General features: G+C 37.9%; 59 protein-coding genes (2 of these 59 cut by a window edge). All 59 read right to left on the bottom strand.

What is annotated here, in order from left to right:
• Nucleotides 1–93, bottom strand: the 5' end (the start) of a protein-coding gene (gene rbfA / locus A2J09_RS01615; protein WP_012293305.1) for a 30S ribosome-binding factor RbfA. It extends 249 nt beyond the left edge of the window; 93 of the gene's 342 nt are visible here — the first part of the coding sequence; it begins with the start codon at nt 91–93; the stop codon falls past the left edge of the window.
• A 72-nt stretch (nt 94–165) separates the two neighbouring features.
• Nucleotides 166–444 carry a DUF503 domain-containing protein gene (locus tag A2J09_RS01610; RefSeq protein ID WP_008178987.1) on the bottom strand — a complete coding sequence of 93 codons (279 nt, stop codon included), beginning with the start codon at nt 442–444 and terminating at the stop codon, nt 166–168.
• On the bottom strand, nt 444–2,720 hold the full coding sequence (gene infB / locus A2J09_RS01605) for a translation initiation factor IF-2 (RefSeq protein ID WP_012293304.1): 2,277 nt from the start codon (nt 2,718–2,720) through the stop codon (nt 444–446). Before infB ends, A2J09_RS01610 begins: the two co-directional genes overlap by 1 nt.
• A gap of 14 nt (nt 2,721–2,734) precedes the next feature.
• On the bottom strand, nt 2,735–3,043 hold the full coding sequence (locus tag A2J09_RS01600; RefSeq protein WP_008178997.1) for a YlxQ family RNA-binding protein: 309 nt from the start codon (nt 3,041–3,043) through the stop codon (nt 2,735–2,737).
• Nucleotides 3,040–3,318 carry an RNase P modulator RnpM gene (gene rnpM, locus A2J09_RS01595; RefSeq protein ID WP_012293303.1) on the bottom strand — a complete coding sequence of 93 codons (279 nt, stop codon included), beginning with the start codon at nt 3,316–3,318 and terminating at the stop codon, nt 3,040–3,042. The genes A2J09_RS01600 and rnpM overlap by 4 nt, the downstream gene beginning before the upstream one ends.
• A gap of 136 nt (nt 3,319–3,454) precedes the next feature.
• Nucleotides 3,455–4,594: a transcription termination factor NusA gene (gene nusA / locus A2J09_RS01590; protein ID WP_012293302.1), complete on the bottom strand. Its 1,140-nt coding sequence runs from the start codon at nt 4,592–4,594 to the stop codon at nt 3,455–3,457.
• 30 nt (nt 4,595–4,624) lie between these two features.
• The gene (gene rimP, locus A2J09_RS01585; RefSeq protein WP_012293301.1) at nt 4,625–5,095 is read right to left on the bottom strand and encodes a ribosome maturation factor RimP; all 471 of its coding nucleotides are present in this window, start codon (nt 5,093–5,095) and stop codon (nt 4,625–4,627) included.
• A 340-nt stretch (nt 5,096–5,435) separates the two neighbouring features.
• Nucleotides 5,436–9,767, bottom strand: coding sequence for a PolC-type DNA polymerase III (locus A2J09_RS01580; protein WP_036162603.1), 4,332 nt, complete (start codon nt 9,765–9,767; stop codon nt 5,436–5,438).
• Between the two features lie 272 nt (nt 9,768–10,039).
• Entirely contained in the window at nt 10,040–11,746 is a 1,707-nt protein-coding gene (locus tag A2J09_RS01575) for a proline--tRNA ligase (RefSeq protein WP_012293299.1), read from the bottom strand.
• 148 nt (nt 11,747–11,894) lie between these two features.
• Entirely contained in the window at nt 11,895–13,157 is a 1,263-nt protein-coding gene (rseP, locus tag A2J09_RS01570) for an RIP metalloprotease RseP (RefSeq protein ID WP_012293298.1), read from the bottom strand.
• Between the two features lie 46 nt (nt 13,158–13,203).
• Nucleotides 13,204–14,349, bottom strand: coding sequence for a 1-deoxy-D-xylulose-5-phosphate reductoisomerase (dxr, locus tag A2J09_RS01565; protein ID WP_012293297.1), 1,146 nt, complete (start codon nt 14,347–14,349; stop codon nt 13,204–13,206).
• Nucleotides 14,350–14,411: 62 nt separating this feature from the next.
• On the bottom strand, nt 14,412–15,212 hold the full coding sequence (locus tag A2J09_RS01560) for a phosphatidate cytidylyltransferase (protein ID WP_012293296.1): 801 nt from the start codon (nt 15,210–15,212) through the stop codon (nt 14,412–14,414).
• A complete protein-coding gene (locus A2J09_RS01555; protein WP_008181400.1) occupies nt 15,209–16,003 on the bottom strand; it encodes an undecaprenyl pyrophosphate synthase in 795 nt (264 codons plus the stop codon). The genes A2J09_RS01560 and A2J09_RS01555 overlap by 4 nt, the downstream gene beginning before the upstream one ends.
• Nucleotides 16,004–16,318: 315 nt before the next feature.
• Entirely contained in the window at nt 16,319–16,876 is a 558-nt protein-coding gene (gene frr / locus A2J09_RS01550) for a ribosome recycling factor (protein WP_031419001.1), read from the bottom strand.
• The gene (gene pyrH / locus A2J09_RS01545) at nt 16,876–17,601 is read right to left on the bottom strand and encodes a UMP kinase (RefSeq protein ID WP_012293293.1); all 726 of its coding nucleotides are present in this window, start codon (nt 17,599–17,601) and stop codon (nt 16,876–16,878) included. The genes frr and pyrH overlap by 1 nt, the downstream gene beginning before the upstream one ends.
• A 214-nt stretch (nt 17,602–17,815) precedes the next feature.
• Entirely contained in the window at nt 17,816–18,703 is an 888-nt protein-coding gene (gene tsf, locus A2J09_RS01540) for a translation elongation factor Ts (RefSeq protein ID WP_012293292.1), read from the bottom strand.
• A gap of 102 nt (nt 18,704–18,805) precedes the next feature.
• Nucleotides 18,806–19,525, bottom strand: coding sequence for a 30S ribosomal protein S2 (gene rpsB / locus A2J09_RS01535; protein ID WP_004269262.1), 720 nt, complete (start codon nt 19,523–19,525; stop codon nt 18,806–18,808).
• A 156-nt stretch (nt 19,526–19,681) separates the two neighbouring features.
• On the bottom strand, nt 19,682–20,257 hold the full coding sequence (locus tag A2J09_RS01530; RefSeq protein WP_031418999.1) for a hypothetical protein: 576 nt from the start codon (nt 20,255–20,257) through the stop codon (nt 19,682–19,684).
• Between the two features lie 9 nt (nt 20,258–20,266).
• The gene (locus A2J09_RS01525) at nt 20,267–20,575 is read right to left on the bottom strand and encodes a hypothetical protein (protein ID WP_012293288.1); all 309 of its coding nucleotides are present in this window, start codon (nt 20,573–20,575) and stop codon (nt 20,267–20,269) included.
• A 23-nt stretch (nt 20,576–20,598) separates the two neighbouring features.
• A complete protein-coding gene (locus tag A2J09_RS01520) occupies nt 20,599–21,369 on the bottom strand; it encodes a FliA/WhiG family RNA polymerase sigma factor (protein ID WP_008180720.1) in 771 nt (256 codons plus the stop codon).
• 704 nt (nt 21,370–22,073) lie between these two features.
• Nucleotides 22,074–22,445 carry a hypothetical protein gene (locus A2J09_RS01515; RefSeq protein ID WP_036160966.1) on the bottom strand — a complete coding sequence of 124 codons (372 nt, stop codon included), beginning with the start codon at nt 22,443–22,445 and terminating at the stop codon, nt 22,074–22,076.
• Nucleotides 22,445–22,951, bottom strand: coding sequence for a chemotaxis protein CheD (locus A2J09_RS01510; protein ID WP_012293285.1), 507 nt, complete (start codon nt 22,949–22,951; stop codon nt 22,445–22,447). The genes A2J09_RS01515 and A2J09_RS01510 overlap by 1 nt, the downstream gene beginning before the upstream one ends.
• Nucleotides 22,951–23,583 (bottom strand): chemotaxis protein CheC, encoded by a 633-nt coding sequence (locus tag A2J09_RS01505; RefSeq protein ID WP_012293284.1) that lies wholly within the window; start codon nt 23,581–23,583, stop codon nt 22,951–22,953. The genes A2J09_RS01510 and A2J09_RS01505 overlap by 1 nt, the downstream gene beginning before the upstream one ends.
• Before the next feature lie 9 nt (nt 23,584–23,592).
• Nucleotides 23,593–24,039, bottom strand: a complete 447-nt coding sequence (locus A2J09_RS01500) for a chemotaxis protein CheW (protein WP_008180734.1) — start codon at nt 24,037–24,039, stop codon at nt 23,593–23,595.
• 26 nt (nt 24,040–24,065) lie between these two features.
• Entirely contained in the window at nt 24,066–26,138 is a 2,073-nt protein-coding gene (locus A2J09_RS01495; RefSeq protein ID WP_012293283.1) for a chemotaxis protein CheA, read from the bottom strand.
• A gap of 15 nt (nt 26,139–26,153) precedes the next feature.
• Nucleotides 26,154–27,305, bottom strand: a complete 1,152-nt coding sequence (locus A2J09_RS01490; protein ID WP_012293282.1) for a protein-glutamate methylesterase/protein-glutamine glutaminase — start codon at nt 27,303–27,305, stop codon at nt 26,154–26,156.
• Nucleotides 27,306–28,181, bottom strand: coding sequence for a MinD/ParA family protein (locus A2J09_RS01485; protein WP_012293281.1), 876 nt, complete (start codon nt 28,179–28,181; stop codon nt 27,306–27,308). It lies immediately after the preceding gene.
• Complete coding sequence (flhF, locus tag A2J09_RS01480; RefSeq protein ID WP_012293280.1) at nt 28,178–29,374, bottom strand: flagellar biosynthesis GTPase FlhF; 1,197 nt, start codon at nt 29,372–29,374, stop codon at nt 28,178–28,180. The genes A2J09_RS01485 and flhF overlap by 4 nt, the downstream gene beginning before the upstream one ends.
• Entirely contained in the window at nt 29,374–31,404 is a 2,031-nt protein-coding gene (gene flhA, locus A2J09_RS01475; protein ID WP_012293279.1) for a flagellar biosynthesis protein FlhA, read from the bottom strand. The genes flhF and flhA overlap by 1 nt, the downstream gene beginning before the upstream one ends.
• A gap of 24 nt (nt 31,405–31,428) precedes the next feature.
• Nucleotides 31,429–32,517, bottom strand: coding sequence for a flagellar biosynthesis protein FlhB (gene flhB, locus A2J09_RS01470; protein ID WP_012293278.1), 1,089 nt, complete (start codon nt 32,515–32,517; stop codon nt 31,429–31,431).
• A 1-nt stretch (nt 32,518) separates the two neighbouring features.
• On the bottom strand, nt 32,519–33,292 hold the full coding sequence (gene fliR, locus A2J09_RS01465; protein ID WP_012293277.1) for a flagellar biosynthetic protein FliR: 774 nt from the start codon (nt 33,290–33,292) through the stop codon (nt 32,519–32,521).
• A gap of 4 nt (nt 33,293–33,296) precedes the next feature.
• A complete protein-coding gene (fliQ, locus tag A2J09_RS01460) occupies nt 33,297–33,566 on the bottom strand; it encodes a flagellar biosynthesis protein FliQ (RefSeq protein ID WP_012293276.1) in 270 nt (89 codons plus the stop codon).
• Between the two features lie 13 nt (nt 33,567–33,579).
• A complete protein-coding gene (gene fliP, locus A2J09_RS01455; RefSeq protein WP_012293275.1) occupies nt 33,580–34,245 on the bottom strand; it encodes a flagellar type III secretion system pore protein FliP in 666 nt (221 codons plus the stop codon).
• Entirely contained in the window at nt 34,242–34,922 is a 681-nt protein-coding gene (locus tag A2J09_RS01450; RefSeq protein WP_012293274.1) for a flagellar biosynthetic protein FliO, read from the bottom strand. Before A2J09_RS01450 ends, fliP begins: the two co-directional genes overlap by 4 nt.
• Before the next feature lie 4 nt (nt 34,923–34,926).
• Nucleotides 34,927–35,289 (bottom strand): response regulator, encoded by a 363-nt coding sequence (locus A2J09_RS01445; RefSeq protein ID WP_008180756.1) that lies wholly within the window; start codon nt 35,287–35,289, stop codon nt 34,927–34,929.
• A 21-nt stretch (nt 35,290–35,310) separates the two neighbouring features.
• Nucleotides 35,311–36,534, bottom strand: a complete 1,224-nt coding sequence (gene fliY / locus A2J09_RS01440; protein WP_012293272.1) for a flagellar motor switch phosphatase FliY — start codon at nt 36,532–36,534, stop codon at nt 35,311–35,313.
• The gene (fliM, locus tag A2J09_RS01435) at nt 36,527–37,522 is read right to left on the bottom strand and encodes a flagellar motor switch protein FliM (protein WP_012293271.1); all 996 of its coding nucleotides are present in this window, start codon (nt 37,520–37,522) and stop codon (nt 36,527–36,529) included. Before fliM ends, fliY begins: the two co-directional genes overlap by 8 nt.
• A 31-nt stretch (nt 37,523–37,553) precedes the next feature.
• Entirely contained in the window at nt 37,554–37,982 is a 429-nt protein-coding gene (gene fliL, locus A2J09_RS01430) for a flagellar basal body-associated protein FliL (RefSeq protein WP_008180761.1), read from the bottom strand.
• A complete protein-coding gene (locus A2J09_RS01425) occupies nt 37,972–38,193 on the bottom strand; it encodes a flagellar FlbD family protein (protein WP_012293269.1) in 222 nt (73 codons plus the stop codon). The genes fliL and A2J09_RS01425 overlap by 11 nt, the downstream gene beginning before the upstream one ends.
• Before the next feature lie 104 nt (nt 38,194–38,297).
• The gene (gene flgG, locus A2J09_RS01420) at nt 38,298–39,266 is read right to left on the bottom strand and encodes a flagellar basal body rod protein FlgG (RefSeq protein ID WP_012293268.1); all 969 of its coding nucleotides are present in this window, start codon (nt 39,264–39,266) and stop codon (nt 38,298–38,300) included.
• A gap of 86 nt (nt 39,267–39,352) precedes the next feature.
• A complete protein-coding gene (locus A2J09_RS01415) occupies nt 39,353–39,721 on the bottom strand; it encodes a TIGR02530 family flagellar biosynthesis protein (RefSeq protein WP_012293267.1) in 369 nt (122 codons plus the stop codon).
• 15 nt (nt 39,722–39,736) lie between these two features.
• Nucleotides 39,737–40,423, bottom strand: coding sequence for a flagellar hook assembly protein FlgD (flgD, locus tag A2J09_RS01410; RefSeq protein WP_012293266.1), 687 nt, complete (start codon nt 40,421–40,423; stop codon nt 39,737–39,739).
• Nucleotides 40,424–40,426: 3 nt separating this feature from the next.
• Complete coding sequence (locus A2J09_RS01405) at nt 40,427–41,689, bottom strand: flagellar hook-length control protein FliK (RefSeq protein ID WP_012293265.1); 1,263 nt, start codon at nt 41,687–41,689, stop codon at nt 40,427–40,429.
• 24 nt (nt 41,690–41,713) lie between these two features.
• Nucleotides 41,714–42,322 (bottom strand): MotE family protein, encoded by a 609-nt coding sequence (locus A2J09_RS01400; RefSeq protein ID WP_012293264.1) that lies wholly within the window; start codon nt 42,320–42,322, stop codon nt 41,714–41,716.
• A 4-nt stretch (nt 42,323–42,326) separates the two neighbouring features.
• The gene (fliJ, locus tag A2J09_RS01395) at nt 42,327–42,776 is read right to left on the bottom strand and encodes a flagellar export protein FliJ (RefSeq protein WP_012293263.1); all 450 of its coding nucleotides are present in this window, start codon (nt 42,774–42,776) and stop codon (nt 42,327–42,329) included.
• Nucleotides 42,777–44,102 (bottom strand): flagellar protein export ATPase FliI, encoded by a 1,326-nt coding sequence (fliI, locus tag A2J09_RS01390; protein ID WP_012293262.1) that lies wholly within the window; start codon nt 44,100–44,102, stop codon nt 42,777–42,779.
• A gap of 5 nt (nt 44,103–44,107) precedes the next feature.
• Nucleotides 44,108–44,899 (bottom strand): flagellar assembly protein FliH, encoded by a 792-nt coding sequence (gene fliH, locus A2J09_RS01385; RefSeq protein WP_036160963.1) that lies wholly within the window; start codon nt 44,897–44,899, stop codon nt 44,108–44,110.
• On the bottom strand, nt 44,892–45,905 hold the full coding sequence (fliG, locus tag A2J09_RS01380; RefSeq protein WP_008180783.1) for a flagellar motor switch protein FliG: 1,014 nt from the start codon (nt 45,903–45,905) through the stop codon (nt 44,892–44,894). The genes fliH and fliG overlap by 8 nt, the downstream gene beginning before the upstream one ends.
• Before the next feature lie 15 nt (nt 45,906–45,920).
• Nucleotides 45,921–47,516 carry a flagellar basal-body MS-ring/collar protein FliF gene (fliF, locus tag A2J09_RS01375; RefSeq protein WP_012293260.1) on the bottom strand — a complete coding sequence of 532 codons (1,596 nt, stop codon included), beginning with the start codon at nt 47,514–47,516 and terminating at the stop codon, nt 45,921–45,923.
• Nucleotides 47,517–47,633: 117 nt separating this feature from the next.
• On the bottom strand, nt 47,634–47,939 hold the full coding sequence (fliE, locus tag A2J09_RS01370) for a flagellar hook-basal body complex protein FliE (protein WP_025113930.1): 306 nt from the start codon (nt 47,937–47,939) through the stop codon (nt 47,634–47,636).
• A 23-nt stretch (nt 47,940–47,962) separates the two neighbouring features.
• Nucleotides 47,963–48,424, bottom strand: coding sequence for a flagellar basal body rod protein FlgC (flgC, locus tag A2J09_RS01365; RefSeq protein WP_012293259.1), 462 nt, complete (start codon nt 48,422–48,424; stop codon nt 47,963–47,965).
• Between the two features lie 3 nt (nt 48,425–48,427).
• Entirely contained in the window at nt 48,428–48,820 is a 393-nt protein-coding gene (gene flgB, locus A2J09_RS01360; protein ID WP_012293258.1) for a flagellar basal body rod protein FlgB, read from the bottom strand.
• A gap of 581 nt (nt 48,821–49,401) precedes the next feature.
• Nucleotides 49,402–50,181, bottom strand: a complete 780-nt coding sequence (codY, locus tag A2J09_RS01355) for a GTP-sensing pleiotropic transcriptional regulator CodY (RefSeq protein WP_012293257.1) — start codon at nt 50,179–50,181, stop codon at nt 49,402–49,404.
• An 87-nt stretch (nt 50,182–50,268) separates the two neighbouring features.
• Nucleotides 50,269–51,669: an ATP-dependent protease ATPase subunit HslU gene (hslU, locus tag A2J09_RS01350; RefSeq protein WP_012293256.1), complete on the bottom strand. Its 1,401-nt coding sequence runs from the start codon at nt 51,667–51,669 to the stop codon at nt 50,269–50,271.
• Nucleotides 51,669–52,214: an ATP-dependent protease subunit HslV gene (gene hslV, locus A2J09_RS01345; protein ID WP_008181271.1), complete on the bottom strand. Its 546-nt coding sequence runs from the start codon at nt 52,212–52,214 to the stop codon at nt 51,669–51,671. The genes hslU and hslV overlap by 1 nt, the downstream gene beginning before the upstream one ends.
• A 21-nt stretch (nt 52,215–52,235) precedes the next feature.
• Nucleotides 52,236–53,135 carry a tyrosine recombinase XerC gene (gene xerC, locus A2J09_RS01340; RefSeq protein WP_012293255.1) on the bottom strand — a complete coding sequence of 300 codons (900 nt, stop codon included), beginning with the start codon at nt 53,133–53,135 and terminating at the stop codon, nt 52,236–52,238.
• 285 nt (nt 53,136–53,420) lie between these two features.
• The gene (gene trmFO / locus A2J09_RS01335; protein WP_012293254.1) at nt 53,421–54,734 is read right to left on the bottom strand and encodes an FADH(2)-oxidizing methylenetetrahydrofolate--tRNA-(uracil(54)-C(5))-methyltransferase TrmFO; all 1,314 of its coding nucleotides are present in this window, start codon (nt 54,732–54,734) and stop codon (nt 53,421–53,423) included.
• An 18-nt stretch (nt 54,735–54,752) separates the two neighbouring features.
• The gene (topA, locus tag A2J09_RS01330) at nt 54,753–56,831 is read right to left on the bottom strand and encodes a type I DNA topoisomerase (protein WP_031418983.1); all 2,079 of its coding nucleotides are present in this window, start codon (nt 56,829–56,831) and stop codon (nt 54,753–54,755) included.
• 91 nt (nt 56,832–56,922) lie between these two features.
• A protein-coding gene (gene dprA / locus A2J09_RS01325) for a DNA-processing protein DprA (protein ID WP_012293253.1) crosses the window boundary here: on the bottom strand, nt 56,923–57,671 show its 3' portion. 148 nt of this gene lie beyond the right edge of the window; only the last 749 of its 897 coding nucleotides appear in the window; the start codon falls outside the window, past its right edge; it ends in the stop codon at nt 56,923–56,925.

Raw genomic sequence — 57,671 nt, 5'->3', positions numbered from 1 at the left:
AAAACCAACACGCGGATCTTTAATTTTACGGCCAAGAATATCACCAAGCTCTTTTTTCATTTGCTCAGCAACACGGTTTGAACGTAGAGACATAATTTGTCACCTCTATTTCAGTACAGATAGTTGGTCTTTTTATGCTATAGTATCCCAACTACCTACTATTCCTTATAAATAGTCTCGCCACACATTAAGCTGTTCCCATGATGGATTTGACTCTAAATAATGGAGCGCGTGATTAATTTCCCGTTCAGCTGCTTCTTTCGATGATGAAACAGCTACAAGTGCTAATTTTGTGCGCTGCCATACATTTTGATGGTCAATTTCCGCAATAGAAACATTAAATTTCTGCTTTGTGCGGGTAATCATACGCTGTAAGACAGCACGTTTCTCTTTTAACGAATGGGCAGTTTGAATGATAAATTCAACCTCTGCGTATACAATCATTATACTCGTTTAACTTCTTCCATAATGTAGGCTTCAATAATGTCGCCTTCTTTAATATCGTTGAAGTTTGTAATAGTAATACCACATTCGTATCCTCTTGCTACTTCTTTTACTTCGTCTTTGAAGCGCTTAAGCGTATCTAATTCACCTTCAAAAATAACTACGTTATCACGGATTACACGTACGCCTGAATCACGCGTTACTTTTCCTTCAGTTACATACGAACCAGCAATTGTACCAACTTTTGATACTTTAATTGTTTGGCGAACTTCTGCTTGCCCAATAATTTTTTCTTCAAATTCAGGATCAAGCATACCTTTCATCGCTTGCTCAATTTCTTCAATTACTTTGTAAATGATACGGTGTAAACGAATATCTACGCCTTCTTCTTCTGCAGCACGTTTTGCATTGACATCTGGACGTACATTGAAACCAATAACAATAGCATTGGAAGCAGCAGCTAGAGAAATATCAGATTCCGTAATGGCACCTGCACCAGTGTGAATAATTTTCACATTTACGCCTTCTACATCAATTTTCATTAATGAAGCAGCCATTGCTTCTACAGTACCTTGTACGTCTGCCTTAACGATTAAGTTCAGCTCTTTCATTTCGCCTTGGCTCATTTGCTCAAATAAGTTATCAAGCGTTACACGTTGTTTTTCAGAACGTTGTGCTTGGATAGCTGACATCGCACGAGTTTCCCCAACTTGACGAGCTGTTTTTTCGTCTTCAAAGACAACAAAACGGTCTCCTGCTTGAGGTACATCATTTAAACCAGTAATTTCTACTGGTGTTGATGGTCCAGCTTCTTTCACACGACGGCCTTTGTCGTTCACCATTGCACGAACTCGACCAAATGTATGACCAACAACGATTGGGTCACCCACTTTTAATGTACCATCTTGCACTAACAGCGTAGCAACTGAACCGCGTCCTTTGTCTAGCTGAGCTTCAATTACTGTTCCAAGTGCTAAACGGTCAGGGTTTGCTTTCAATTCTCCTACTTCGGCAACAAGTAAAATCATTTCTAGTAATGTGTCAATGCCTTCACCTTTTAATGCAGAAATTGGTACGAAAATTGTTTCTCCGCCCCATGCTTCAGGAACTAAGCCATGTTCAGTTAATTCTTGCATTACACGATCTGGATTGGCTGATGGTTTATCCATTTTATTCACAGCTACAATGATTGGTACTTCCGCTGCTTTTGCGTGATTGATTGCTTCTACTGTTTGTGGCATTACACCATCATCAGCAGCTACTACTAAAATGGTTAAATCTGTTACTTTTGCACCACGTGCACGCATTGTTGTGAAAGCAGCGTGTCCAGGTGTATCAAGGAAGGTAATTTTCTTGTCACCTTCTGTTACTTGGTAGGCACCAATATGCTGCGTAATGCCCCCAGCTTCACCTGCAGTTACTTTAGTATTACGAATTGAATCTAATAATGTTGTTTTACCGTGGTCAACGTGACCCATGATTGTTACAACTGGCGGACGTTCTGATAATTGAGCTTCATTTACTTCTTCTGTTTGCTCGAAGTGTGTTTCTAAGTCCGTGATATCTACACGAATCTCCTCTTCCACTTCTACACCATAGTCTGCGCAAATTAATTCAATTGCATCCTTATCTAATTCTTGGTTAATTGTTGCCATTACCCCAAGCATAAATAATTTTTTAATAATTTCTGATGGCTCACGGTGTAATTTTTTTGCTAATTCTGCCACTGATAATGATTCAACAAAAGTAATTTTTTCTGGAAGTTCCTTTTGTTTAACTGGTATTGATGGTTGATGCGTTTTTGGATGGCGACGTTTGCCTCCATGAATCCCTGGTTTTGGACGTTGGTTGTAACCACCGCCACCTCTACGATTATTATTGTTATTATTATTATTATTATTATTATTTTGTGTCATATTTCTATTTTGATTACCTTTTGTATTCTTAGATTTTTCGTTAGACGAATTTGAGTGTTGCTGATTATTTACTTTAGGCTTAGAAGTAGCAGATTGCTGCCTTTGACCTTCTTGCTTTTTCACCGAATGGTTTTGTTGGCCATTCGATTGAGATTTTTGTGAAATGTTTTGAGTTGCTTGTTTTCCTACATTTTTCTCAGGTGTTGCTTTAAATGTTTGGTTTAACTTTGACACGATGTCTTTCTCTAACATAGACATATGATTAGTTACACTCACATTTAATTTACTAAGTGCTTCAATAACCTCTTTACTCGTTTTATTCACTTGTTTCGCATATTCATGAACTCTGATTTTGGTCATCTGCTCACCCCCGATTATTTTTCGTTGAGTAGACTAGACAATTTACTTGCAAAACCTTTATCGGTAATCGCTAAAGCCACTCGGGCCTCCTTACCTGTAGCATGTCCTAGATCATAACGATCTCCAATTACATGATACTCAACGTTGTAGTACGTGCACTTATCTTGAATTTTCTTACTTGAGTTTTTAGAAGCATCGTTTGCAAGCAGTACTAACTTAGCATTGCCATTGCGGACTTCCTTTACTACTAACTCTTCTCCTGAAATCACTTTACGGGCTCTTGCCGCAATTCCAAGCAAATTAAATATTGCTTGATTGATCATAAAATTGACTCCCTACGAATTAGCAAAATAAGCTCCTCGTAAATTTCTTCAGGTATTTTCACTTCAAGTTGGTGCCCCAATACATTTTTCTTACGAGCGATATCGATTGCCTTCTCTGATTTAGAGACATAGGCACCACGCCCAGGTTTTTTCCCGGAGACATCTACACTTACTTCGCCCTCTTTTGAACGAACAACACGTATCATTTCTTTCTTAGGTAGCATTTCTCCAGTTGCTACACATTTACGAAGAGGTACTTTTTTGTTAACAGCCATAAGAATCACCATTCCTCTCTGAAGCTTGTCGTAAGAGGTGGACAAGTCATGCTCTACTTGACGCTCTGACAGTATTCAGTCGGCGTAGGGGGCCCACTGAATACTGTCAGTTAACTCGTCACACGGGCTTTCTTACTTATTCTTCGTCGTCCTGATATAAGTCTACTGCCACTTCTTCAAAATCACTTTCTTCATCCACAGCAGGTACGAAAGTGCTTGTAGCAGACGGATAGATACCTAATTCACGTGCATCTGTCTCACTCTTAATATCAATTTTCCAGCCAGTAAGCTTTGCAGCTAATCGTGCATTTTGTCCACGTTTACCAATAGCTAGTGATAATTGATAATCTGGTACAACAACCGTTGTAGATTTTTCTTCTTCGTTTACTTGTACATCTAAAACTTTTGATGGACTAAGCGCATTGGCAACGAATACAACAGGATCTTCCGACCATTCTACGATATCGATTTTTTCACCGTTTAGTTCGTTAACAATCGTTTGTACACGAGCACCTTTAGCTCCCACACAAGAGCCTACTGGATCTACTTCTTCATTGTGTGCATAGACAGAAATTTTTGAGCGATCTCCTGCTTCACGAGCAATCGATTTAATCTCTACAATTCCTTCATAAATTTCTGGTACTTCCATCTCAAATAATCGGCGTAATAAGCCAGGATGTGTTCGAGATACAATCACTTGCGGACCGCGTGTTGTACGTTCAACCTTTGTAATATACACTTTAATGCGATCATGTGGATGGTAAGTTTCGCCTTGGATTTGTTCATTGACTGGCAATGCAGCCTCAACTTTTCCTAAACCTACATAAATATTTCGCGCATCTAAACGTTCCACAACACCAGTTACGATATCATCTTCACGATCGACATATTGCTCGTAGATTAAACCACGTTCCGCTTCACGTACACGTTGTGTTACTACCTGTTTGGCTGTTTGTGCAGCAATACGACCGAAGTTACGTGGCGTTACTTCTTGTTCCACGATATCTTCTAATTGATAAGCAGGGTTAATAACCTTTGCGTCTTCTAAAGAAATTTGTAGACGATCGTCCTCTACTTCTTCCACAACATCTTTACGTGAAAACACACGAATAGAGCCCTTATCTAAATTTAAGTCCACACGAACATTTTGTGCTTGGTTAAAGTTGCGTTTGTAAGCTGTAACTAATGCCGCTTCAATTGCTTCAATCAACACATCTCTTGAAATTCCTTTTTGTTCTTCTAGCGCATTCAGCGCATCTAACAAATCACTACTCATTTTGTTTTCACTCCTAAATATGCATTATGCTTAAAAATCGATGGCTAGTCGTGCCAATGCGATTTTTTCTTGTTCTATTGTTACTGTAATTTTACGCGTTTTAATGCGTACTTCCATCACTAATGTATGTTCCTCGTAGGATGTTAAGTAGCCTTGGAATTCCTTCATGTCCTTAATGGGCTTATAGGTTTTTACATAAATAAACTTACCAATTGCTTTTTCAAAATCAGCATCCTTTTTTAATGGACGCTCCGCTCCAGGTGATGAAACTTCTAAATAATAGTTTTGTGTAATTGGGTCTTTTTCATCCAATAACAAACTTAGTCGTTCGCTTACTTGAGCACATTGGTCAATGTCGATGCCACCTTCTGGTGTATCAACATAGACGCGTAAAAACCAGTTACGTCCTTCTTTTACGAACTCAATATCCACTAACTCCAGATTTAACTCATCTACTATTGGTTTAGCGAGCTCTTCAATTAAAGATGGTACTTTGCTCATTATTTCCTCCTGTATCTATTCTAGCGTGTCAATCATTCATTACAGTATTGGTGGTGTAATGAACCATAATAAAACAGAAATTCCACCAGTTGCTTTGGTGAAATTTTACGGTCTTACCTGCTGTTAGTCAAAATTTGTTTTGCTACGGTATAACAACAGAAAAGAGCGGGTAAGCCCCACTCTTTTGCTGGAAAAATATCAACAAATTATTACCATTAGAATAGCATAGTTCTTGGTATAATGCAAATTTCCTTCATGAAAGATAACCATATTGTGACAGGATTTTGAAATGACTAGATTTTACAGATCAAACTTTGAATGATTAGCAGCTCATTGATCCTTAAAAGAGTGATAGCTGATTAGCATCCGGCATTCCTTCCAAACAGCCCAACTGATCCATGTATTCGATTAGTGTTTTCGAAACACGACCGCGTTGCTGTAAATCTTCCTTCGATAAAAACTCTCCATCTTCTCGAGCAGCCACTATCGTTTTGGCTACGTTCGTACCAAGTCCTGGGATTGCATCAAAAGGTGGAATTAATGTATTGCCTTCAATGACAAATTCACTTGCCTGTGAGCGGTACAAGTCAACTTTTTGGAAGCTCATGCCTCGCTCACACATTTCCAGTGCTAGCTCCATCACTGTTAATAAGTTCTTTTCTTTTGTAGAGGCATCTAGACCTTTTAAATTGATTTCGTCAATACGGGCCCGAATCATTTGTGAACCTTGAACCATAGCAATTAAATCAAAGTCATCTGCACGTACCGTGAAATATGCTGCATAGTACAGGATTGGAAAATGGACCTTAAACCAAGCAATACGAACCGCCATTAATACGTATGCGGCAGCATGGGCTTTCGGGAACATATATTTTATCTTTTTACATGACTCGATATACCATCCTGGTACTTTATTGGCGAGCATCTCTGCTTCAAATTCCTCTGATAAGCCTTTCCCTTTACGTACAGACTCCATGATTTTAAATGCTAACGATGGCTCTAGACCTTGGTAAATTAAATACACCATAATATCGTCACGACAACCAATTACTTCTTTCAAGACACATGTCCCGTTATGAATTAATTCTTGTGCGTTACCTAGCCATACGTCTGTTCCATGAGATAATCCGGAAATTTGCACAAGCTCTGAGAATGTAGAAGGCTTTGTATCCTCTAACATTTGCCGTACGAAGCGAGTACCGAATTCAGGAATACCTAATGTTCCCGTCTTACAGCCAATTTGTTTTTCAGTTACACCTAACGATTCAGGTGAACTAAAAATTTGCATAACGACAGGATCATCAGTAGGAATCGTTTTCGGATCTATTCCTGATAAATCCTGTAGCATTCTAATAACTGTCGGATCATCGTGTCCAAGTATATCTAGTTTTAAAATATTATCATGAATCGAGTGGAAGTCGAAATGGGTTGTGCGCCATTCTGCATCCTGAGCATCTGCTGGGAACTGTACTGGAGTGAAATCAAAAATATCCATATAATCAGGTACTACGATAATTCCCCCTGGGTGTTGCCCACTAGTTCGCTTAACCCCTGTACATCCTTGCACTAAACGATCCACCTCAGCTCCGCGGAAATGTAAGTTGTGATCATTCGCATAGCCTTTGACATAACCATATGCTGTTTTCTCCGCCACCGTACCGATTGTTCCTGCACGGTACACATAATCCTCACCAAATAATACCTTGGTATAATTATGGGCCTTCGGCTGGTATTCACCAGAAAAGTTTAAATCGATATCGGGTACCTTATCCCCTTTAAAGCCAAGGAAGGTTTCGAATGGGATATCTTGTCCATCTTTTTTATAAGGTGTTCCGCATTCTGAGCAGTCTTTATTCGGTAAATCAAAGCCTGAGCTAACCGAACCATCATCAAAAAACTCGGAATGCTTACAATTTGGACAAACATAATGCGGAGGCAATGGGTTAACCTCCGTAATTTCCATAAAGGTTGCCACTAATGAAGAGCCTACGGAACCACGAGAACCTACTAAATAACCGTCAGCTAAAGATTTCTTAACCAGCTTCGCAGAAATTAAATAAATTACACCAAAACCATGTCCTAATATAGATTTTAGTTCTTTTTCAATTCGAGCTTTTACAATTTCGGGTAGCTCCTCACCGTAAATATGATGAGCCATTTCATACGTTAAATTGGTTACTTCATCATCAGAGCCTTCAATTTTTGGTGTATATAAATCATCCTTAATCGGCTTAACATCTCCAATGCTATCAGCTACTTTTTGTGCATTCGTCACAACAACTTCTTTAGCTAGATCTGGTCCTAAGAAATCAAATTCTTTTAGCATTTCATCCGTTGTTCTAAAATGCACCTCAGGTAGTTTGGATCGATTTAAGATGTTTGCACCACCTTGAGAGCCAACAAGTATTTGTCTAAACATAGCATCAGTTGGGTCTAAATAATGAACATTTCCCGTTGCGACAACTGGTTTATCGAGCTTCTTCCCTAACTTAACAAGCTTTCGAATGATATCCTCTAATGTCCATTCATCACGGACGACATTCCGTTCAATTAATGGTGCATATACCGCCTTCGGTTGTACCTCAATATAATCATAGAATTTTGCCACCTGTTCGGCTTCTTCCGGTGATTTATTCATCATCGTTTCAAATAATTCACCATTACTACAACCAGAACCGACTAATAAACCTTCTCGATATTGCTCTAGAACAGCTCGTGTCACACGAGGAACTCGATAGAATGTCTTTGTATGGGAGTGTGAAACAATTTTAAATAAATTCTTTAAGCCCGCATTATCAACAGCTAAAATAGTACAATGCATCGGTCGACCTTTTTTATAGGCATCCCCACCACCGATATGTTTATTAAAATCATCATGGTATTTAATGACTAATTCATCGGCATCTTTTAATAATTGTAAAAGTAAATAGCCTGTCGCCTCTGTATCGTATATCGCTCGGTGATGTTGTGTTAATTCAATATTGAATTTTTTACAAAGTGTATTTAAACGGTGATTTTTCATTGTAGGGTAAAGTAATCTAGCTAATTCTAATGTATCAATGACTGGATGTGTTGTTCCTTCAAGACCAAATTTTTTATAGCCTGTATATAAGAAACCAATATCAAATGACGCATTATGAGCAACAACAATCCCATCCCCAATAAATGCATGAAACTCTTTAATGACTTGCTCTACTTCTGGGGCATGACGAACCATATCATCGGTTATACCTGTTAATTCAATGGTCGTTGCTGAAAGCGGATGATGCGGGTTTGCAAAGCTTTCATATTTATCGATGACATGGCCATCTTTAATCTTTACTGCCGCCAGCTCAATGATTGTATCGTAAGCAGTGGATAATCCGGTTGTTTCCACGTCAAAGACAACATAAGTGGCATCTGCTAATAAGCGATGCTCTGGGGCATATGCAATAGGTACACCATCATCGACTAAATTAGCCTCCAAGCCATAAATTACTTTAATGCCATGTTTTTTCCCTGCTGCATAGGCTTCTGGGAAGGATTGTACAACAGCATGATCTGTAATAGCTACTGCTGGATGACCCCATTTTGCTGCCTGTGCAACAAGACGATCAACGGGCGTCACAGCGTCCATTTGACTCATCGGTGTATGCAAATGTAGCTCTACTCGCTTTTCACCCTCTGGTGCCAGATCCTGACGTGTTTCTTTTTTTATTTCATTAATATCATTCGCCATGACAATTAAATCACGAATAAATGTGTCTGTTTGGACGGAGCCTCGAACTTTAACCCACATTCCCTTTTTTAGGTGCTGCATCAATTCGGCATCGTCATTATCACGTGAGAACATTTTGACGATAATAGAGTCCGTATAGTCAGTAATTTTAATTTGTAATAAAGAACGGCCACTTTTCAGTACTTTAATTTCCGTATCAAAGACAAAGCCTTCCACAATAACACGGCGTTCTTCTTCAACAATGCGTTTAATTTCCATAATTTCATCATCTTTAATATGCATACCAAGCTGGAATGGACGATCACCAAGGTTCGCAATAGCTGGATTGTCCTTCTTCTCCTGCTCTCGTTTTTGGAAGTCCTGCATCGCTTGTTGAGATAAAGCCGCTTCTTCCATACGTTTTTGTTCCATAAACGCTTCCTGAGCAGCAATCATTTCTTCAGTTTGTTCTTGAAGTACAAAGTCTATCACCATTTTTGGAAAACCGAATTGACAATAGCTATCTGCTAGCTTGTCGGCATACTTCGTTTTTAACATCATAAATTCCATTTCCTGCATACAGGCCAATGTAATTTTCTGACCATTCCACATCGGCACTTGAGAGATGAGGCAATTTTTCAAAGTTGGTGCCATCTCATCAATTTGCTCGACAACATTTAGCCAATAACCCTGAACAAGTTCCTCCGTTACACTTTTCTCTTGTGTCTCAATGGTTGTATAAACTTGTGCGATTGCTGAAAATTTATCTGTTAAATGGGTACGGAAAAGCTGGTAAAGCGGAAATGGCAGTATATCACGCAATTGAATAGTAAAATGCCATAGTCTATCCTTTTTATGGACTGTTAGCCGTGATAACTCACCTTCCTCGAAAAATGACATGTACACATCATCTGTTAACTCTAGTTGCTGCAAAAGCATTCGAAATCTCGTTCTTGCCTCTTGTTGCTGTTCCAATTTATCGACACCTACTTTCAGGAGGAGGCAGTCCATATAAGCCTCATATTCTAATTTATCTTCAACATAGGACAAGAATGCCAGAAAAAAATTCGCTCCCTCACTGCGGGCGCTCTTCAAGCTTAACAGAGAGTCTAAACTATCTGTTTTGTTTGCTTGGCTCACTGTCCCGCAGAATTGTCGCGAATTTATTTATCCCTATTTTATCAAAATTACATGAAAGCCTCTATTAGAAGCATTCACTTCCATTTAAAACCAATCATGACAGGTTATTAATTTTTACGGAAAAATTCATTTAAGCGGTCAATCACTTCTTCCTTTTTCCATTCAAATGTTTCTCCAGTTTGTCTGAACTTCACTTCCACAATACCTTCTGTTGCTTTTTTACCAACTGTTACGCGAACAGGTAAACCAATTAAATCAGCATCCGCAAATTTAACGCCAGCACGCTCAGCACGGTCATCTAGTAGTACATCATAGCGATATGATTTTAGTAAGCCGTAAAGCTCATCTGCTAAAGCTACTTGCACTTCATCTTTAGTATTTACAGGTACAACATGGATATCGTATGGAGCTAATTGTGTTGGCCAAGTGAAGCCATTTTCATCTTGGAAATGCTCAGCTACCGCAGCTAGAATACGAGAAACACCAATACCATAGCAACCCATAATAAATGGTTGAGATTTCCCTTGCTCGTCTAAGAAAGTACCATTCATTTTAGCAGAATATGTAGTACCTAGTTTAAAAATATGACCAACCTCAATGCCTTCCGCAAATTTAATCGTACCTTGTCCATCTGGAGAAGGATCACCCTCTTGAATAAAACGAATATCTAAGTAGTCATTCACAGCAAAATCACGCTCAGGATTAACATTTACTAAATGGAATCCATCTTCATTCGCACCTGCAATACCATTACGAATAGATTTAATCGCATGATCAGCTACTACTTTTACGTCTACAGGTAACTTCACTGGCCCAATGGAGCCAACACCACAACCTAATAGCTCACGAATCGCTGCTTCACTTGCAAGCTCTACAGAACCCGCTTCAAGCGCATTTTTCAATTTAATATCATTGATTTCATGATCTCCACGCGCAAGAACAACTACAAGCTCTCCATCTACATCAAAAACAAGAGATTTTATAACATGGGCAGGTTTTACTTGTAGGAATGCTGAAACTTCCTCTATTGTTTTTTGATCTGGTGTCGCTACTTTTTCAACTTCTTTTAATGCTTCATCAGATGTCTGGTAATCTGCAATAACTTCAGCCATTTCAATATTTGCTGCATAGTCAGATGTATCTGAATAGGCAATTGTATCTTCTCCAATTTCTGAAAGGACCATGAACTCATGTGTACCTTTTCCGCCGATAGACCCTGCATCTGCGATAACAGCACGATAGTTTAAGCCAAGACGTGAGAAAATATTAGAATAAGCACGATACATATCATCATATGTTTCATCTAAGCTTTCACGAGACGCATGGAAAGAATACGCATCTTTCATAATAAATTCTCTTCCTCGTAGTAAACCAAAGCGAGGACGTTTTTCATCACGGAACTTCGTTTGAATTTGATAAAGTGTTAACGGTAATTTTTTATAAGATTTAATTTCATCACGTACTAACGTTGTAATTACTTCTTCATGTGTTGGCCCTAATGCAAAATCACGGTCATGACGGTCTTTCAAGCGCATTAATTCTGGACCGTATTTTTCCCAGCGACCTGACTCTTGCCAAAGCTCAGCAGATTGTAGAGATGGCATTAATAGCTCAATCGAATTGATGGCCTCCATCTCTTCTCGAATAATTGTTTCAATTTTTGATAACACACGTTTTGCAAGCGGTAAATACGAGTATACCCCACTTGTATTTTGACGAATAAACCCTGCACGTAGTAATTGCTTATGTGACTTTACCTCAGCATCAGCAGGTACTTCACGTAACGTTGGGATAAATGTTTTACTTTGCTTCATTCAGTGTTCCACCTTTTTTAATAGATAAGTTTATACTCTCAATAGCATAAACAAATTTAGCTTTGAGCGCAATGTTTCGTAGAAAATGCGCCCAAAGCTATAAATAAAATTCCTTTTAATTGTAAAGTTAGAATTTACTAGTCATTGATTAAAAGAAAAATCTCTGTATATCATTCCATGTGACAACTACCATTAAAATCATTAGTAGAACAATTCCTACAAAATGGACAATTCCTTCTTTTTGACGGTCAATTGGTTTCCCACGTAAAGCTTCAAAACCAAAGAATAATAAGCGACCACCGTCTAAAGCAGGTAATGGAAGTAAGTTCATAATTCCTAGATTTATACTTAACATTGCAGCCCAATTCATTAAGTTCATAATTCCATACTGAGCAACTTGCTCGGTTGCTTTATAAATACCTACAGGACCGGATAAAGCGTCTATTGTAAACTTACCAGTAATCAGCATACCTAGAAGCTCAAATATTTTGACAGTCATATTATAGGTTTCTTGTGCCCCATAGACAACAGCCTTTAGAGGATTAAATTCTCTCGGGCTATCGTAAAGCACTCCAATTTGACCATACTTTTCTCCATCCTGTTGGACTTCCTTCACAGTCATGTTTAAGTTGACAGATTGTCCGTCTCGATCTACGGTCACCATAATCTCTTCGTTTGGATGATCCTGAATAATTGCAGCTAAATCCTGCCACTTTTCAACAGCCTGTCCATCAATGGCTGTCACTCTATCACCTGCAAGCATCCCAGCCTCCGCAGCTGGATTATTTTCTACAACTTCAGAGATAACTGGCTCATATGTTGGAACTCCGTGAATTAATCCAATAACTAAATAAATTACAAAAGCTAGAATAAAGTTAAAAAATGGACCTGCGAAAATAGTCATCGCTCGTTGGCCAACCGTTTTTGCATTAAATTGACGATCATGAGGTGCAATGACCAGCTCTCGTCCATTTTCCACAAGAATACAATCTCTCGCTACTTGATAACGAACTAATCTTTCTTCTTCATCATAGCCCTCTACAAACAAATCTTTTTCTAAATCAGCACGCTCAACTTCTAAAAATAACAAATCTGGTAATTGCTTATTATTTTGATTGAAAATAATTTTTTTAACAACATTATCTTCATTGACAACAAGCCCTATTCGATATCCTGGCTGTAATTCAGTGCCATCCATATCTTCGCCAGCCATTCGTACATATCCACCGATAGGCAATAAACGAATAGTATACATTGTTTCTCCATGTGTTCTACCATAAATCTTGGGTCCCATACCGATGGCAAATTCACGTACTAGAATACCTGCTCGTTTGGCGAATAAGAAGTGTCCAAGTTCATGGAAGAAGACGAGTAAACCAAATATTAAAATAAATGCAATGGCTGTTTGCATAATACCCCACCTTTAAAAGCGATTAGTTAACGATACATTGCTCTCGTTATTTTACCATGTCTAACACTATTTTTCTTGTTTCACTGTCCACCTGTAAAATCGTTTGTAAATCTGGTATTGCAATGTTTTGGTGTGCTTGCATCACACGTTCAATCGTCTCATCGATTTGAAGGAATGTTATTTTCCCTTGTAAAAAAGCTGCAACTGCTGCTTCATTTGCTGCATTCATTGCTGTTAGGATGGTTCCACCAGTACGGCCAGCCTCGTATGCTAAGCGCAATGCTGGGTAACGTTCAAAGTCCATTTCTTGAAAATGCAATTGACCAATTTGCGCTAAATTTAGTCTCTGACCATTATGTAACGGGATACGATCAGGGTAACTTAAAGCATATTGGATAGGAACGCGCATATCTGGTGTGCCTAATTGTGCAATCACACTAGTATCATGATACTCAACTAGAGAGTGAATAATACTTTCTCTATGCAAAAGTACATCTATTTTTTCATATGGCATATCGAATAAAACATGCGCCTCAATTACTTCTAAACCTTTATTCATCATTGTTGCAGAATCTATCGTAATCTTTGCGCCCATAGACCAATTCGGGTGATTCAGTGCGTCAGCCACAGTCACATGTTTTAATTGGTCCCGTGTTTTATCGCGGAAGCTACCACCTGAAGCAGTAATAATTAAACGTTCAATATCTTTGGGGTTTTCACCATTCATCGATTGAAAGATAGCAGAATGCTCACTATCAACTGGCAAAATAGTTGCGTTGTATTTTTTCGCTTCAGCCATTACTAAATGTCCAGCTGTCACAAGTGTTTCTTTATTTGCAATCGCAATTGTTTTTCCCATTCGAATGGCTGCTAAAGTGGATTCCAGCCCAACACTTCCAAGTACAGCATTAACAAGAACTGTCGAAGCCGGATGTGTAGCAACCTCCACTAAGCCTTGTGCGCCAAATGTGAAGTGAATAGTCGGATACTCCTTAGCAAGCAGTAGCGCATCTTCTTCTAGCTGCACAGAAACTAATTCGGGCTTTAAGTTATCAATCATTTCTCGTGTTTTCTCCATATTTTTCCCTGAAGAGAAAGCAACTAATTGAAAAGCTTCACGTTGTTCTTTTAAAATATCGTAGGTTTGCCAACCGATTGAACCAGTTGCACCTAATAAACTAATTTTTTTCACAACACATTGTCCCCTTTTTCTATCTAAGCAAATGTATGAATAGAAGTCCTTTATAGTTCGGATTAATTACCAAACAAATGTAAAAAATGAAGTAAAGGCACAACGAACAATAGACTATCGAAGCGATCTAATATCCCGCCATGCCCCGGTAAAATATTACCTGAATCCTTTACATCAAAATGACGCTTAATAGCAGATTCCACCAAATCGCCCATCTGACCAATAATGGAGGCGAAAATTGTTACGAATACAAGTGTTATATAACCATTTGCAAATGGGTAAATAAGTTGCATACCGACAGCGAAAATGACAGCAATGACAATTCCACCGATGAAGCCTTCAATCGTTTTCTTTGGTGAGATTTCAGGCCATAACTTGTTCTTACCAAATTTTCTTCCGACAAAATAGGCACCTGAATCCGTTGTCCAAACGACCAATAAACAATAGACAACGTACTCTAAACCTACATTTCTTGTTTCAATTAAGTAATGGAACCCTAAGCCCACATAAAATGCGCCTAATAAAATAAAACCAACTTCATCAAAAGTTATTTTATTTTTTACCAAGACTACATAAATAAGGAGTAGCATCATTAGACCATAGACTACCATTAGAGTAGACGAATAGCCTATTAAGTCTACAACCTTTTCACTCCAGTCCTTCGGGATAACAAGCAAAATTAAAGTGACCAGCCCTAAAAAGCCAGGCACAGAAAAAATGGAAATACCTTTCATTTTAAGTATTTCATAAAAACCGACAATAGCCATTGCTAGCACAAGTATGGCAAATGGTACTTTTCCATAAATAACGAATGGTATGAAAAATGCTGCTGCAATTATTGCGGTAATAATTCGTTGTTTCAAGTTGTTTCTTCTCCCTTCAACCCACCATAACGGCGATTACGTTTTTGATAGTTTTCCACCGCTTCCAGTAAGGTTTCCTCACTAAAATCTGGCCACAATGTATCTGTAAACCAAAATTCTGTATAGGCAAGCTGCCAAAGCATAAAGTTACTTAAGCGCACTTCACCACTTGTACGAATTAATAAATCCGGTTCAGGCAAATGGGCCGTCATTAAATGAGATGTTAAGCATTCTTCTGTTAGGTCTTGCATTGTTAATTGACCGTCCTGTACTTTTTGAAGCATCATTTTCATGGCATTAACCATCTCAGAACGACTTCCATAATTCAGGGCGAAATTTAAAATAAGACCTGTATTATGCTTCGTTTCTTCCATTGCCTCATACAACGCTTTTTGTGTATGGGCAGGTAATAAAGATGGATCTCCAATCATTTCGACACGTACATTGCGTTCCATCATCTCGGGTAAAAAGGAACCTAAAAACTCGACTGGTAGCCGCATCAAAAAATCTACTTCAGGTTTTGGCCGTTTCCAGTTTTCAGTGGAAAACGCATATACGGTTAATACCTTAATGCCTAAATCTGACGCAAATCTCGTGACCTTACGTACGGTCTTCATTCCCTCATGATGACCAGCAACACGGGGCATAGCTCGTTTTTTTGCCCAACGTCCATTTCCGTCCATAATAATCGCTACATGGGCAGGAATCGGCTCGCTTTTAGTTAGGGCCACACGCTCCTCCAATGATAGTGTATCCATATTTATTTGTTTACCTAATAGCTTTTTAAACATGCTAACTCCCCCACTACAACTAATCGGACGTATACTAACCTATCATAACAAACAAAAGCGCTTTTTGTCTTTTTTTTCCCCTCTAAATTGACTATGTATGTACTAGCGTATTTTAGAACTATACACATTTTTAAAGAATAAGTTTGTTAAAAAATTAATCAATATTTATGTGATGCACAGCTTTGTATATTTCATCTATGCTTTTCTCTATGATTCAGCTCATATTCGAATGGTAAAGAGAAAAGACGTCCTGTTATGTATAGGACGCCTTCATCTCATCAAAAAGTTCCATCATAGACATGTAAAACGTTTGTTTTACACTTCTAAAATTTCTTTTTCTTTATCTTTCGTTACTTGATCCACTTTGACAATGAATTCATCTGTTAATTTTTGAATATCATCACCATAGCCACGTAGATCGTCTTCTGTGATTTCGCCAGCTTTTTCAAGTTTTTTCAAATCATCATTCGCATCACGACGTACATTACGTACAGCAATTTTTGCGTCTTCTGCTTCTTTTTTCACTTGCTTCACTAAATCTTTACGACGCTCTTCAGTAAGAGCAGGAATCATTAAGCGAATGATAGAGCCATCATTTGTTGGTGTGATACCGATATCTGATTTCATAATTGCTTTTTCAATTTCACCTAAAATTGTTTTATCATAAGGTGTAATCACTAATAAGCGAGCTTCTGGTACAGAAACACCCGCAAGCTGATTAATTGGTGTCGGGGCGCCATAATAATCAACCATAATACGATCTAATAACGATGCGTTAGCACGCCCTGCACGAATTGAAGATAGTTCACGTGTGAAAGCTGCAATTGTTTTGTTCATTTTTTCTTTTGCTTGTTCTAATACTTGTTTTGCCATTATGCATTCCTCCTAACAACTGTTCCGATTTTTTCGCCTAGTACAGCACGTTTAATGTTGCCTGGTTCCGTAATTGAGAAAACAATTAGTGGAATATCATTATCCATACATAGGGTAGAAGCTGTTGAATCCATTACTTGTAAGCCTTGTTGGATAACGTCTAAGTATGTGAGTGTATCATATTTAATGGCTGTTGTATCCACTTTTGGATCTGCTGAATAAACGCCGTCGACATTGTTTTTAGCCATTAAAATCGCATCTGCATCAATTTCTGCTGCACGTAATGCTGCCGTCGTATCGGTTGAGAAGAACGGATTACCTGTCCCTGCTGCAAAGATAACGACACGCTTTTTCTCAAGATGTCTAACTGCTTTACGACGAATGTATGGCTCCGCTACTTGAGTCATCACGATAGAAGATTGAACACGTGTTTCAATGCCTAATTTTTCAAGAGCATCTTGTAAAGCTAGGGAGTTCATTACAGTTGCAAGCATGCCCATATAGTCAGCTGCTGCACGATCCATCCCCATTTCACTACCTATTTTTCCACGCCATATATTACCGCCACCTACAACAACAGCAACTTCTACATCAAGATCCACTACTTCTTTTACTTCTTCTGCAACAGACTTGATTATTTTTGGTGATAAACCGAAGCCCGCTTCTCCAGCTAACGCTTCACCACTTAGTTTAATAACTACTCGTTTATATTGCGGTACACTCATTGTAAACCTCCGTAAGACTTTATTTAAAAAATCTCTATTCCCTTTTCCATTATAGTATATCTAACAATAATTGCTAGTTGAGAATAAGGCAGAATAGAAAATTCTATTACTATTTTCGTTCATTTCGGAAAAATAGGGAACACGCTATGTTGTGTTCCCCATTTTTTTCTAGAAAATCTAGATATTATTTGATTAGGATCAAATGCCCGCTAAATTAGTTACCTTTAACTTGGCTCATTACTTCTTCTGCAAAGTTATCTTCACGCTTTTCGATACCTTCACCTACAGCATAACGTACAAAGCCGTTTACTGAACCACCAGTAGAAGCTACGAAATCACGTACTTTTTGGTCAGAGTTTTTAACGAATGATTGATCAAGTAGGCACACGTCTTCGAAATATTTACCAAGACGACCTTCAACCATTTTAGCAACGATGTTTTCTGGTTTACCTTCGTTAAGAGCTTGCTCAGTTAATACTTTACGCTCACGTTCAACTTCTTCAGCAGAAACTTCATCGCGAGAAACATAAGTTGGGTTGATTGCAGCGATGTGCATTGCAACATCTTTCGCTGCTGATGCATCAGTAGAACCTTCTAAAGTTACTAATACGCCAATACGGCCTCCCATGTGTAAGTAAGCACCGAATGAATCTGCATCCGTTTTTGTTTTGATTTCAAAACGACGAAGTGTGATTTTTTCTCCAATTGTTGCAACAGCTGTAGAAATTTGATCTTCAATTTTTACACCTTCAGCATTTGTAAGCTCTAGAGCAGCTTCAACTGATGCTGGTTTCGCAGTAAGTAATTGCTCCGCTAAAGATGAAACCAATACTTGGAATTTGTCGTTTTTTGCAACGAAGTCAGTTTCAGCGTTAACTTCAAGGATGATTGCTTCGTTACCTTGTTCTAAAATGTAAGTAGTACCTTCCGCAGCGATACGGTCAGCTTTTTTAGCAGCTGAAGAAAGACCTTTTTCACGTAGGAAATCGATTGCAGCTTCTAGATCGCCATCAGTTTGTACTAGCGCTTTTTTACAATCCATCATACCAGCGCCAGTTTTTTCGCGTAATTCTTTTACTAATTGTGCAGTAATGTTTGCCATTTAGTGTTTCCTCCTCAAATTGGTTGAACAAAGTTTTAATGATAGGTTCTAAAAAAGGTGATAAGGGTTTTGAGCCACTTATCACCTTTTTGTAAACGTGAATTACTCAGCAGCAGCTTCTACAGCTGGAGCTTCTTCTTCACCTTGTTTTGACTCGATTAAAGCGTCAGCCATTTTAGCAGTTAAAAGTTTAACAGCGCGAATAGCATCATCGTTAGCAGGGATTACGTAGTCGATTTCATCTGGATCACAGTTTGTATCAACAATACCTACTAGAGGGATGTTTAATTTACGAGCTTCAGCAACCGCAATACGTTCTTTACGTGGGTCAACCACGAACATTACGTCTGGAAGATCGTGCATATCACGGATACCGCCTAAGAATTTGATTAGACGCTCGTGTTCTTTTTTAAGTTGGATTACTTCTTTTTTAGGAAGAACTTCGAAAGTACCTTCTTCTTCCATTTTTTCGATTTGTTTCATACGTGCAACACGTTTTTGAATTGTACCGAAGTTAGTAAGAGTACCACCTAACCAACGTTGGTTGATGTAGTAGTTGCCTGAACGTTCAGCTTCATCTTTGATCGCTTCTTGTGCTTGTTTTTTCGTACCAACGAAAAGAACTTTACCACCGTCTTGACCAACTTGACGCATGAAGTCATAAGCTTCCTCTAATTTTTTAACAGTTTTTTGTAAGTCGATGATGTAAATCCCGTTACGTTCTACGAAGATATATTTCTTCATTTTTGGGTTCCAACGACGAGTTTGGTGACCGAAATGTACACCAGCTTCAAGTAATTGTTTCATAGAAATTACTGACATGTGAATTTCCTCCTAGTATGTTTGGTTTTTATCCTCCGCATTTATCTTCTGCAACAAGCTACCCTAATCTTAGAGCACCACTTACTACATCAAAATGCGTGTGTAGTAATAACACCATTTGCAACTATATCATAGCTTTTCCCAGTTAGCAACAATTTAGTGATGAAATTTCAGTAAAAGCTCGATTTCTGTTTTTCCCTTTTGCAGCTGTTTCGCTATTTCTTCTGTTGATTTACCCTGCTTAGCTAAATTTAATGCCTGTTGCTCCATTGTTAGCTCTTTAACTTCTTCCTTTTGCTCTACTTTTAAAGGCATCGGTGAGGAAGCTATTGTTTCAGTTGTCTGTCTCTGACGGGAATAAGCATTGGCTACAATATTTTTAGGAACATAGAGCCTAGCATCTTTATCTAAGCTTAATGGACGGTCCTTTTTCAGCTCTTGCTCTGCTGCCGAATAAGCCTGCTCCTGCTGAGGTTCATAGCTTACCGTTTGCTGAACGCTAGTTGCTGCTAACTCTGAAGGTGAGACATTTTGTAGTTCTTTAATAAGACGGTCGTTTTCATCTTTCATTTCTGTTAAATAGACACTAATGGTATCGTCCATTTCACTCATTAAGCGTTCTTGCTTCTTTTCTAAATCCTTAAATTTTGCTAGCTTAGTATTTAAAATAATAAGGAAGTAAAATGTAAGTAGCTGTAAAAAGAATAGTACCGCTATTAGTATGGTTGTCATTGTAAACTCCTATCCACTAAAATCCACGAAATTACCTTTAAACGGATGTTGTGCCTGTTTTTCTTGTTGATCCTGTTGCTTTTTCTTCTTTTTGTAAATATCCGTTAAGTATTCGCCACCTGCATCTTCATCCTCATTTATTTCATCCATACCTTCTGATGTATTGACAATTTTTTGCTTACGTTCTATTTCCTTTTTTAACGCTTCATTGGCATGTGCTTGTTGAGCTAAAGCTTGTTGTTGTACTTGATCAGCCATTTTCCCAGCTTCAAATGTTTTAGGAATCGCAATTTGCAATTCAACCCCTTTTAAACTCATCGGAATCTCTCCCTCAAGGATATTTACGCATTCATCATTTCGCTAGATAATAATTTACGTAACTTTAAAAGCGCTTTGGAATGGATTTGGGAAATACGTGATGTTGATAATTCAAGCATTTCACCAATTTCAGTCAAAGTTAGTTCCTCCGTATAAAATAAACTTAGAACCAATTGTTCTTTTTCATTAAGCTTCTGAATATTTTCTGCTAAATCATCTAATAACTCTGATTTAACCACCGATTGTTCAGGTGTTTTTGTCGTATCGTCTCGTATGACAAACGACTTTCCATCTACCTCTTCTTGGTCTTGTTGTTCATTAATGGAAAGAACATTAGAAAAAAAATGCTCTTGTACTGTCTGATAAACATCTTCCACAGGTACTTCCATATGCTTCGCAAGTTCCTCAGGTGTAACATGACGCATATATTTTTGCTCTAATTGCTCAATCTGAGCATCTAATTTTTTGGCTTTTTCTCGCGCTGAGCGTGGTAGCCAATCTTCCTTACGAAGCCCGTCTATAATGGCTCCCCTTACTCTAAATGAAGCATATGTATCAAATTTCAAATCTCTATTAATATCAAATTTATTTAATGCATCAAATAATCCTATCATTCCTAAGCTCGTTAAATCATCTCGAGATACACTCTTTGGTAAACCCGCACTAATACGTTGAACATGATAAGATACTAAAGAAATATATTTTTTTATGAGTAAATCACCAGCATCTGGATCACGCTCATGTATCCAGCGATTCCACAGTTTTTGCTCATCGTTCAGAATTGGTTGTGTCATGAAATCCACCTCTCTAAAAAACGCCTTTACGCGCCCGTTTGCCACTGACTACTTGCGCTCATAAAACTTTTCTTTCATAAGGATTTCTCCATTATTTTTTATAAAATCCATAACCGTTCTACTCTTAGCATCACGCAACAGAGTAAAAAAATGGATAAGCTATTGCCATCTTTCCTACTATTATAACAAAAATCGACTATAATTTCATTTGTTTCTCTTAGTCTCTCTTCGTTTTATACAAACAAATTATAATTGTCCCCCTGTTATACATTAACCTAGTATACAGTTTAAAAATATGTCTAAATTATTAAGCTTTTACTTTTTAATTTTGTTAGTTCTTTTTACATATATACTAATTCTTATAATAAGTATTTTGACTCTTTATCTATTGATTTTTTCAGGTATAAATACCTTTAAAATTGCAATATACTCACCATTTGTCTATAACAGCCAAAAAAAGGATGGCTAGTTGACCGAAGCGTAATAGTACCACTTTTGACATTATTGCTTTCCATAAAATTAGATACGATATGACCATTAAAGATAATTATCTTACGTTGAGAGTTGCGGGCGATTGCTTCAGCAGCAAGAAGCATCCACTAAGACTATGTTTGCACTAGTAAATTTCACAAAAGTTTCCCCCTACCATACAGTTTTTCCTGAGCGATCAAATAAAAAAGAGCCGCTCATGGCGACTCTCTGTTTTAAGCATTCACTTGTTGTTCTTCTTCTCGATTCATCATCGTTCGAACCACTTGTGCAATCTCCTCTGAGTTCTCATCTTGAAATTCAACGGTTGAATTAGCCGAAGCAACTTCTTGATTTGTGCCTTCAGGAGTCGTTTGTTCATTGTCTCCTAGTTCACCTTCCACTGCTTCCTCATTTACCTCTGGCGTATACAATATGTATGCTATTAAAGTACGTACGATATACATCACAAGGAATACAATGATTGCTGTGATAAAAGATCCGATAATGACTCGAAGGGGAGTGTAAGGCTTTTGAAATGTACTAAAAAAATATATAGTAAAAGCTATTAATGCTCCCCATAGGTTATAAAATATGGAACCAAACATTAGATTTCGCTCACTCCTTGGTTAACTGTTCGAATATGTAATGACGATGTGGCAGGATTAAATTCAATCGTTCTACCACTGTTTCCACCAGTATCCTCGGCCACTAAAGGAATTCCATGTCTTTTCAATTCATTTTTAACAGCTTCTACATTACGAGGACCGATGCGCATTGAATCTTTGTCCGAAGTAAATTGAAACATCTGTGCGCCCCCAGCAATTTTTGCCTTTAGTTTAAATTTTTGAACGCCCTCTAATTTTAATAGATCAATCATTGCTGCTATTCCCGAATCTGCAAATTTTGCTACATTGATTGACTCAGATCTTCCCAAGCTTGAATCTGGTAACATCACATGGATTAAACCAGCAATTTTTTTTGACTCATCATATAAAATAACGCCAACACAAGAACCCAGACCAGAAGTTCGAATCGTGTTAGGTAGCTTTACTACATCCATTTGTGCAATTCCTACTTTAACCACTTGCCCACTATTACTGCTTAGCATCATCAGGAAACCCCTAATGCTTTAAAAATAGCATCAAATGAGTCGGGATCTGGTAATAGGAAGAAATGACCTCTCACAGTTTCATGGTCTTCTACACCTTCTTCAAAAATGGATGTATTTATAACAATGACATTATCACTTACATGTGATAATTCTATTAAACCAATACTTATAATTGCACCAAACATATCAACGCTTAGGCCTGGCACAGTTGGATAAATTTTCAAATTAGTGAAGTCCGATAAGGCAGATAAATAGGAACCTGATAAAATATTTCCCATTTCTTGCATAGCTGATAACCCTAGTTCAGAAACAGGTCGTTTTTTAAAATCAAATGTCTCATCATGAATGAGTCGACGAATAAAACGGTTTGCCTGTTCAATAGGGAGTATAAAGAACATACTTCCTTCAGCATCACCTTCAATGCGAAGGTAAATACCAACAACGACATTTTCTGATCCGCCAGCCAATTCCATCATATCGTTAAAGGACACCATTTCTACCTTTGGCACACGCATATCAATTTTTTTCCCAAGTAAATTGGAAAGTGCTGTCGCGGCATGCGCAGCACCAATATTGCCAATTTCCTTTAATACATCTAAATGTAGCGAGGTAATCTTTTGATTAAATGTCATGATCGATCCCTACTTTAGTGGATTTAATACTTTTTCTAAATGTAATAAGATTAATAATCGTTTTTCTACTTTAGCAACACCTGAAATAAATTCTTCCTCAAGTGAGCCAACAACTTCTGGTTGTGGTTCAATCGCACTTGCAGGAATATCAATTACATCGTTTGCTGAATCTACAACAAAGCCTACTTCCATATCTTCTAGTGAGATAATGATAATACGAGTTGTTTCCTCATGTTCTGAAATAGGTAATTCAAAGCGTTCACGTAAATCCACTATTGGTGTTACGACTCCGCGAAGATTGATAACACCTTTTACATATTTCGCCGTTTTCGGTACACGCGTAATATGCATTAACTTTTCTATACCCTGAACATGGGACACTGGAATTGCATATTCTTTATTGGCTAGTTGAAATACAATTACTTTAATACTTTCTTGTTCCACTGCGTTTGTCATCTTTTACACCTCTCTTATTCTTCACCTTATTTTATTAATGCGTTACAATCCACAATTAAGGCTACTTTACCATTTCCTAAAATAGTCGCACCTGAAATAGCAAAAATATTTGTTAAGTAATTTCCTAAAGACTTCAAGACAATTTCTTGTTGTCCAATGAAGGAATCCACCACTAAACCAGCAAGTTTTTCACCTTTGCGAACAATCACTACTGAATGGAATTCTTCATCTTGCGGCTCTGTACGAGGTACTTCAAAGATTTCCTCTAAGAATACCAACGGTACAACCTTGCCACGGAAGTCGATTACTTTTTGATTATGCGCATTCATAATCTCCGATGAACGGATAATAGATGTTTCAATAATAGATGATAATGGAATTGCATAAATTTCTTTTTCAATTTCCACAAGCATGACAGAAATAATCGATAATGTTAGTGGTAATTGGATAGAAAAGATGGAACCAACATCTTGTGTCGATTCAATTGAAATATTACCGCCAAGAGATTCAATCGTCGTTTTAACAACATCTAACCCTACTCCACGACCAGATACATCAGAAATGACATCAGCAGTCGAGAAGCCTGAAGCTAAAATAAGCTCATTGATTTGATTATCAGACATTGAGTAAGATTGTTCTTGCGTCACAATACCTTTTGAAATAGCTTTCGCTAGTACTTTATCACGATTAATTCCTGCACCATCATCTTCAATTTCAATAAAGACATAGTTCCCACTATGGTAAGCTCGTAGGACAACCGTACCTTCTTCTGGCTTACCTTTTGCACGGCGCGATGTTGGGTTCTCAATGCCATGGTCTACAGAATTTCGGATTAAGTGAACAAGCGGGTCACCAATTTCATCGATAACTGTACGATCTAGCTCTGTTTCAGCACCAATAATTTCAAGATTAATTTTCTTATTTAAATCTCGTGATAGCTGACGAATCATTTTTGGGAAACGGTTGAACACTGTTTCAACTGGCACCATACGCATTGTTAAAATGATTGTTTGCAAATCACCCATAACACGGCTCATTCGCTCCACAGTTTCGTTTAGTTCACCATGGTTTACCTCTGTGGCAATAGATTGTAATCGACCACGGTCAATGACAAGTTCTTCAAACAAATTCATTAAAATATCAAGACGTTCAATATTTACACGAATCGTTTTATTCCCAACAGGTGCATGATTTTTTTCAGCCTTTGCTGGTGCTGCTGTTTTTACAGACTGCGCGACTGGTTCAGGTTTAGAAGGGTCAGGAGTAGATGTAGATTCTACTTCCGCTACAGCCAATGCAGTTGCAGCCACTTCTTGCTGTGATTCATATTCTCTTTCACTAAATTTCTTTTGGTCAATTGCTGTAACAATAACTTCTTCAACCTCTGAAACTTTCATGATCTTTTTCTGCATATCTTCTGCTGATTCTTTTGTCACAAAGGCTACATAAAACTGTTGATCAAATTGTTCATCTTCTAGCTTTTCAACAGATGGACTCGATTTAATAACCTCTCCATCTTTTTCTAAAATCTCAAAGACCATAAATACACGTGCAGCCTTTAATAGACAATCTTCTCGTAATTTTACTGAAATTTCATAGGCATGGAAACCTTGTTCAGCCGATTGTGTGATAACTGTTTGTTCAAAACTATCATATTCTAAAACACATTCCACAGCTGCTGGTTCTGCAACGGTTGCAACCACCTCTGGTACTGCTTCCTCACCTAACTCTATTCGCTTAAGTTGAGCGACAGTTGCTGACACATCACGTTTACCATCACCGCCGTTCGCAATATCCATAACCATTTCTTCTAGATGGTCAACAGATTCAAAGACCACATCCAAAATTTCAGGTGTTACATGGATTTTTTCATTACGAATTGCATCTAAAACATTTTCCATTTTATGTGTTAAATCGGCTAAATCTTCAAAACCCATTGTGGCAGACATACCTTTTAAAGTATGGGCAGATCGGAATATTTCCCCAACAATTGCCAAATCATCTGGATTTTTTTCTAATGCTAATAAATGTTCACTACATGCTTGTAAATGCTCTTTACTTTCTTCGATAAACATCTCTAAATATTGATTGACTTCCATAAGAGGACACCCCTTTTAAGGCAAATATTTCATTATTGTTAGTGCTATATCATCTACATCGGCTACTTCATCAACTAGTTGCGTTTCTACCGCTGCTTTTGGCATACCATATACAATGCAAGTTTCTGCTGACTCAGCAATGGCAATAACATTACCGGTTTTTTTTAATGCTTTCAGTCCATTCGAACCATCATGCCCCATACCGGTCATAATCACTGCTACTTTATCAAAATCCTTATATTGACTAACATCTTCAAACATCACATCTACTGATGGTCTATGACCTGATCTTGGCGCTTCTTGATTATCAAGAACAATACCAAAGGTTGTCCCTACTTTCCTAAGCTTTAGGTGATAGCCACCTGGGGCAATATAAGCCACTCCATTTTGTAAAATATCTCCTTGCTCCGCCTCCTTAACAACTACTTCACTTAGCTGATCTAGACGCGTAGCGAGAGATTTTGTAAATCCAGCAGGCATATGCTGGACGATGAGGATAGGAGCTTGAATAGACTTAGGAATTTTTGTAATGACCTCCTGTAGCGCACGAGGTCCTCCTGTAGATGTACCGATTAGCACAATCTTTTTCCCCGCTTTATTCCATTCAGTATGCGACTTAGTTATAGCTACTTTAGAAGCAGTAGCATTCACAGGAATAGGTATTTGATGTTGTTGTAAATCTTTGTTTACGGTACTCACTTTTGTTACTGAATCTTGTTGTCGTTTACTACCAGAAGGTTTTTTCAATTTGGAAATTGGCACCATTGCTGCTTGTTCTACTTTGTGAACAAGCTCACTTTGGATTTTATGTAAATCAAGAGATATTGTTCCGCTTGGCTTTGCGACAAAATCTACAGCACCACTTTCAATAGCTGCTATAGCATTTTCTGTTCCAAGCTGAGTGGTGCTAGAGAGCATGATTACAGGAACTGGACATTGTATCATTATTTCTTTTAATGCATCTAGCCCATTCATTTCAGGCATCTCAATATCCATTGTCACAACTGATGGCTTCAATGATTGTATCTTTTTGATTGCATCTTTTCCATTTCGTGCAGTTCCAACTACTTCCACCTTCGAGTTGCCAACAAAAAAGTCACTAATTAGCTTTCTCATAAAAGCAGAATCATCCACAACTAATAGCTTGCTTTTATGTAAAAAGTCCAATTAATCACGCCCTTTCGAAAAAATACTTCTTAGTTTCGTTAAAAATTTCTTCGCTGTCTGATCATGTGCATGTATTTCCTCCACACGGTGCTCCATAAAACGAATCACTATGAGTTGTAATGTCTTAGAAATCAGTGCGTCTGGATAAGCAAGTGAAAATGGGACTTGCTCACGCACAGCCTTCCGCACAATCGAATCTTCGGGTAATGAACCGAGAATCGTGACTTCTTTGTCTAAAAAACGTTTCATGGCTAACTTTAAACGTTCGTTTGTTTCGATGCCTTCTTCTTTACTAAATGCACGGTTACAGAGGACAAAAAACTGCTTATCAGCATCTCGCATATGAATATATTTCATCATAGAATAAGCGTCCGTAATTGCGGTCGGCTCTGCCGTTGAAATTACAATAATTTCGTCTATTGATGTGAGTAAATCTAGCGACCAATTTGTGGCACCTGCCCCCATATCAAATAAAATATAATCATAGTTTTTCTGAAGTTGTTCAAATGCTTGAATAAGCTGCTCAAACATCATTTCGGACCAATTAAAAATATTTGTCATGCCCGACCCACCTGATATATATCTTAAACCATGGGGTCCTTCAAATATTACCTCTTCTAGTAGCTTATTTCCTTCTAAGAAATCTTTCAAACTATTGGAAGCACTTTTCCCAATTAAAATATTGATATTTCCCATCCCAATATCCATATCTACAATGACAACTTTTTTCCCCTTTTGGGCCAAAGACAAGGCAAAATTCATCGTGAAGTTACTTTTACCAACCCCACCTTTGCCACTGACAACTGCAATTGCTCGACCTAAATCGCCTTGCTGCTTCATCATTTTCAAGCGTAATGTTTCAGCTTGGTCTCTCATTTCTCTTCACCTTGAAAAAACAAATTAAGTACTGCTTCTAAATCAGCTTCTTCAATATCTTCTGGTACTTCTTGACCATTCGTATAGTAAGCAAGTCCTTTATTATATTTAATCATTAAATTGAGCATTGTGCCAATAGAATTTGTTTCATCAATTTTTGTGAATATAAATTTTTCAATTGGCAGCTGATTAAATTGGTCGATAATGTTCGCCATATCCTTTTCTTTCGTGGTCATCGCCAGTACTAAAAAGGATTCTGCTTGATCATCAAATTTTATAAGACGTTGAAGATCATCCACATACTTGATCTCTTTATAATTTCGACCAGCTGTATCAATAAACACTAAGTCTAAATGTGATAACCTTTGAATAGCTTGTTCGAAATCTGTTGCATTGTAAGCAATTTCAACGGGTGCCTGTAAAAGGCCAGCATAGGTTTTTAGCTGTTCTATTGCTGCGATTCGATACGTATCTGTCGTAATAAATCCAATTTTCTTCTTCTTTTCTAAAACTGCTCTAGCTGCCATTTTGGCGATTGTCGTTGTTTTACCCACGCCTGTAGGACCTAATACGTTGATATATTTTCTTTCATAGGACAATCCTCCAATAGGCAGATCTTCTAATCTCTTACGTAGTAGATTTTTCGTTACCATTTTACATTGTGAGAAATTTATTTCTGACGCTTCTTTGAAATGCATAAAAAGCTCATCACCTATCGTTGTGATGAGCTCTTCATTTAGCTCTTGCTGTCTTAAGTATTCAATGAAGGGTAAGAGTTCATCGGGATATTGAGCTTGGGTAGTCTTTTTATGCATCGATTGCATTAAAGATTTTAAATCTGCAATTTCCTTCCTCAATTCTTCTGAAATGCCAGTGTCCTCGTTTTTAACTACATTTGGCGATGGTTGATCTTGATGAATTTTTGCTTGAATCGCATTTGTAATATCTTGTAGTCTCACATTTTCCTTAGTTGCGATAGGTAGTGCTACAGGCGTTGGTGCTGGAGCCACTTGACTTGGCTCCATCCCATCCACTCCTGCAACTACTTCGAAACTTTTTTGTTTAATCATACCGAAAAATTTCTTCGTGATGACAACTTTAGAATTCAAAATGACAGCGTCCTCACCAAGTTCTGCACGTACTTGCTTCATAGCCTCTGGTATGGAAGATGCATAATATTTTTTCATTTTCATTAAACATTCACCACTCCAACACTTTGAATTTCAATAGAAGCATCCAACTCATTATAAGAAAGAACTGGAATTTGCGGGAAATAACGCTCCGTTAGCTGTCGTAAATACATACGCACTGCGGGAGAACATAAAATAATAGCCGATTGTTCCATAAAGGACACACGCTCTATTTCTGCTGCAATTGTCTCTAGGACCGTTTGGGAATCTTGAGGATCCATTGCTAAATAATTTCCGTGATCTGTTTGCTGAATACTATCAGCAATCATTTTTTCTACTTTACCTGAAACTGTAATAACTTTTAATGCTGAACTATCTCCCACATACTGAGATGTAATTTGACGGGCCAATGATTGACGAACATACTCGGTTAAGATATCTGTATCACTAGTTACCTTTGCATAGTCTGCTAGAGTTTCAAAAATAATTGGTAAGTTCCGAACAGAAACATTTTCTCGCAGTAGTTTACCAAGTACTTTTTGGATTTCTCCAGTCGATAAAGGTGTCGGTGTTAGCTCTTCTACTAAAATAGGATGAGTTTCTCGTAAGTGATCTATTAACTGCTTCGTCTCTTGACGACCTAATAATTCGTGAGCATTCGCACGAATTATTTCGGTTAAATGCGTGGATACCACACTTGGTGGGTCCACAACCGTGTAGCCATAAATTTCAGCATCTTCCTTCACTTGCTCTGTAATCCACTTAGCTGGCAATCCAAATGATGGCTCTACTGTATCAATACCTTCAATAGAATCATCATCACCTGGGCTCATAGCTAAATAATGATCCAGTAAAAGCTCACCTCGTGCCATTTCGTTTCCTTTAATTTTTATTCGATATTCATTTGGTTGAAGCTGAATATTATCTCGAATACGAACAACCGGGATGACAATCCCTAATTCTAGTGCTAACTGACGACGGATCATAATGACACGATCTAATAAATCCCCGCCTTGAGCAGCATCTACTAATGGAATTAATCCATAACCAAATTCAAATTCGATTGGGTCCACATTTAATAAATTCACAACATTTTCAGGGCTCTTCATGCCGTCTGTTGCCACTTCTTCTTCAATTTCAAGTAATTCCTCTTCATCCTCTGGTTTCTTACGTTCCATCATATAAGCTCCAGCAATGAGGGATAGACCTATTGGGAGTGTTACCCAGTTAGGAATTGGTGTAAATAATCCTAGTAATACTATGGTACCTCCAGCTACATAGAGTAACTTTGCTTGAGCAAATAATTGTCCTGTTATATCCTGACCAAGACTTCCTTTAGAAGAGGCGCGAGTTACCACAATCCCTGTTGCTGTTGAAATAAGCAAGGCAGGAATTTGGGAAACAATACCGTCCCCAACGGTTAGCTTAGAAAAATGAGTTGCAGCTTCTGCAAATGGGAGTCCCATTTGGACAACTCCGATGATGATTCCGAATAATAAGTTGATAATAACCATGACCATCGAGGCAATGGCATCCCCTTTTACGAATTTTGTGGCACCATCCATCGCTCCGTAGAAGTCCGCTTCGCCCGCTACTTTTTCACGTCGTTCGCGTGCTTCCTTTTCGGAAATTATTCCTGCATTTAAGTCAGCATCAATACTCATTTGTTTACCTGGCATTGCATCGAGTGTGAAACGAGCTGCTACTTCAGCTACCCGCTCTGCACCCTTTGTAATCACAATAAACTGAATTAATACTAGAATTAAAAAGACAACTAAACCTACGAGAATATTTCCCCCGACTACGAAATCACCAAATGTTTCTACGACAGATCCCGCGTCCCCATTTGCTAAGATCGCACGGGTTGTGGAAACACTCAGTCCTAATCGGAATAAGGTTAAAAGTAAAATAACCGAAGGAAAAATAGAGAAGTCTAATGCTTCCTTCATACTCATTGCTGTTAGCAGTACAATTAATCCTAATGTAATATTAATGACAATTAAGAAACTTAACATCCACGGAGGAAGAGGGATGATGAGCATCGCAACGATTAAAATAACCGCACCTAAAACCCCAATATCGCGAACTTTCATTTGTGTCCCTCCTACTAAAAAGCTTTAAATTTTACGTTTAATACGGTAAACATAAGCGAGTATTTCTGCTACTGCCTTGAAAAATTCTTCTGGTACGGGATCACCAATTTCAACTTGATCATACATGGCGCGAGCTAAAGGCCGATTTTCCACCATAATGACGTCATGCTCTTTGGCAATCAGCTTTATTTTTTGAGCGATAAAGTCTGTACCCTTTGCAATTACCCGAGGTGCATCCATGCTTTCCTCGTCATATTTGAGGGCAATCGCATAGTGAGTAGGGTTAGTAATAACCACATCTGCACTTGGAATCTCTGACATCATCCGACGCATCGCCATTTCGCGCTGACGTTGTTTGATTTTCGATTTAATCAGCGGGTCACCCTCACTATTTTTATATTCATCTTTAATATCTTGCTTAGACATTTTAAGATTTTTTTCATAATCAAATTTTTGATACAGCCAATCCAAAATGGATACACAAAGTAAAACTAATGATGCCGCTATGCCCATAATGCCGACAAGTTTTCCGACTGTAATGAGCGTTATCCATGGACTTTTAAAGGATAAAGCTAAAACCTCTGGCAGGTTTGTCCAGATAATAATTGTCGTTACACTACCGATAAAGCCAATCTTTAATACAGATTTCAGCAACTCTACGATTGCCTTTACCGAAAATATTCTTTTCAACCCTTTTATAGGGTCCATCTTTTTCAGATCAAATTTCATTGGCTCCAAAGTAAATAAAAAGCCAAATTGCAAAAAGTTACCTGCAAGTGCTCCAACAACAGCTATTGCCATAATCGGTACAATAATGAAAGCCATTTGAATTAATGTGTCTATAAATAAGTGCATCACACTGTCAATAGTCAGTGTTTCGATGCGTATGTTATGGATAAAGGTTTGTCTAAAAAACGCTAATAGCTCATCCCGTAAAGAACCTGCAAAGAAAAATAAGAAGATAAAGACCATCAGCATGACGATGGCACTTGTTACATCTTGACTCTTAACAACTTGTCCCTTTTTTCGAGCATCTTGGCGTTTCTTTGGCGTCGCCTTTTCAGTTTTTTCTCCTGAAAAAAACTGGATATCTAAATTGAGTAGTAGTTTCATGTTATCCACCACCTAAAATGGCCATTAAATCACGCATGCCGTAAATCATAATAGTGATTAACTTTTGAATAACTTGAATCATTACAGCCATCATTGTAAATAACACTAAAAAACTAACCCCTATTTTAATAGGAAAACCAACAACAAATATATTTAATTGTGGTACTGTTTTCGCAGTTATTCCTAAAGCTAAATCGACTAAAAATAGGGTAGCCACAACAGGTGCAGCCATCTGAAATGCAATGGCAAAAACGGCTGTAAATGTTGTGATGATAAATTGCGGAAAGCTATCATTTGTAAAACTAGGGAATTGATCCATAGGTAAAAATTGATAACTATAGTAAATTCCATCAAGAATCATATGATGGCCATTAATGGCTAATAATAAAAGGAATGCTAGCATATTAAAGAACTGTCCTATTAATGGACTTTGAGCACCTGTTTGCGGATCAATAATATTGGCAATGGCAAAACCCATTTGAAAATCAATAAAGCTCCCTGCAATTTGAATGGCAGACATAATAATATAACCTACTAGACCGAGTAACAGGCCAACAAGTGCTTCTTTCATCACTAATAATATGTAATCATCATTGAATGCAAATGGCTCAACATCAATTGTGTAATACATCATCCAAGCTAAAACCAATGCGAGAGTAATTTTGACTTGTGGTGGTATGGTTCTATAGGAAAAAAAAGGAACCGTAACAAAAAATGCTGAAACACGCACAAGCACCAATAAGAAAACCGTTAAATGCGGAATTAATTCATTCATGGACTCACCCTATATAACGTGTTAAATTCTCAAAAATGTCTCTCGCATAGCTAGTAACTTGAGATAGCATCCATGGGCCAAAGAACACGATGGCCACTAAGACGGCGACAATTTTCGGTACAAAAGCTAATGTTTGCTCTTGAATCGAAGTCGTAGCTTGAAAAATACTTACAGCCAAACCAGTGATTAAAGCTACTAATAGTAATGGACCGCTTGTTAGAAGGATAATCATAATGGCACGTTCTGCAACGGAAATAACCAATTCACCTGTCATACTGTATCATCCCCTAAAAACTTTGTAGTAGCGATTTCATGACGAGATACCAGCCATCGACCAGAACAAACAATAAGATTTTGAACGGCAATGAAATCATTACTGGCGGTAACATCATCATCCCCATCGACATTAATGTACTCGCAACAATCATATCGATCACTAGGAATGGAATAAAAATCATAAAACCTATTTGAAATGCTGTTTTAATTTCACTTAAAGCAAATGCTGGCACAAGCATTGTCAGTGGGATTTCTTCCACTGATGCTGGTTTTTCTGCTTGATTGTACGATAAAAACAAGTCTAGATCCTTTTGTCTAGTATGCTTACTCATAAATTCTTTAAATGGCAAGCTTGCCCGATCATAAGCTTCCTCTAAACCAATTTCTTCAGAAAATAGTGGTTGCAAAGCCTCTTTATTGACCTCTTGAAAGGTTGGCGCCATAATGAAGAACGTTAAAAATAAGGCTAAACCAACAATCACCTGATTAGGTGGCATTTGTTGTGTAGCCAGTGCCGTACGCACAAAGGATAAAACGATGACAATACGAGCAAAGGATGTCATTAAAATTAAAATACTTGGTGCCAGTGATAAAACAGTTAGTAGTAGTAAGAGCTTAACAGATGTTGAGACGTTGGTTGGATCGCTATTGGAAAAAATATTGATTAAATCATTCATTTATCATCCTTCTCCTTTTGCTTCCATCTCTCAATCTCTTCACTGCGCTCCTGTTTAATTTCGGATATCTTTTTTTCAAAGAGCTTGCCAAATGTCTCTTGCTTTTGTTCATTTTGCAAATTCTCTCTATCTTTTTTCTTAAACTTAGAAAATACTTCTGCAATATAAGGTGATGTTGCTGCAAGTTCTTGCCTTTCGTTATATAGTGCTAACAGTGCTTCTATTTCTTCAGGATCAGTAATTTCACGTAATAGCTGAACGTCTTCACCGACCCCCACTAAATACATGGTTTTACCTACTTGTAAAAGCTGTACTGATTTTTGCGCACCTAACGATAAACCGCCTAAATTTTGTATCATTTGATTACGTTGAAAGTTTAAATTACGTTTATTTAAAAACTTCATTAAACCATAAAACAAAGCTACAACAAAAATAAGCGCTAAAACCATTTTTATGTATTCCCATGCAGATATATCTCCAGCTGCTGATACACTCGGTTCTTGTTTAGCAGCTGGATCAGTCGTATCTCCATAACAAGCTTCTGGGTCTTTAATGCAATCTGTCACACTATTCGTATCAGAGTCTGCATAAACAGAAGTTGGTGTCGGGTACAAAAACAGGAAGGATACAAGAAATGCAAAAATCATCGTTAAACGAAATGATTTTAACATTTTCATGCAATCATCCTAGCGCTTTTTGGATCGCTTCAATTACTCGGTCTGCTTGGAAAGGCTTAACAATAAAGTCTTTCGCACCAGCTTGAATTGCATCGATTACCATTGCTTGTTGTCCCATTGCAGAACACATGATTACAGTTGCACTTGGATCTGATCCCTTAATTGCTTTAAGAGCCGCAATACCATCCATTTCTGGCATTGTGATATCCATTGTTACTAAATCTGGCTTCAATTCGTTGTACTTTTCAACAGCTTGTAATCCATCTGCCGCCTCTCCAACAACCTCAAATCCATTTTTCGACAAAATATCCTTGATCATCATACGCATAAATGCAGCGTCGTCTACAATCAAAATTCTTTTAGACATGGTTAACTCCTCCAATTGAAACTATCTTAAATTATTTAAACGCTCTGCTTGACTTAAAACATCTGTAATACGTACACCAAAGTTTTCATCAATAACAACGACTTCACCTTTAGCGATTAAACGACTATTCACTAAAATATCAACAGGCTCCCCTGCTAATTTATCTAACTCAATAATCGAACCACTGGATAGTTCTAAAATCTCTTTAACAGAACGTTTCGTACGTCCTAACTCTACAGTAACTTGCAATGGAATATCAAGTAGCATATTTAAATTTCTAGCTTCAGATTGAGAGATTACATTTGAATCGAAGCTAGCAAATTGTGCTTGTTGAACATTCACTGGCTGTGCAGCTCTCGCTGGTTGAGCAAACTGCTGTGGCTCCTGATAAACAGGTTGTTGCATAGTTGCTTCCGGCTGCTGATAAACAGGCTGTGCAGGCGGTGGCATAACAGGCGCTTGTGTTTGAACAGGTGGTGCTGTAATTGGCGGTGCCTCAGGTGCTATCGTTGCAGCCACAGGTTCTTCAATAGACTCAGTTTCTCCTAATAGAGATTTTACGATGTTTTGACTAAATTTTAGCGGTAATAATTGCATTAAATTCGAATCAATTAAATTACCAATTTTTAATCTAAAGGATACTTTAACTAGCAAATCATCTTCAGGGATATTTTCTCGACCTTCATTTTGAGAAATATTCATTAAGTCAATTGTTGGTGGCGAAATATCTACTTTTTTGTTGAATACTGTTGACATAGATGTAGCCGCAGAGCCCATCATTTGATTCATTGCCTCTTGAACAGCACTTAACTGAATTTCTCCTAAGTCAGGTTTCGGATTTAATCCATCGCCACCTAACATTAGGTCTGCAATAATAGCTGCATCAGATTGTTTAATAACAAGTAAATTCATACCTGTTAAGCCAATCGTATATTCCACTTGTACAGCTACATAAGGATGTGGAAACTCCTCTTCTAATTTATTTCGATTAATCATTGATATACTTGGGGTAGTAATATCTACTTTTTGTCCTAATAACGCCGATAGTGCTGTGGCAGAACTACCGAAAGAAATATTGCCTACCTCACCTAATGCATCTTGTGCAAACGAATCAAGGTAATCCTCTACTCGTAAATCATTTGTTTCATCAATTGAAGAAGCTTCAGTGCCGCTGTTTTTATCTTCCAACGTCTCGCCCCTTAATAACGCTTCAATTTCTTCTTGGGAGAGCATTTCATCACTCATCTTCGTCTCCTCCTTTCAAAGGGTCGATAATCTGGATTGCTAATTTTTTGCCTTGCTTACCTGGTTGAACAGTGAATTTTGGTAATGTCCCTACCTTCAATAGAAGTGGGTCATTAATTTTTTGCTCTAACTGTATAACATCACCAATTTGCATTGTAAGGAAATCCTCTATCGTGATATCCGTTAGCCCTAATTCAACTGAAAGAGGTAATTTTGCTTGTTTTACGCGTGTTTCAAGCATTTTTGTTTGCTCTGGAGACATTTCTTTCGTATTTGTTTGCATCCAATAGCGAACAGAAAGATTTGGAACAATCGGCTCCAATACAACATGCGGAATACAAATATTTATCATACCGCTTGTTTCACCAATAATCGTATTTAACGAAATGACAACTACTGTTTCATTTGGTGAGATCATTTGTAAAAATTGTGGATTCACTTCAAGCTCCACTAAAATCGGATCTATTTCCGCAACATTTTCCCAAGCCTCGCGTAAATTGTCGAATGAGCGTTCAAAAAGGTTTGTCATAATTTTTGTTTCAATTTCAGTTAGATTATCCACATTACTATGACTCGCCCCACTACCACCCATTATACGATCAAGCATGGAATAGGCAATGTTCGGATTTATTTCCATCAATATATTACCATCTAATGGTGGCACTTCAAATACATTTATGAGTGTCATATTCGGAATCGAACGGACGAACTCTTCAAATGGTATTTGGTCTACTGAAGCAACCGTAATTTGCACATAGCTTCTAAGCTGTGCAGAGAAGAAGGTTGTCAATAGTCGTGCAAAATTTTCGTGTATTCGGGTCAAACTTCGGATTTGATCTTTTGAGAAGCGGAGCGCACGTTTAAAGTCATAAACTTTAACCTTACGTCCCTCATCCTCCTTTTTTATGTCATCTGCTGACATTTCCCCAGTTGATATAGCGGAAAGCAGCGCATCTATCTCGGATTGAGATAACACATCTCCTGCCATTTGCCCACCTCCATTTCAAGCAGTTTCTGTTTTATTGAGTGATGAAGGAGGTAAAATATACTTCCTGGACTTCTCCCTCTTGCATCAATTCATTTACTCTAGTTTTTAATGATTTTTGGAAAATTTGCTTTCCTTGCTTACCTTCTAAATCTTTTTGCTCCATTTCAGAAAGCTCTTGAATGGCAATGTTTTGCACTTGGAAAACACGCTTTGTTAATTCTGCAGCAGCATCTTTGCTTGTCGTTTGAACTTTTAATGACAAGCGCACTACTCTTTTATCTGCAAGATTCGTCGTGATTTCTGGAATCTCCACGGTTGCCTCAACAATTTCATCAATGGTTGGTTCAATAGCTCCTGTCGGTTTATTAAATTGTGTAAGCAATACAAACAAGATAACCCCGATCAGTATGACTGCTACTAGCAAAATAATAATCATTGTTAACATTTTATTATTCTTCATCTTTTTCACCTCGTAGATGCGGGTTGGATAGTATTTGTATATTGTTATAAAAGGCAGTTACCTTTTGTCGCACCTCATCTTCACTCTCTAAAACAATAAATTTTGTTCCAGTTGTTAAAGTAATGGTCGTATCTGGAAATGATTCGACTGTTTCTATGTATAAAGCATTTAATGTAAATGCTTTGCCATTAAGACGTGTTAGTTCAATCATTGAATTAGGGCCGGGTCTAGCATGAGAGCCGGCCCGACCCTCCCTCATATGAAAATATGTTTATTAAAACGTCCATTATGAATTAAAGGACTTCTAATCAATCATTAACGTTTTAAGTTTACAAGCTCTTGTAACACTTCATCAGATGTTGTAATAATACGAGTATTCGCTTGGAAACCACGTTGAGCTACAATCATCTCTGTAAATTCTTCCGATAAGTCTACATTGGACATCTCAACTGTTCCAGGTACTACTTTACCCATCCCTGCAACAGTGGCTACTTGTGCATATGCAGCACCAGAGTTTGCCGTTTGTTGATAATAGTTTCCACCAACCTTAGCAAGACCACCAGCGTTAGGGAATTTAGCCATAATCAGCTGCCCAGCCCATTTGCGATTACCATTTAGATCCACATATTCGATCGTACCATTAGCTCCGATGCTAATCTCTTTAGCAGTCGTTGGAATACGGATTGGTCCTACCTCTCCATCTTCAGGGTCTAGGACACCATCATCATCAAATAAGTTGGCACCTTCATCTCCTGAAGCAATTGGTGCATCATCTGGATTAATACCATCGTCATCAGCTTCCATAACAATGTCTTCCCCAGCAGAAACACCTACTAAATATTTACCGTCAGCATTAACTAAATAGCCATTGCTATCCATATAGAAAACACCATTACGAGTAAATAGGGTATTGTTGAATCCTTCTTCACCGATGAATCCACTATCTGGGTCTGGAGCTCCATTTGCATCAGCAACCATGAAGAAGCCATCTCCTTCAATCCCTAAGTCCAGCCCACGCCCAGTACCTTGTAAAGAGCCGCCACCATGTATTGTGTCAATAGCTGCTAATTGTGAACCTAAACCAACTTGTTGTGGGTTCACACCACCTCGTGTTGCTGTTGCGGCAGATGCACCGGCTTGTGTTTGAGACATTAAATCTTTAAAAAGTACACGCCCTTTTTTAAAGCCAACAGTATTAACATTCGCAATGTTATTACCAATAACATCCAGCTTTGTTTGGAAGTTTTTAAGACCTGAAATACCTGAATACATAGAACGTAACATAAGTTTTCGTTCTCCCTTCAATTTTTATTTGTGTGCTTCTATCAATCAGCATCACGAAGGCTTCCTTTCATAAGAAGGTCCAGCCTTTAAAGCACGATCGTGCCATCAATATTTGTAAATAACTGTTGCTTTGCTTCCGTGCGATCCATTGCTGTAATGACAGTAGCGTTTTTAGCACTGACAATTAAAGCTGCTTGATCCATCAAGACTAATGGCTGTTTAACACCTTTTGAGTGAGCTTCAAATACCTTATCCGAGACAACCTGCCATTCTTGTTCAGAGATGTCAATTTTACGCTCCGTGATACGTTCATGCGCATGTTTGCTCACCTTCAGCTCTTGCTTTGAAGCTTCCTGTAAATGGGCTTTAAAGGATTGCTGTGAATGAATGGGTGTAGGTTGATTTGCACGAACAGATGGATGCAAGGGTACACGATGAATTGAAAATTTATCCATCACTTTTCCCCACCTTTATTCGCTTATAACTGTAAAATCTTTATCAGTTAGTTTTTTATCATTATCTAATAGGTAGTAAATGACGCCATCTTTATTGGAAACAGAAACGATTCTCCCTTGTAATTCCTGCTCACCATCTTGATATGTCACTTTTTTACCTATCAATTTACTAGCCTGAACAAGTGGAGATTCTGGCACAGGATTATTCCCATCTGGACTTGTTCCAGAGCCAAGGATTCCAGAAATATTACCAGGCGTTATTTCTTTCCCATCTGCTAATTTGAAGACAACACTGCCATCTACAAATTTCAAGGATTCAATTACACCTGAGCCTTCATTTACGATTGGCTCTCCTTTTTCATCTGTTTTATCTGAAATCTCATGCCATTTGACTTCTTTACCAACAAAGGTAGCATAATTCATCATTTGTGTTTGTTGCTGTGATGCTAATAAAGATTCTACTGCCTTTGTCATGTTCTGCATTTGTTCTAAAGAAGAAAACTGCGCCATTTGTGAAATGAATTCTCGGTCATTCATTGGATTTGTTGGATCCTGATGCTGTAATTGGGTAATTAACAGTTGAAGAAAGGCATCTTTGCCAAGTTCACTATTCCCTGTTTGTTTGGTTGGTTTTTTATAATTCGAATAGTAAAGATCGTCCGTTATGGATGCATTCTTTACTTTAGACGTTGAATCCGCCATCCATTACACCTCCTCGTTTAATAAATAGTCACTAAAGGATTTCTCTTCATCATCATCCTCAGTTTTTTGCTGCTGTTCTTCGTCCTGTTGTTGTCTAAAGAAATTATTAAAGAAGTTTTGATCACGTTGCTGGCGATCTGCATCCTGTAATGATTGTGCAATATCCAGACGATCCACTTGAATGTTCTGCTGAACAAATGCCTGTTTTAGCTGATGTGCTTGACTATCAAGCATTTCACGTCCATGGGCTGTAGAAGCTAGTAGACGAGCTGTCAATACACCATCATTTTGCACAAGCTCTATACGAATTGTACCTAAATTTTCTGGATACAATTTGATTGTTAATCGTGTGATCCCTTGTGCATTGGAAATTTGGGCTCTATTGATAATGGCTTGCATTTCTTTTAATAAAGCCTCTGACTGTGCAGGCTTAGCAGTAGGTAAAGTTACCTGGAACGTATCTGGTTTGGTTTGTACCGTTTGCGGTGTCACCATTTCATGAGAATTTGTCTCACTTTGCTTGGTCATTTGGACTTGCTGGAAGCCTTGTAATGAAAATGTGCCTGTTGATTTGGTTGTTGTTGTTACTTGTATCGTTTCGACTTGCGTTTGTAACGTCGTTAAAAGACTTTTAACGGTTGTTAACAAATTTTCTTGCGGAGCTGTTAAGTCCGACTTTTGTCCTACTAATTGTACTAGCTTTAACACTTGAAGAATTTGCGTTGCCTCTTTTGGTGTTACTTGACCTTCTCCTTGTAGTGCAGTACCTATCAGCGATTGTAGAATTGGCGCCTGAGCATCTACTAATGATAATAGCTCCCAAACGTCACTAGCTTCTTTTTCTTCTCCTAATAGCTGCTGAACTATTTTTTGGAGCTGCTCATCATCAATACCTAATGCGTTTAGTATATTGTTTAATTCAAGCATTTCGTCCATAGACACTGCTTTACCTTCTTCTTCAAGCTGAAGTATTAATAATCCATCATCGTGTGAGACTCCTAATAAATCTAGTACCTCTTCCAATGAATCAGCGTTTAAAACCTGCTGTAAATCAGCCAGTTCATTGTTTGAAGTAGCTTGTGAAGATTGATTTGGTTGGGTTGAGGAAGATAGGACTTGTCCAAAAACAGAGCCGAATTTTGATAAATTATCCTGTTTCGATGTTCCATTAATCTTTCCATCAGAGCTACTAACTGTTGACGGTTTTGTTGCCGCATTTTTAGTAGGGGCTGATTGTGTTATCATTTTCATCATTGCTATATCCACTCTTTTCACCTCCTTTCGTTATTTCTACTGTTTAGCCATGAGCTCCGTATATTTCGCTGCATCCTTAGCGTCCATTTTCTCTAAAATTGCTGCTAGTTTATCAGGTTTTAAATTGGTTAAAATGCGCAGTGCTTCTGCATCGCTCATATTAATTAATACCGGTGCTGCAGATTTAGGAGACATTTTATCGAACGTCGATAATATATCATTGAAATCCCGCTTCACATCATCTTGTTGTCGATTTAATTTTTCAATTTCAAATTGAAGTTGCTCTTTTTCAATCGTGAGCTTCTCTTTTTCAGATGTTGTTGTATCCAACTTTTTTTGTAGTTGTGTAATTTCTGCTTCTTTTTCTTGAATCTCTGCCTGTAAATTAACTATTTTCGAATCATTGTTTACGACAGCATCTTTTGCTTGCTGTTCTTCTGAAGGAACAAAAGGTAAATTGCCAATTGCCTTTTTTCCTAAGTCAAAAACATTTGTATTCATTAACGTAGCCACAACAAGTAAAACAGCTACTACAAACATAAGTGGCAGTACGATCCAAGTAAAAAACTTTAGAAAGCCTCCAGCTTTTTTCTTAGGTGGCTGTTCTACTAATTCTGCTGTCAATCGATTGTCTTTTTTCACCATGAAATCACCTGATTTCTCTCTTGTTATACGTTAGCAATGAAATTTCATCTAAAAAAAGGCTTTCTATACGATCCTGCTCTTGTTGGAAAAGCTTAAAATCCTTTTCTTTCATTTTTTCAAATTTACGTACTTCCAAGTTTTTTTCTAATAATTTATCTTCGTGCCAATTCATCTTTGCACGAGCTTGTATCACTTTCTGCTGTACATCTGCAATTGTCTTTTCAAGACTATCAATAAAACGTGCATAGTGATGAATTTCATCAATAGATGAACCAACAGTTAAGCGATCCTGCTGGAAGGCAATTAAATCTTCCTTCTTTTTAAGCAAGTCATATAGCTTAGTAGCTACTTCCTCAAAAGAACGGACAGATTCTTTATAGGCCATTTCAGTTTCGTTTTTTTCTTGCTCACGAATTGTTAGTACTTTTTCAAAACGATATACATAACTGACCATCTAGTTTACACCACCGTTCGATAAGGATAGTAGCTCATTCACACTTTCTTCCAAAGTCACTTTGTCCAAATAACCCTGTTTGAGATAAGTAGTTATAAGCGGTTCATAATGAATAGCTTCATCAATTTCTCTAGACGTCCCACGTTTATAAGCGCCAATATTGATCAAATCCTCAGATTTGTCGTATGTATAATAGAGTTCTCTTAATCGTTCAGCAGCTTTTTTATGCTCTGGCGCTGCCACATGATTCATCAAACGACTAACACTTTTTAAGACGTTTATTGCAGGGTATTGCCCTTTATTTGCTAGATTTCGATCAAGCACAATATGACCATCTAATATCCCTCGCACCGTATCAGCGATTGGTTCATTCATATCATCACCATCTACTAAGACCGTATAAAATGCAGTGATAGAACCCTTTTCATTAGTACCTGTACGTTCTAGTAATTTAGGTAATATCGCAAATACAGATGGGGTATATCCCTTCTGTGCCGGCGGCTCTCCTGTGGCAAGGCCAATTTCACGCTGAGCCATGGCAACACGTGTTACAGAGTCCATCATCAACATGACATTTAAACCACGATTTCTAAAATACTCGGCGATTGCTGTTGCAGTAAACGCCCCTTTTATCCTCATCAATGCCGGTTGGTCAGAAGTAGCAGCCACAACTATGGACCGACTTAGACCTTCGGGGCCTAAATCACGTTCAATAAATTCACGGACCTCACGTCCACGTTCTCCGATCAGAGCAATTACATTCAAATCTGCTTGTGTATTCCTCGCAATCATTCCAAGAAGTGTACTTTTTCCGACCCCTGAACCAGCGAAAATCCCGACACGTTGCCCATTACCAACTGTCAGCATACCATCAATAGCCTTTACGCCCACTTCAAGTCTTTCGTTAATAGGTGGACGTGTCAGTGGATTTGGTGGATCTTGCTCTGTCGGAACCGTCATTAGCCCTTTTGGTAGCAAGGTGCCATCAATAGGATTACCCATAGAATCTAACACTTTCCCTATTAGCTCTGGGCCCACTTTTACTTCTAGTGGAGCCCCCGTCCCTTCAACAAGACAACCAATAGATATTTCTCTTAAAGAAGTGAAAGGCATTAAAACAACAATTTCATCTTTAAAGCCCACAACTTCAGCTAAAATGATTTGGTGACCATTGTTTACAGTTTCCACATGAATTTTACAAACATCACCTATGGAACTATCTGGACCTTGCGACTCAATCATCAAGCCGACAACTCTAGTGACTCTACCAAATTTTTTAAATGTTGGCATATGAGGAATATGTTCGATTAATTGAGCCGTCTTCATCTAGATCATTCCTTACTTTCTAATATTTCATGAAGCTTTAATCTTAGTTCGTTCAATTGCTCATCGACGCTCACTACTATACGACCATGATTTGTTTCGATATAGCAATCCGTTTCATTGTTCAAATCTTCATTAACAAAAATCATAAATGGTACATCAACCGGGAACATTTCAGCTAATTCATCGCGATTAGCAGTAATTAAAGCGTGATAGGCTGGTGACACATAAATTTTAATTTCTTTCATTTCTCTTGCTTCTTTTAGCCCTCTACGGACAATTGACACAAACAGATCTGGATCACGTTCTAATGACGCGCCAATTATTCGTTCAGCTGTCGTTAAGCCAAGCTCTAAAATCACTGCTTCTTGATCATCAATATATTTTCTAGCATTTTCTTTTGCCTGATTAATCACTTCATTCGCAGTTTGAAGGGACTCGGCCATTGCTTCAGTAGATTTGTTCACACCGTCTTCATAGCCTTGGCCAAATCCTTCGTCATAGGCTTCTTGAACTCGATTCGGTCTTTCTTCTTCCCAACTTAGCTTCAAATGCTCAATCTCTTGAAAATGCATTTGCTTTTCTTGCTCAAACGCTTCACGTTCGACTTGTAAGGAAGCTCTTGCTTCTGCAAGTAAACGATCTCGCTCAGCCATTATTTCTTCTATTGATAATTGATGTTGGGATGAACCATCTTCACCGTCTTCTAAATCAAGCACTTCAAACATATCCCGGATTTGTATCTCTTTTACATTATCGCTATCGGATTGAGTGTAAATTGAACGGATGATTCTAGACAATGACGTCATCTCCTCCACCACGTGCAATAATAATCTCACCAGCATCTTCTAGGCGACGAATAACAGCAACAATTCGAGATTGTGCCTCCTCTACGTCACGTAAACGTACAGGTCCCATAATTTCCATTTCTTCTTTAAATGTTTCAGCCATACGTTGAGACATATTGCGGAAAATAATATCTTTTACCTCTTCGCTTGATACTTTCATTGAAAGGAGTAAGTCTTCGTTTTCACAATCACGAATAACACGTTGAATGGAACGATTGTCGAGCGTAACGATATCTTCGAATACAAACATGCGTTTTTTGATTTCTTCTGCAAGCTCTGGATCTTGGATTTCAAGCGCATCAAGGATTGTTTTCTCAGTTTGTCGATCAACACCATTAAGAACTTCAACAACTGCATCAATACCACCGGTTTCAGTGTAGTCCTGAGTAACTGTAGATGATAATTTACGCTCTAACACCGATTCTATTTCACTAATGACCTCTGGTGAAGTCGATTCCATAACAGCGATACGTTTTGCAATGTCAGCCTGTACTTCCTGTGGTAACGAAGATAAAATCACTCCCGCTTGCCCCGCTTCTAAATATGAAAGAATCAGGGCAATCGTTTGTGGATGTTCATTTTGAATAAAGTTAAATATTTGTGCTGGATCAGCTCTCCGTGCAAAATCAAACGGTCTCACTTGTAATGATGATGTCAGACGATTAATAATGGTCTGAGCTTGTTCAACACCAAGTGCTTTTTCTAATACTGTTTTCGCATAACCAATACCACCTTGCGTGATATAGTCTTGAGCTAGGGCAATATTGTGGAATTCTTCTATAATCTCTTCCTTAACGTTTGATTCTACTTTTTTAACACTTGAAATTTCTAATGTTAAACGTTCAATTTCTTCCTCTGTTAAATGTTTATAGACTGAAGCTGAAACTTCAGGCCCTAATGAAATTAACAAGAGAGCGGCCTTTTGTTTTCCTGTTAATTCCTTATCTTTCTTGGACACAGCCGAACCTCCTAGTTAGTCTTCAGCAATCCAACTACGCAGTAACTTCGCAAAATCGTCTGGCTTATCTTTTGCCATTTTTTCTAGCTGCTTACGACGCATTGTAGCTTCCGTTTCAATTTCTTCATTAATATCGTCAATCATTAAATCTTCTTGTTCTTCTAGGATACTTAGCTCTTCTTCTTCCTGCGCACGTTTACGAGAGCGGATAATGAAGAATGCTAACAATAAAATAACAGCTAACAGGATACCGCCAATAACCCAAACCCACCAAGGAATTATTGGTTTCTCATCAGCAACTTGTGTGGCCTTACCATATAGAGGCTGAACAGATACCGCTACTTTCTCATCAATTTGCTCTTGAGTAAGCTCAGCTGCCACGTCTTTTGAAATGGTTGTACGTACAATCGTACTTAAAATTTTCTCAATATCTTCACGGACGCCATCTGGTAATGACGCTGCATCTGTTGCTGTTGGTGGTTCAACAATTACTTGAATCCCAATATCTTGCACCTTATAAGGAGCTTCTTGGATATCTTTACGTATACGGTTCACATCATTATTAATCGTCTCTTCTGTACGTTCATAATCACCGTTACCCGATGTACCTTCATTATAAGTAGTAAAGTTATCAGTAGTTGTTTCAGCTTCAGGTGTTCCAGTAGCTGCTCCCGCCCCTGTTCCAGAATATTGCTCAGTAATTCTTTGAGCACTAATGGCGATACCTTCCATGTTTTCTTCATCAACAGGTGTCACAAGATTTTCTTCACGATTTTCTTTCTTGAAGTCAATATCCGTAGTGACAGAAACCATTACTTTATCTTGTCCCATCAACGTACCAAGCATATTTTGTACTTGACGTTGTAAATCACGTTCAACCAACTTTTTCATTTGCAATTGACCTTCAGCAGTTGTTGTTGATGCTCCATCTGTTGTGGCTGCATTTAAGTCAAAGTACTCAGAGAATTGGTTTGAGATTACGATGTTTTCAGTTTTTAAATTCGGAATACTTTTTGACACCAAATTATACATAGTTGTAATTTGCTGCTCTGTAAATTTATATCCTGGATCTGTATTTAATACGATAGATGCAGTTGCATCCTCTTTCACATCTGTTACGAAGACTCCTTCTTCAGGAACAGTAATCATAACCTTTGCATCTTTAACACCTTCAAGGTTTCTAAAAAGCTTAGCGATTTCAGTTTCAGTAGCAGCTTTTTTTAATAGATTAAATTCATTATCTGTCATACCAAACCCTGAACTGTTTGCAAATGAGTAATCAATCGTACCCGTTTGTGGATATCCTTCTGATGCTAATTGCACTAATAAAGAGTCAACTTGCTCCTCAGGCACTAAAATAGATGTTCCGCCTGGCGCAATTTGATATGTTACACCTTGTGAATCCAGTGCTTCTTTTACTTGTCCAATTTCTCTTGTTGATAAATCTTTGTAAAGTGGAACATATGTAGTTTTTGAAGCGAAAAACGTTACAATTGCCGCAAGGGCAATGACGCCTACCAAGGAGCCAATCATAACTATTTTTTGCTTTTTACTTCGACTTTTCCAAAATTGACTGGTGTCGTTTTTTATTTTCGTCAATCGTTCATTCATTATGAATCCTCCGGTTATAGTGAATAACCTAGCCATCAATAAATTGCGAAATTTATGAGCCCACCATTTAGGTAGTCATTAATCTATATTGAGAGGGGTCTCCCCCTCAATAACAGATTAAACGCTCATTCGCATTATTTCTTGGTAAGCTTCAATCACCTTATTGCGAACTTCAATTGTTGCGTTTAATGTAATGCTCGCCTTTTGTGAAGCAATCATTACCTCATGCAATTCCACATTTTCACCTTTAATTAGCTTTTGAGTAAAATTATCGGATGTGATTTGCTGGTCATTAACTTTGGCTATTGCCTCTTTTAACGAGTTCGCGAAGCTTTGTTGAGCTTCATAAGGTGTCGTATTAAGTTTATTTGTTTCATTTACAACCTGAGTAGGTGTCATTAGCGAAACGGACGAAATAGTCATTATGTATCTTCCTTTCTTCTTATTTATTTACCAATCTCTAATGCCTTTGTAAGCATAGATTTATTTGCGTTAAATACTGTTACGTTTGCCTCGTAGGAACGAGTAGCTGACATTAAATCTACCATTTCTTTTAATGGGTCGACATTCGGCAAATTGACATAACCATCTGCATTTGCATCTGGATGAGTTGGATCATAAACAAGTTTGAAAGGTGTTTCTCGGTCTTCTGAAATACGAGTTACTTTCACACCATTACCAACACCGCTTTTGGCGTCTTTCCCAAGTGCCACATTCATAAACTTTGAAAATTGTCCTTCTTGTGCTGTAAACGTTACTGACTTTCGTCGATATGGCTCCCACTCTCCATTAACTTGACGAGCTCGAGTTGTATCCATGTTAGCCATATTAGAAGAGATAACATCCATACGTAATCGTTGGGCAGTTAAAGCTGAGGCAGTGGTATTCATCCCATGGAAAATAGACATCTATTACTTACCTCCTTTAATAACTGTGTTTAATGTGTTTAATTTCCCGTTTACACGATCAATTAAAGCATTGTAGTAAATTTGATTCTCTGCTAATTTCGCTTGTTCAGCATCCATATCTACTGCGTTGCCATTATTTCGGTATCGTAGGTTTTCTATATTATTGACACCAGGTGTAGATTGTCGAATTGTGAAATCATAATGTCTATTGTCAGTTCGATAGGCAGAAATAGCGATACCCTTTTGTTCCGCCAACATTTCCTTAAAACTAACATTTTTCGCCTTATAATTAGGTGTATCGACATTCGCAATATTGTTTGCGATTGTTTTATGATTCAAAGTTGCATAGGAAAGTCCATTTTCCAAGCTACTAATAGTTCCTCCAAATAAATTCAAAACTGTTCACCTCATTTTATTAAATTCTATGTACTTGTTAATATATTCAATAATACAATTGTAATTAAGATGCTACCTAGTGTCTATTGTCTTTTGTCACTTTTTAATAGTATATACGCCCTATTTTTTTTATCGCCACAACCGGGACAATACTTCCGCATCCCTTGTAGCTGTAGGCTTTACAAAAGGTTGGTTAACATCTAGTTATTTTACACTATTTCGACAGTGTTTACGATTTTAGTATTAAATTTGCCTTTTTATGAGCTTTATCGCCTTTTAAAATGAAATTAATTTAAGGTCCCATTTTACTAGTTCGACAAATACCTGAATATTCTAATATAAATAACCAACAGTTTATTTACCATTATTCTAAAGTATCACATATTTCATTTTTGTATGCTAATTGTAGTGACAATTTTATGAACGACTTTAGGATAAAAGAAACAAAAAATATCAATATTCTCCAAACTTGTATTTATACAAAAAATAACAAGCTAATGTACGGATAAATTTTCAGTGTAGTGCACAAGAAAAGGCGCCTAGTTTTACCTAGACGCCTTCATTATCTTCTTCAAGAAGTATTATTTCATTTTAATTTCAGCTAATGCATTTAAGAACTTGTCATTTAACACTTTAATATAAGTTCCTTTCATACCTAGAGAGCGAGACTCAATAACACCTGCTGATTCAAGTTTACGTAATGCATTGACGATCACTGAGCGTGTAATGCCAACTCGGTCTGCAATTTTAGAAGCTACAAGTAAACCTTCGTTACCATCAAGCTCTTCAAAAATATGCTCAATAGCTTCTAATTCACTGTACGAAAGTGAATTAATGGCCATTTGTACGACCGCTTTGCTACGAGCTTCCTCTTCAATTTCTTCAGATTTTTCACGTAAAATCTCCATACCAACTACTGTTGCACCATATTCTGCTAGGATTAAATCATCATCTTCAAATTGAGAAGATAAACGAGCAAGGATTAATGTTCCTAAACGTTCCCCACCACCAACAATTGGTACAATTGTTGTTAATGCGTTTTGGAAAAGATCTTTGTTTTCCACAGGGAAAGCAGTATGTTCGTTATGGATATCTAAATTAGAGGATGTTTCTGAAATTGTAAACAAGCTATGTGTGTATTCTTCTGGGAATTGTCTCTCTTCGAACATTTTTTTCATACGCTCATTTTCAATTTGTTGGTGAATTGAAATCCCTAATAATTTACCTTTACGACTTAAAATATAGACATTACTATCAATAATATCTCCTAGTGTGTCAGCCATTTCTTTAAAGTTTACAGGCTTACCAGCAGAAGCTTGAAGCATCGAGTTAATTTTACGTGTTTTTTCTAATAAATTCATTATATGTTCCTCCTATAAATAATCCGAAGAGTATTCACTTAATATTCTAAAGGTTTTTACTACTGAATGATACTGAACAGCTTTATCTTACAATATAAACTGTGACAAATCTTTGTTTTTTACGATACCTGCGAGTTTTTGATCTACATAGGCTGCATTGATCGGTATACTCGCTGGTGCAATTTCAGCTGCTTCAAACGACAGCTCTTCTAGTAATCGTTCTAAAATCGTGTGCAAACGACGGGCTCCGATATTATCTGTTTCCTGATTAACCTCTGTTGCTATTTCCGCAATACGTTCAATGGCATCAGATGTGAAATTGATTTCCACACCTTCTGTTTCTAGCAATGCCTTATACTGCAGAATGAGCGATTGGTCAGGCTCTTGTAAAATACGGACAAAATCTTGTTTTGTTAATTTTTCAAGCTCTACACGAATTGGGAAACGTCCTTGCAATTCCGGAATCAAATCTGAAGGCTTTGACATATGGAACGCACCAGCAGCTATAAATAGCATGTAATCAGTTTTCACAGCCCCGTACTTCGTTGTTACAGTTGAACCTTCTACTATTGGTAAAATATCTCGTTGTACACCCTCACGAGATACATTTGCAGAAGAATTCCCTTCTTTACTAGCTATTTTATCGATTTCATCAATAAAAATAATACCAGTTTGCTCCGCTCTAACAATTGACTCCTGTGCCACTTCATCTGCGTCTATCAACTTATTTGCTTCTTCTATTGTTAAAATACGACGCGCATCCTTTACCTGCACACGGCGTTTTTTCTGTTTTTTAGGCATTAAGCTAGATAGCATATCTTGCATTCCATTGTTAGCAGACATATCCATTCCCGTGCCTTGTAATGCATCAAAAATGGATGGAGTTTGTTCTGTTACCTCTACCGTAACCCATTCATTTTCCAATTTGCCATTTCGTAAATCAATAGCAATTTGTGCACGTTTAGAGCGTACTTCCGTCTCATCAGACGACGTATCGTCCGTAGAAGTTTGTTCTTTCCCTCCAAATAACATTTCGAATGGATTTTGCATGCTCTGTTTCTTTCGCAATGATGGGACTAAAAGTTTCACAATAGCTTCATTTGCTAATTGCTCGGCTTGTTCCTTAACTGATTCCATCATTTCTTCTTTTACAAGACGGTGAGAAGCTTCTACTAAGTCACGTACCATTGATTCAACATCGCGACCTACATAACCTACTTCAGTAAATTTTGTCGCTTCCACTTTTACAAAAGGAGCATTTGTAAGCTTCGCAATTCTTCTGGCAATTTCCGTTTTTCCGACACCAGTTGGCCCAATCATCAAAATATTTTTTGGAATAACCTCTGCCTTCATATCCTCATTTAACAGCGAACGACGATAACGGTTGCGCAACGCAATAGCTACAGCTCGCTTAGCTTCATTTTGCCCAACAATATAACGATCTAAATGCTCAGTAATTTGTCTTGGCGTTAAATTTTTTTGCGTCATTAGCTCAGCGCCTCCACGATAATATTATGATTCGTAAATACACAGATCTCAGCAGCAGTTTCTAATGCTGCTTCAGCAATTTCACGAGCAGTCATCGTTTCACCTGCATATTTTTTCAATGCTCTACCCGCTGATAAAGCATAATTTCCACCTGAACCAATGGCCAAAATTCCATCATCGGGTTCAATGACCTCACCAGTACCAGAAACAAGTAGTAGTGTTGTTTTATCCATGACCAATAGCATCGCTTCTAGTTGACGTAGCATTTTATCTCCGCGCCATTGTTTGGCAACCTCTACTGCAGCACGTTGTAAATTACCGTTATATTCATTCAATTTGCCTTCGAACATCTCAAATAGTGTAAATGCATCTGCAACAGAGCCCGCAAATCCTGCCAGAACCTGCCCATTAAACAGACGTCTGACCTTCTTCGCTGTACCCTTCATCACAACTGCATTTCCTAATGTAACTTGACCATCACCAGCCATGGCACAGCCTCCGTTATGATGAACTGCAAATATCGTAGTCGCATGAATTTGTCCCATCTGCTTTCCTCCTTAACTCTATTATGCCCTTGGATGAGCATTCATATATGTTTGACGTAGGTGCTCTTTTGTTACATGTGTGTAAACTTGTGTAGAAGATAAATGCGAGTGGCCCAATAACTCCTGCACCGTTCGCAAATCCGCGCCATTGTTTAATAAATGTGTGGCAAAAGTATGGCGAAGCATGTGTGGGTAAATTTTCGTATGGAGCGAGGCCTTGTCAATCATTTCGTTTAAAACATGACGTACCCCTCGAGGAGTAAGTTCCCCACCTCGCATATTGACAAACAATTGCTGATGATTAGTCTTTTTCATCAATCTAGGACGAGCCTGCTCTATGTAGTCCAGCATTGCTAAACTTGCAAATTGACCAAATGGGATAATTCGTTCTTTTCGACCTTTTCCCATAACTCGTATGATGGAATAATGAAAATCTACATCCTTAACTTGAATGGAAGTCAGCTCACTTACACGAATCCCTGTCGCATATAACAGCTCTAATATAGCCATATTTCTCAACGATTTCAAATCATCCCCGGTATTCGCATCAAATAACTGCATCAATTCTTCTTCATAGAAGAAATTTGGTAAACGAGATTCTTTTTTAGGATGATAAAGAGAACGAAATGCCCCATCATCAAATCCATACTGTCTATTTAGAAAGCGGAAGAAGGAGCGTATTGAGGATATTTTTCTAGAAATAGAAGCCCTTGCTCTTTTTTCGTCGTACAACTTTGTTACATAAAGACGTGCATGTATATATTCAACACTCGCTAAATCATTAATTCCTTCCCTTTGTAAGAAGGCCAAAAAATCCAGCAGGTCTGATTCATATTCTCGCACTGTATGAACAGAGAAGTTCTTTTCAACTTGGATGTAAAGCATGAACTGTTCGAGTGCATCTTGGGACGAAACTAACATAGAAAGATTCACCACCAATAATTTATTAATAATTTTCTCAAATGACTGACACTTGTAATATAACGGATAAATAATTCTTTGTCATCTCTTACAAGTTTGTATCGTATTCCATCATTAATAAACATACATATTGACACTATACCTATCTTTGTAAGATAGCAAGTGTAATTAGTTATATTTTGAGAAAATCTCCATACAAAATAATAAAACATGTCTAAGCAAGCATTTTGTCTACAAAAAGAAAAAGCCTCTAAGAGTATAACAACTTTTAGAGGCTTTTGGCAATTAAATTGTTTGTGAATTCACAAAATTATGAATTGTGCTTATTGCGCGTGTTGCATGCATTTCTGCACGCTCCGGCTTTGAACGTCTACCTGGTGGTAACTCAGGGAAAATTCCAAAGTTAACGTTCATTGGTTGGAAGTTTTTCGATTGCGCTTCTGTTATATAACGCGCCATGCTTCCTAACGCCGTTTCGAATGGGAAAATAATCGGTTCTTGTCCCAATGCTAAACGAGCTGCATTTATACCAGCTATTAATCCACTTCCAGCTGATTCCACATATCCTTCGACACCCGTCATTTGACCTGCAAAGAAAATATTCTTTTGTTCACGAAGTTGGTATGTTTTCTCTAACACTTTTGGTGAATTAATAAAAGTATTTCGGTGCATAACACCGTAACGTACAATTTCCACGTTTTCTAATCCTGGGATTAATTGTAATACTTCTTTTTGAGGACCCCATTTAAGATGTGTTTGGAAGCCAACAATGTTATAAAGAGTACCAGCAGCATCATCTTGGCGTAGTTGTACTACGGCATAAGGACGTTTCCCTGTTTTCGGATCTTCAAGACCGACTGGCTTCATTGGTCCAAATAACATGGTTTTCTCTCCACGAGACGCCATAACTTCGATTGGCATACAGCCCTCAAAGTAAATCTCTTTCTCAAATTCTTTTAATGGGACTACTTCTGCTTCAATTAATGCTTGACGGAAACGATCAAATTCTTCCTTCGTCATCGGGCAGTTTAAATATGCTGCTTCACCCTTATCATAACGAGATTTTAAATAAACCTTATCCATATCTATACTATCTTTTTCAATAATTGGTGCAGCTGCATCATAAAAGTATAAATAATCTAGACCCGTTAAACCTTGAATTTTTTCAGCCAAAGCTTTCGAAGTTAAAGGACCTGTAGCAATAACTGTTATACCTTCAGGAATTTCTGTCACTTCTTCATGAATAACTTCCACAAGTGGATGATTTTTCACTGCCTCTGTCACATAACCTGCAAACTCATGACGGTCTACGGCTAATGCTCCTCCAGCAGGCACAGAACATTGGTCTGCTGCTTTTAAAATGACAGAATCTAAAATACGCATTTCTTCCTTAATAACACCTACAGCATTTGTTAATCCATTTGCGCGTAGTGAGTTAGAACAAACAAGCTCTGCAAATTTATCTGTATGGTGTGCAGGCGTTTGCTTTACTGGACGCATTTCATAGAGTCTTACTTTCACACCTCGTTTTGCTATTTGCCAAGCTGCTTCACTACCTGCTAGCCCCGCTCCTATTACATTTACTACTTGTTCAGTCATGATTTTACCATCTTCCTATCATTGTGTTGGTGCTTCTTCATAGTCACATTTTGTACATTGAATTTGGACACCTTTTTTAATCTTTTTCTCTACTAATAATGCACTACATTTCGGGCATGGTCTACTAATTGGTTTGTCCCAAGATACAAATTCACACTCCGGATATTGATTACAGCCGTAGAATAAACGCTTCGTTTTACTTTTACGCTCTACAATTTCGCCCGTTTCACATGACGGACATTTTACACCAATAGGTTTCATAATAGCTTTTGTATTTCTGCAGTCTGGGAAATTCGAGCAAGCCATAAACTTACCATATCTACCCAGCTTATAGACCATTGGTGATCCGCAAAGCTCACAATCTTCTCCAGCTGGCTCATCTTTTATTACTACTTTTTCCATAGCTTCATCTGCATGTTTAACATGGACTTCAAAGTCTTTATAAAACTCTTCCACAATATTCTTCCATTGACGACTACCTTCTTCAATATCATCTAAATCTTGTTCCATTTGTGCAGTGAATTCGATATTTATGATATCAGGGAAAAATTCTAGTACGAGTTGGTGTACGATTTCACCTAGCTCTGTTGGCATAAAGCGTTTTGCATCTAACACAACATAGCCACGGCGCTGAATTGTATCGAGGGTCGGTGCATATGTGGACGGGCGACCTATACCTAATTCTTCCATCGTTTTAACAAGTCGCGCCTCTGAATAGCGTGGTGGTGGCTGTGTAAAATGCTGCTTAGGTTCAATTTCAAGCGATTTTACTTGATCACCAATTTCCATCTCAGGTAAAAGCTTTGTCGTTTCCTCCGTTTGATCGTCTGTACCTTCGATGTATAGCTTCATAAAACCTGCAAATTTAACTTGTGAGCCGTTCGCACGGAATAAAACATCACCATTTTGAAGATCTACCGCCACAGTATCAAGTATAGCCGGAGCCATTTGGCTTGCAATAAAGCGCTCCCAAATCAAGCGATATAAACGCAACTGGTCACGACTAAGAACTGCCTTTAATTCCTCTGGTGTTCTCATCGTACTTGTTGGACGAATTGCCTCATGGGCGTCCTGCGCATTTGAAGCTTTCTTCGTCTGCTTTATTTCTGTTGCAATATATTCTTTTCCATACTTTGATTCGATGAAAGCAATCGCTTCCGTTTTTGCCGTTTCAGAAATACGTGTGGAATCGGTACGCATATAAGTGATTAACCCGACTGTACCCTCTTTTTTACCAATATCAATACCTTCATATAATTGCTGTGCAAGCATCATTGTTTTCTTTGCTCGGAAATTTAATTTTCGCGCTGCTTCTTGTTGTAACGAAGAGGTTGTAAAGGCTGGTGCAGCATTTCGTTTACGCTCTTTTTTAGAAACATTCACAACATGAAAGTCTGTCCCTTTGACACCCTTTAAAACTGTCTTTACTTGTTCCTCATTCGTTAGCTTAATTTTGTCTTTGCCATTTCCATAGTAAAGTGCATCAAATGATTTTTTACCTTTTTCAAAAGTACCCTCAATTGTCCAATACTCTTCTGGTTGGAAGTTTTTAATTTCATTTTCGCGATCAATAATCATACGCAGCGCTACAGATTGTACACGACCCGCTGATAAACCCTTTTTCACCTTTTTCCAAAGAATTGGGCTGATATTATAGCCAACAAGTCTATCTAATATTCGTCTTGTTTGCTGTGCATCTACTAAATCCATGTTAATAGGACGCGGATTCTTAAATGATTCAAGAATCGCATCTTTCGTAATTTCGTTAAATACAACTCGACAATCCGAGTTAATATCGATATTTAATGCAGTCGCAAGGTGCCAAGCAATTGCTTCTCCCTCGCGGTCTGGATCGGCCGCTAGATAGACTTTCTTTACTTTTTTAGCCGCAGATTTTAATTCCTGTAAAACAGGTCCTTTACCACGAATCGTAATATATTTAGGTTCAAAGTTATTTTCTGCACTCACACCCATTTGGCTACGTGGAAGATCCCTTACGTGTCCAACAGATGCTTTCACCTTATATTTTTTGCCTAAATAACGTTCAATTGTTTTTGCTTTTGCTGGTGATTCTACAATCACTAAATAATCCGCCATCTATGTCTCCCCCTTAGCGAGGTCTTTTACTAAATTTTTAAGTTACCTGTTGCAAAATGTATAACAGATTTTAAGATAATGCAACTTTTTTTCAATTTTTGTTAGAAAACAGGTCTAGTGTTTCAACGATTTGATGACCATTCATTACTGGAATTGCTCCTTCTACAAGTAATTGATTGGTCCCTTTGGACTGTGCTGCATCAATAGGTCCCGGTACCACAAATATATCCTTCCCCTGCTCTAATGCAAGCTCTGCTGTAATAAGCGTACCGCTTTTTATCGCTGCCTCTGTCACAACTAACGCTTGAGCTAAACCACTAATGATTCGATTACGCATCGGGAAATGCCATTTCTCGGGCTTCATATAGGGAGGATACTCAGTTATTAATAACTGTTGATCGGCCATATCCATCGCAAGTACTTGATTTTCTCTCGGATAGAGATAATTAAAACCATGTCCAAGCACAGCCATTGTGTGCCCTCCCATATCGATTGTTGCCCTATGTGCCATTGTATCAGCGCCTCTAGCAAGCCCACTTACGACCGTATACCCACATTGAACAAGAGGTGGGACAATTAGGTCTAACGCTCTTTTCGAATACGCTGTAGCCTTCCTAGAGCCTATAATTGCTATCTGTTTCTTGTTTGTTAACAGGGAATATCGACCTTTCACATACAATACAGTAGGAGGACTGGATATTTCAAATAATTGCGCCGGGAAATAAGGATGATAAAAAGGTATGGGGAAAATATTGGCCCGTGTATAGGCCTCTTCAAATGGGATTGTCATAATTTGTCGAAAGCTTCGGGAAATTTGTAATGCTTTATGTGCCGATATTT

It is taken from the genome of Lysinibacillus sphaericus (assembly GCF_001629735.1).
GTDB classification, from domain to species: domain Bacteria; phylum Bacillota; class Bacilli; order Bacillales_A; family Planococcaceae; genus Lysinibacillus; species Lysinibacillus pinottii.
This window is presented reverse-complemented; position numbering and strand designations above follow the sequence as displayed.

Coding starts and splice junctions, on each gene's coding strand:
- A2J09_RS01575 (WP_012293299.1), bottom strand. CDS start 11,746: ATGAAGCAAAGTAAAACATTTATCCCAACGTTACGTGAAGTACCTGCT.
- fliQ (WP_012293276.1), bottom strand. CDS start 33,566: ATGACAGGTGAATTGGTTATTTCCGTTGCAGAACGTGCCATTATGATT.
- flgG (WP_012293268.1), bottom strand. CDS start 39,266: ATGTTACGTTCTATGTATTCAGGTATTTCAGGTCTTAAAAACTTCCAA.
- A2J09_RS01530 (WP_031418999.1), bottom strand. CDS start 20,257: ATGACAACCATACTAATAGCGGTACTATTCTTTTTACAGCTACTTACA.
- fliL (WP_008180761.1), bottom strand. CDS start 37,982: ATGAAGAATAATAAAATGTTAACAATGATTATTATTTTGCTAGTAGCA.
- topA (WP_031418983.1), bottom strand. CDS start 56,831: ATGGCGGATTATTTAGTGATTGTAGAATCACCAGCAAAAGCAAAAACA.
- hslU (WP_012293256.1), bottom strand. CDS start 51,669: ATGACGCAAAAAAATTTAACGCCAAGACAAATTACTGAGCATTTAGAT.
- A2J09_RS01485 (WP_012293281.1), bottom strand. CDS start 28,181: ATGAGAGACCAAGCTGAAACATTACGCTTGAAAATGATGAAGCAGCAA.
- tsf (WP_012293292.1), bottom strand. CDS start 18,703: ATGGCAAACATTACTGCACAATTAGTAAAAGAATTACGCGAAAAAACT.
- fliY (WP_012293272.1), bottom strand. CDS start 36,534: ATGAGTGATGAAATGCTCTCCCAAGAAGAAATTGAAGCGTTATTAAGG.
- A2J09_RS01600 (WP_008178997.1), bottom strand. CDS start 3,043: ATGATCAATCAAGCAATATTTAATTTGCTTGGAATTGCGGCAAGAGCC.
- A2J09_RS01525 (WP_012293288.1), bottom strand. CDS start 20,575: ATGAGTTTAAAAGGGGTTGAATTGCAAATTGCGATTCCTAAAACATTT.
- A2J09_RS01450 (WP_012293274.1), bottom strand. CDS start 34,922: ATGAAAATGTTAAAATCATTTCGTTTAACGATGATTTTTGCATTTCTT.
- fliF (WP_012293260.1), bottom strand. CDS start 47,516: ATGAATGAACGATTGACGAAAATAAAAAACGACACCAGTCAATTTTGG.
- fliM (WP_012293271.1), bottom strand. CDS start 37,522: ATGGCAGGAGATGTGTTATCTCAATCCGAGATAGATGCGCTGCTTTCC.
- codY (WP_012293257.1), bottom strand. CDS start 50,181: ATGAATTTATTAGAAAAAACACGTAAAATTAACTCGATGCTTCAAGCT.
- A2J09_RS01510 (WP_012293285.1), bottom strand. CDS start 22,951: ATGATGCTAAGCAGTAATAGTGGGCAAGTGGTTAAAGTAGGAATTGCA.
- fliI (WP_012293262.1), bottom strand. CDS start 44,102: ATGAAGACGGCTCAATTAATCGAACATATTCCTCATATGCCAACATTT.
- A2J09_RS01610 (WP_008178987.1), bottom strand. CDS start 444: ATGATTGTATACGCAGAGGTTGAATTTATCATTCAAACTGCCCATTCG.
- A2J09_RS01555 (WP_008181400.1), bottom strand. CDS start 16,003: ATGTTTAAAAAGCTATTAGGTAAACAAATAAATATGGATACACTATCA.
- flhF (WP_012293280.1), bottom strand. CDS start 29,374: ATGAAAATGAAAAAATATTATGCATCTTCCATACCAGAGGCTATGAAG.
- flhB (WP_012293278.1), bottom strand. CDS start 32,517: ATGAAACTACTACTCAATTTAGATATCCAGTTTTTTTCAGGAGAAAAA.
- fliJ (WP_012293263.1), bottom strand. CDS start 42,776: ATGGTCAGTTATGTATATCGTTTTGAAAAAGTACTAACAATTCGTGAG.
- flgC (WP_012293259.1), bottom strand. CDS start 48,424: ATGTCTATTTTCCATGGGATGAATACCACTGCCTCAGCTTTAACTGCC.
- A2J09_RS01505 (WP_012293284.1), bottom strand. CDS start 23,583: ATGACATTTAATCAAAAGATTACCTCGCTACATTTAGATGTATTAAAG.
- rpsB (WP_004269262.1), bottom strand. CDS start 19,525: ATGTCAGTAATTTCTATGAAACAATTACTTGAAGCTGGTGTACATTTC.
- A2J09_RS01515 (WP_036160966.1), bottom strand. CDS start 22,445: ATGTTTGGTTCCATATTTTATAACCTATGGGGAGCATTAATAGCTTTT.
- A2J09_RS01495 (WP_012293283.1), bottom strand. CDS start 26,138: ATGGAAGTCAATCAATATTTAGAGATGTTTATCGAAGAAAGTAAAGAG.
- fliP (WP_012293275.1), bottom strand. CDS start 34,245: ATGAATGATTTAATCAATATTTTTTCCAATAGCGATCCAACCAACGTC.
- nusA (WP_012293302.1), bottom strand. CDS start 4,594: ATGAGTAGTGATTTGTTAGATGCGCTGAATGCGCTAGAAGAACAAAAA.
- rseP (WP_012293298.1), bottom strand. CDS start 13,157: ATGCAAACAGCCATTGCATTTATTTTAATATTTGGTTTACTCGTCTTC.
- A2J09_RS01445 (WP_008180756.1), bottom strand. CDS start 35,289: ATGTCTAAAAGAATTTTGATTGTAGACGACGCTGCATTTATGCGTATG.
- fliE (WP_025113930.1), bottom strand. CDS start 47,939: ATGACTATTTCGTCCGTTTCGCTAATGACACCTACTCAGGTTGTAAAT.
- rimP (WP_012293301.1), bottom strand. CDS start 5,095: ATGAGCAAAGTACCATCTTTAATTGAAGAGCTCGCTAAACCAATAGTA.
- frr (WP_031419001.1), bottom strand. CDS start 16,876: ATGGCAAAACAAGTATTAGAACAAGCAAAAGAAAAAATGAACAAAACA.
- A2J09_RS01500 (WP_008180734.1), bottom strand. CDS start 24,039: ATGACAAACGCAGTGGAACAAGAAAGTATTAAAGTAATTGTATTTCAA.
- rnpM (WP_012293303.1), bottom strand. CDS start 3,318: ATGGCTGTTAACAAAAAAGTACCTCTTCGTAAATGTGTAGCAACTGGA.
- A2J09_RS01415 (WP_012293267.1), bottom strand. CDS start 39,721: ATGGATAAATTTTCAATTCATCGTGTACCCTTGCATCCATCTGTTCGT.
- flgD (WP_012293266.1), bottom strand. CDS start 40,423: ATGGCGGATTCAACGTCTAAAGTAAAGAATGCATCCATAACGGACGAT.
- pyrH (WP_012293293.1), bottom strand. CDS start 17,601: ATGAGTGTACCGCAATATAAACGAGTAGTTATTAAACTAAGTGGTGAA.
- A2J09_RS01400 (WP_012293264.1), bottom strand. CDS start 42,322: ATGGTGAAAAAAGACAATCGATTGACAGCAGAATTAGTAGAACAGCCA.
- hslV (WP_008181271.1), bottom strand. CDS start 52,214: ATGGGACAAATTCATGCGACTACGATATTTGCAGTTCATCATAACGGA.
- trmFO (WP_012293254.1), bottom strand. CDS start 54,734: ATGACTGAACAAGTAGTAAATGTAATAGGAGCGGGGCTAGCAGGTAGT.
- xerC (WP_012293255.1), bottom strand. CDS start 53,135: ATGTTAGTTTCGTCCCAAGATGCACTCGAACAGTTCATGCTTTACATC.
- infB (WP_012293304.1), bottom strand. CDS start 2,720: ATGACCAAAATCAGAGTTCATGAATATGCGAAACAAGTGAATAAAACG.
- fliR (WP_012293277.1), bottom strand. CDS start 33,292: ATGAATGAATTAATTCCGCATTTAACGGTTTTCTTATTGGTGCTTGTG.
- A2J09_RS01425 (WP_012293269.1), bottom strand. CDS start 38,193: ATGATTGAACTAACACGTCTTAATGGCAAAGCATTTACATTAAATGCT.
- A2J09_RS01520 (WP_008180720.1), bottom strand. CDS start 21,369: ATGACACAACCAATTCTGAACGATGAGCAAAAACTGTGGAATCGCTGG.
- flhA (WP_012293279.1), bottom strand. CDS start 31,404: ATGAAAGTTCGCGATATTGGGGTTTTAGGTGCGGTTATTTTAATCGTT.